64 protein-coding genes (2 of these 64 only partly in view) are annotated in these 53,360 nt (G+C 63.4%); 46 read left to right on the forward strand and 18 right to left on the reverse strand.

Going from position 1 to position 53,360, the window contains the following annotated elements; translation table 11 throughout:
• Positions 1-594, reverse strand: partial view of an SDR family NAD(P)-dependent oxidoreductase gene (locus AC1D3C_RS22400; RefSeq protein ID WP_038541159.1) — the 5' portion only. 168 nt of this gene lie to the left of the window's left edge; the window shows 594 of its 762 coding nt (coding positions 1-594); it begins with the start codon at positions 592-594; its stop codon lies beyond the left edge, outside the window.
• A gap of 154 nt (positions 595-748) precedes the next feature.
• On the opposite strand from AC1D3C_RS22400, the gene AC1D3C_RS22405 reads away from it, so the two are divergent.
• Positions 749-1,369 (forward strand): TetR/AcrR family transcriptional regulator, encoded by a 621-nt coding sequence (locus AC1D3C_RS22405; RefSeq protein WP_477484396.1) that lies wholly within the window; start codon positions 749-751, stop codon positions 1,367-1,369.
• Here AC1D3C_RS22405 and AC1D3C_RS22410 read toward each other — a convergent pair.
• Positions 1,353-1,775 carry a SufE family protein gene (locus AC1D3C_RS22410; RefSeq protein WP_038541161.1) on the reverse strand — a complete coding sequence of 141 codons (423 nt, stop codon included), beginning with the start codon at positions 1,773-1,775 and terminating at the stop codon, positions 1,353-1,355. The genes AC1D3C_RS22405 and AC1D3C_RS22410 overlap by 17 nt on opposite strands.
• Positions 1,776-1,992: 217 nt before the next feature.
• Complete coding sequence (locus AC1D3C_RS22415; RefSeq protein WP_038541164.1) at positions 1,993-2,412, reverse strand: DUF5330 domain-containing protein; 420 nt, start codon at positions 2,410-2,412, stop codon at positions 1,993-1,995.
• Positions 2,413-2,506: 94 nt separating this feature from the next.
• On the opposite strand from AC1D3C_RS22415, the gene AC1D3C_RS22420 reads away from it, so the two are divergent.
• The 3 genes from AC1D3C_RS22420 to AC1D3C_RS22430 all read left to right on the forward strand — a co-directional run bounded on the left by AC1D3C_RS22420 (position 2,507) and on the right by AC1D3C_RS22430 (position 5,308).
• Entirely contained in the window at positions 2,507-2,731 is a 225-nt protein-coding gene (locus AC1D3C_RS22420) for a hypothetical protein (protein WP_477484397.1), read from the forward strand.
• 146 nt (positions 2,732-2,877) lie between these two features.
• Entirely contained in the window at positions 2,878-4,413 is a 1,536-nt protein-coding gene (locus AC1D3C_RS22425; protein ID WP_477484398.1) for a sensor histidine kinase, read from the forward strand.
• A complete protein-coding gene (locus AC1D3C_RS22430) occupies positions 4,385-5,308 on the forward strand; it encodes a peptidoglycan-binding domain-containing protein (RefSeq protein ID WP_477484399.1) in 924 nt (307 codons plus the stop codon). The genes AC1D3C_RS22425 and AC1D3C_RS22430 overlap by 29 nt, the downstream gene beginning before the upstream one ends.
• A 77-nt stretch (positions 5,309-5,385) precedes the next feature.
• Here the strand turns inward: AC1D3C_RS22430 and AC1D3C_RS22435 are convergent, their stop codons facing one another.
• Both AC1D3C_RS22435 and AC1D3C_RS22440 read right to left on the reverse strand, forming a co-directional pair.
• Positions 5,386-5,874: an SRPBCC family protein gene (locus tag AC1D3C_RS22435; RefSeq protein ID WP_477484400.1), complete on the reverse strand. Its 489-nt coding sequence runs from the start codon at positions 5,872-5,874 to the stop codon at positions 5,386-5,388.
• Positions 5,849-6,205 (reverse strand): ArsR/SmtB family transcription factor, encoded by a 357-nt coding sequence (locus tag AC1D3C_RS22440; RefSeq protein WP_477484401.1) that lies wholly within the window; start codon positions 6,203-6,205, stop codon positions 5,849-5,851. Before AC1D3C_RS22440 ends, AC1D3C_RS22435 begins: the two co-directional genes overlap by 26 nt.
• Before the next feature lie 147 nt (positions 6,206-6,352).
• Between AC1D3C_RS22440 and AC1D3C_RS22445 the strand changes: the two genes are divergently transcribed.
• Entirely contained in the window at positions 6,353-6,994 is a 642-nt protein-coding gene (locus tag AC1D3C_RS22445; RefSeq protein WP_477484402.1) for a dihydrofolate reductase family protein, read from the forward strand.
• A gap of 75 nt (positions 6,995-7,069) precedes the next feature.
• Here AC1D3C_RS22445 and AC1D3C_RS22450 read toward each other — a convergent pair whose 3' ends face one another.
• Entirely contained in the window at positions 7,070-7,936 is an 867-nt protein-coding gene (locus AC1D3C_RS22450; RefSeq protein ID WP_477484403.1) for a LysR substrate-binding domain-containing protein, read from the reverse strand.
• Positions 7,937-8,042: 106 nt separating this feature from the next.
• On the opposite strand from AC1D3C_RS22450, the gene AC1D3C_RS22455 reads away from it, so the two are divergent.
• Entirely contained in the window at positions 8,043-8,435 is a 393-nt protein-coding gene (locus AC1D3C_RS22455) for a tautomerase family protein (RefSeq protein ID WP_477484404.1), read from the forward strand.
• Between the two features lie 53 nt (positions 8,436-8,488).
• Here the strand turns inward: AC1D3C_RS22455 and AC1D3C_RS22460 are convergent, their stop codons facing one another.
• Together AC1D3C_RS22460 and AC1D3C_RS22465 are read right to left on the reverse strand one after the other, a co-directional pair.
• Positions 8,489-8,656, reverse strand: coding sequence for a Thivi_2564 family membrane protein (locus AC1D3C_RS22460; RefSeq protein WP_007772654.1), 168 nt, complete (start codon positions 8,654-8,656; stop codon positions 8,489-8,491).
• A gap of 126 nt (positions 8,657-8,782) precedes the next feature.
• The gene (locus tag AC1D3C_RS22465; protein ID WP_477484405.1) at positions 8,783-9,118 is read right to left on the reverse strand and encodes a GIY-YIG nuclease family protein; all 336 of its coding nucleotides are present in this window, start codon (positions 9,116-9,118) and stop codon (positions 8,783-8,785) included.
• Between the two features lie 127 nt (positions 9,119-9,245).
• On the opposite strand from AC1D3C_RS22465, the gene AC1D3C_RS22470 reads away from it, so the two are divergent.
• Positions 9,246-9,587, forward strand: a complete 342-nt coding sequence (locus AC1D3C_RS22470) for a DUF1491 family protein (RefSeq protein WP_477484406.1) — start codon at positions 9,246-9,248, stop codon at positions 9,585-9,587.
• A gap of 19 nt (positions 9,588-9,606) precedes the next feature.
• Here the strand turns inward: AC1D3C_RS22470 and AC1D3C_RS22475 are convergent, their stop codons facing one another.
• Positions 9,607-10,647, reverse strand: a complete 1,041-nt coding sequence (locus AC1D3C_RS22475) for a DUF2336 domain-containing protein (protein ID WP_477484407.1) — start codon at positions 10,645-10,647, stop codon at positions 9,607-9,609.
• Between the two features lie 659 nt (positions 10,648-11,306).
• On the opposite strand from AC1D3C_RS22475, the gene AC1D3C_RS22480 reads away from it, so the two are divergent.
• On the forward strand, positions 11,307-11,483 hold the full coding sequence (locus AC1D3C_RS22480) for a hypothetical protein (RefSeq protein ID WP_157885085.1): 177 nt from the start codon (positions 11,307-11,309) through the stop codon (positions 11,481-11,483).
• A 15-nt stretch (positions 11,484-11,498) separates the two neighbouring features.
• Here the strand turns inward: AC1D3C_RS22480 and AC1D3C_RS22485 are convergent, their stop codons facing one another.
• Both AC1D3C_RS22485 and AC1D3C_RS22490 read right to left on the reverse strand, forming a co-directional pair.
• The gene (locus AC1D3C_RS22485) at positions 11,499-12,104 is read right to left on the reverse strand and encodes a DUF1254 domain-containing protein (RefSeq protein ID WP_247139131.1); all 606 of its coding nucleotides are present in this window, start codon (positions 12,102-12,104) and stop codon (positions 11,499-11,501) included.
• Positions 12,105-12,132: 28 nt separating this feature from the next.
• Entirely contained in the window at positions 12,133-12,726 is a 594-nt protein-coding gene (locus tag AC1D3C_RS22490; RefSeq protein WP_038541207.1) for a DUF1214 domain-containing protein, read from the reverse strand.
• Between the two features lie 377 nt (positions 12,727-13,103).
• On the opposite strand from AC1D3C_RS22490, the gene AC1D3C_RS22495 reads away from it, so the two are divergent.
• Positions 13,104-13,571 carry a hypothetical protein gene (locus AC1D3C_RS22495; protein ID WP_477484408.1) on the forward strand — a complete coding sequence of 156 codons (468 nt, stop codon included), beginning with the start codon at positions 13,104-13,106 and terminating at the stop codon, positions 13,569-13,571.
• On the opposite strand, the gene AC1D3C_RS22500 is transcribed toward AC1D3C_RS22495, so the two are convergent.
• Positions 13,552-15,765 (reverse strand): transglycosylase domain-containing protein, encoded by a 2,214-nt coding sequence (locus AC1D3C_RS22500; protein ID WP_247038787.1) that lies wholly within the window; start codon positions 15,763-15,765, stop codon positions 13,552-13,554. The genes AC1D3C_RS22495 and AC1D3C_RS22500 overlap by 20 nt on opposite strands.
• A gap of 186 nt (positions 15,766-15,951) precedes the next feature.
• Between AC1D3C_RS22500 and AC1D3C_RS22505 the strand changes: the two genes are divergently transcribed.
• Positions 15,952-16,413, forward strand: a complete 462-nt coding sequence (locus tag AC1D3C_RS22505) for a YcgN family cysteine cluster protein (protein ID WP_038541213.1) — start codon at positions 15,952-15,954, stop codon at positions 16,411-16,413.
• A gap of 112 nt (positions 16,414-16,525) precedes the next feature.
• Here the strand turns inward: AC1D3C_RS22505 and AC1D3C_RS22510 are convergent, their stop codons facing one another.
• On the reverse strand, positions 16,526-17,197 hold the full coding sequence (locus tag AC1D3C_RS22510) for a glutathione S-transferase family protein (protein ID WP_477484409.1): 672 nt from the start codon (positions 17,195-17,197) through the stop codon (positions 16,526-16,528).
• A gap of 182 nt (positions 17,198-17,379) precedes the next feature.
• On the opposite strand from AC1D3C_RS22510, the gene AC1D3C_RS22515 reads away from it, so the two are divergent.
• Entirely contained in the window at positions 17,380-18,291 is a 912-nt protein-coding gene (locus tag AC1D3C_RS22515) for a LysR family transcriptional regulator (RefSeq protein ID WP_477484410.1), read from the forward strand.
• A gap of 182 nt (positions 18,292-18,473) precedes the next feature.
• Here AC1D3C_RS22515 and AC1D3C_RS22520 read toward each other — a convergent pair whose 3' ends face one another.
• Positions 18,474-19,475, reverse strand: coding sequence for an NADP-dependent oxidoreductase (locus tag AC1D3C_RS22520; protein ID WP_477484411.1), 1,002 nt, complete (start codon positions 19,473-19,475; stop codon positions 18,474-18,476).
• Between the two features lie 58 nt (positions 19,476-19,533).
• Positions 19,534-20,349, reverse strand: a complete 816-nt coding sequence (locus AC1D3C_RS22525; protein WP_477484412.1) for an oxidoreductase — start codon at positions 20,347-20,349, stop codon at positions 19,534-19,536.
• An 88-nt stretch (positions 20,350-20,437) separates the two neighbouring features.
• On the opposite strand from AC1D3C_RS22525, the gene AC1D3C_RS22530 reads away from it, so the two are divergent.
• The 7 genes from AC1D3C_RS22530 (at position 20,438) to AC1D3C_RS22560 (ending at position 29,154) form a co-directional block, all read left to right on the forward strand.
• Positions 20,438-20,869 (forward strand): winged helix-turn-helix transcriptional regulator, encoded by a 432-nt coding sequence (locus AC1D3C_RS22530; RefSeq protein ID WP_038541217.1) that lies wholly within the window; start codon positions 20,438-20,440, stop codon positions 20,867-20,869.
• A gap of 255 nt (positions 20,870-21,124) precedes the next feature.
• Positions 21,125-22,240 carry a helix-turn-helix transcriptional regulator gene (locus AC1D3C_RS22535; protein ID WP_477484413.1) on the forward strand — a complete coding sequence of 372 codons (1,116 nt, stop codon included), beginning with the start codon at positions 21,125-21,127 and terminating at the stop codon, positions 22,238-22,240.
• 153 nt (positions 22,241-22,393) lie between these two features.
• Positions 22,394-24,355: an acyltransferase family protein gene (locus AC1D3C_RS22540; protein ID WP_477484414.1), complete on the forward strand. Its 1,962-nt coding sequence runs from the start codon at positions 22,394-22,396 to the stop codon at positions 24,353-24,355.
• Between the two features lie 97 nt (positions 24,356-24,452).
• On the forward strand, positions 24,453-26,900 hold the full coding sequence (locus tag AC1D3C_RS22545; RefSeq protein WP_477484415.1) for a heavy metal translocating P-type ATPase: 2,448 nt from the start codon (positions 24,453-24,455) through the stop codon (positions 26,898-26,900).
• Positions 26,897-27,346: a Cu(I)-responsive transcriptional regulator gene (gene cueR / locus AC1D3C_RS22550; protein WP_477484416.1), complete on the forward strand. Its 450-nt coding sequence runs from the start codon at positions 26,897-26,899 to the stop codon at positions 27,344-27,346. The genes AC1D3C_RS22545 and cueR overlap by 4 nt, the downstream gene beginning before the upstream one ends.
• Before the next feature lie 314 nt (positions 27,347-27,660).
• Positions 27,661-27,861, forward strand: a complete 201-nt coding sequence (locus tag AC1D3C_RS22555) for a heavy-metal-associated domain-containing protein (protein WP_477484417.1) — start codon at positions 27,661-27,663, stop codon at positions 27,859-27,861.
• Positions 27,862-28,023: 162 nt separating this feature from the next.
• On the forward strand, positions 28,024-29,154 hold the full coding sequence (locus AC1D3C_RS22560) for an esterase-like activity of phytase family protein (protein ID WP_477484418.1): 1,131 nt from the start codon (positions 28,024-28,026) through the stop codon (positions 29,152-29,154).
• A 77-nt stretch (positions 29,155-29,231) separates the two neighbouring features.
• Here AC1D3C_RS22560 and AC1D3C_RS22565 read toward each other — a convergent pair whose 3' ends face one another.
• Positions 29,232-29,861: an outer membrane protein gene (locus AC1D3C_RS22565; protein ID WP_477484419.1), complete on the reverse strand. Its 630-nt coding sequence runs from the start codon at positions 29,859-29,861 to the stop codon at positions 29,232-29,234.
• Positions 29,862-30,068: 207 nt separating this feature from the next.
• Between AC1D3C_RS22565 and AC1D3C_RS22570 the strand changes: the two genes are divergently transcribed.
• The 4 genes from AC1D3C_RS22570 (at position 30,069) to AC1D3C_RS22585 (ending at position 35,453) form a co-directional block, all read left to right on the forward strand.
• Positions 30,069-31,457, forward strand: a complete 1,389-nt coding sequence (locus AC1D3C_RS22570; protein WP_477484420.1) for an MFS transporter — start codon at positions 30,069-30,071, stop codon at positions 31,455-31,457.
• A 98-nt stretch (positions 31,458-31,555) separates the two neighbouring features.
• Complete coding sequence (locus tag AC1D3C_RS22575) at positions 31,556-33,022, forward strand: protein adenylyltransferase SelO (RefSeq protein WP_477484421.1); 1,467 nt, start codon at positions 31,556-31,558, stop codon at positions 33,020-33,022.
• A gap of 252 nt (positions 33,023-33,274) precedes the next feature.
• On the forward strand, positions 33,275-33,985 hold the full coding sequence (locus AC1D3C_RS22580; RefSeq protein ID WP_477484422.1) for a hypothetical protein: 711 nt from the start codon (positions 33,275-33,277) through the stop codon (positions 33,983-33,985).
• A 205-nt stretch (positions 33,986-34,190) separates the two neighbouring features.
• Positions 34,191-35,453 carry a DNA-packaging protein gene (locus tag AC1D3C_RS22585; protein ID WP_477484479.1) on the forward strand — a complete coding sequence of 421 codons (1,263 nt, stop codon included), beginning with the start codon at positions 34,191-34,193 and terminating at the stop codon, positions 35,451-35,453.
• A 28-nt stretch (positions 35,454-35,481) separates the two neighbouring features.
• Here the strand turns inward: AC1D3C_RS22585 and AC1D3C_RS22590 are convergent, their stop codons facing one another.
• Positions 35,482-35,610 carry a hypothetical protein gene (locus AC1D3C_RS22590; protein WP_255392928.1) on the reverse strand — a complete coding sequence of 43 codons (129 nt, stop codon included), beginning with the start codon at positions 35,608-35,610 and terminating at the stop codon, positions 35,482-35,484.
• A 154-nt stretch (positions 35,611-35,764) separates the two neighbouring features.
• Between AC1D3C_RS22590 and AC1D3C_RS22595 the strand changes: the two genes are divergently transcribed.
• From AC1D3C_RS22595 to AC1D3C_RS22655, 13 genes are all read left to right on the forward strand, one after another.
• Entirely contained in the window at positions 35,765-36,385 is a 621-nt protein-coding gene (locus AC1D3C_RS22595; protein WP_477484423.1) for a hypothetical protein, read from the forward strand.
• A 48-nt stretch (positions 36,386-36,433) separates the two neighbouring features.
• Positions 36,434-36,748 (forward strand): Dabb family protein, encoded by a 315-nt coding sequence (locus tag AC1D3C_RS22600; protein WP_477484424.1) that lies wholly within the window; start codon positions 36,434-36,436, stop codon positions 36,746-36,748.
• A 39-nt stretch (positions 36,749-36,787) separates the two neighbouring features.
• A complete protein-coding gene (locus tag AC1D3C_RS22605; RefSeq protein WP_477484425.1) occupies positions 36,788-37,975 on the forward strand; it encodes a phage portal protein in 1,188 nt (395 codons plus the stop codon).
• A gap of 54 nt (positions 37,976-38,029) precedes the next feature.
• The gene (locus tag AC1D3C_RS22610; RefSeq protein WP_477484426.1) at positions 38,030-38,290 is read left to right on the forward strand and encodes a CopG family ribbon-helix-helix protein; all 261 of its coding nucleotides are present in this window, start codon (positions 38,030-38,032) and stop codon (positions 38,288-38,290) included.
• Entirely contained in the window at positions 38,290-38,595 is a 306-nt protein-coding gene (locus tag AC1D3C_RS22615; RefSeq protein ID WP_477484427.1) for a type II toxin-antitoxin system RelE/ParE family toxin, read from the forward strand. The genes AC1D3C_RS22610 and AC1D3C_RS22615 overlap by 1 nt, the downstream gene beginning before the upstream one ends.
• Positions 38,596-38,818: 223 nt before the next feature.
• A complete protein-coding gene (locus tag AC1D3C_RS22620; protein ID WP_046668524.1) occupies positions 38,819-39,154 on the forward strand; it encodes a DUF6107 family protein in 336 nt (111 codons plus the stop codon).
• Positions 39,155-39,204: 50 nt separating this feature from the next.
• On the forward strand, positions 39,205-39,786 hold the full coding sequence (locus tag AC1D3C_RS22625) for an HK97 family phage prohead protease (protein ID WP_477484428.1): 582 nt from the start codon (positions 39,205-39,207) through the stop codon (positions 39,784-39,786).
• Positions 39,783-41,048, forward strand: a complete 1,266-nt coding sequence (locus tag AC1D3C_RS22630) for a phage major capsid protein (protein ID WP_477484429.1) — start codon at positions 39,783-39,785, stop codon at positions 41,046-41,048. The genes AC1D3C_RS22625 and AC1D3C_RS22630 overlap by 4 nt, the downstream gene beginning before the upstream one ends.
• Positions 41,049-41,178: 130 nt before the next feature.
• Positions 41,179-41,748, forward strand: a complete 570-nt coding sequence (locus AC1D3C_RS22635; protein ID WP_477484430.1) for a head-tail connector protein — start codon at positions 41,179-41,181, stop codon at positions 41,746-41,748.
• Positions 41,748-42,080: a phage head closure protein gene (locus AC1D3C_RS22640; protein WP_477484431.1), complete on the forward strand. Its 333-nt coding sequence runs from the start codon at positions 41,748-41,750 to the stop codon at positions 42,078-42,080. Before AC1D3C_RS22635 ends, AC1D3C_RS22640 begins: the two co-directional genes overlap by 1 nt.
• On the forward strand, positions 42,077-42,475 hold the full coding sequence (locus tag AC1D3C_RS22645; protein WP_247139151.1) for a DUF3168 domain-containing protein: 399 nt from the start codon (positions 42,077-42,079) through the stop codon (positions 42,473-42,475). Before AC1D3C_RS22640 ends, AC1D3C_RS22645 begins: the two co-directional genes overlap by 4 nt.
• Positions 42,476-42,543: 68 nt before the next feature.
• Positions 42,544-42,819, forward strand: a complete 276-nt coding sequence (locus tag AC1D3C_RS22650; RefSeq protein ID WP_477484432.1) for a type II toxin-antitoxin system TacA family antitoxin — start codon at positions 42,544-42,546, stop codon at positions 42,817-42,819.
• A 4-nt stretch (positions 42,820-42,823) separates the two neighbouring features.
• Positions 42,824-43,324, forward strand: coding sequence for a GNAT family N-acetyltransferase (locus tag AC1D3C_RS22655; RefSeq protein WP_247139153.1), 501 nt, complete (start codon positions 42,824-42,826; stop codon positions 43,322-43,324).
• Here the strand turns inward: AC1D3C_RS22655 and AC1D3C_RS22660 are convergent.
• Positions 43,286-44,530, reverse strand: coding sequence for an MFS transporter (locus AC1D3C_RS22660; RefSeq protein ID WP_477484433.1), 1,245 nt, complete (start codon positions 44,528-44,530; stop codon positions 43,286-43,288). The genes AC1D3C_RS22655 and AC1D3C_RS22660 overlap by 39 nt on opposite strands.
• Before the next feature lie 106 nt (positions 44,531-44,636).
• Between AC1D3C_RS22660 and AC1D3C_RS22665 the strand changes: the two genes are divergently transcribed.
• From AC1D3C_RS22665 to AC1D3C_RS22715, 11 genes are all read left to right on the forward strand, one after another.
• Entirely contained in the window at positions 44,637-45,044 is a 408-nt protein-coding gene (locus tag AC1D3C_RS22665) for a phage major tail protein, TP901-1 family (protein WP_477484434.1), read from the forward strand.
• Positions 45,044-45,391, forward strand: coding sequence for a gene transfer agent family protein (locus AC1D3C_RS22670; protein ID WP_247139142.1), 348 nt, complete (start codon positions 45,044-45,046; stop codon positions 45,389-45,391). The genes AC1D3C_RS22665 and AC1D3C_RS22670 overlap by 1 nt, the downstream gene beginning before the upstream one ends.
• A 50-nt stretch (positions 45,392-45,441) precedes the next feature.
• Positions 45,442-45,642 (forward strand): rcc01693 family protein, encoded by a 201-nt coding sequence (locus AC1D3C_RS22675; RefSeq protein ID WP_477484480.1) that lies wholly within the window; start codon positions 45,442-45,444, stop codon positions 45,640-45,642.
• 226 nt (positions 45,643-45,868) lie between these two features.
• On the forward strand, positions 45,869-46,399 hold the full coding sequence (locus AC1D3C_RS22680) for a phage tail tape measure protein (protein WP_477484435.1): 531 nt from the start codon (positions 45,869-45,871) through the stop codon (positions 46,397-46,399).
• A gap of 21 nt (positions 46,400-46,420) precedes the next feature.
• Entirely contained in the window at positions 46,421-47,059 is a 639-nt protein-coding gene (locus tag AC1D3C_RS22685; RefSeq protein ID WP_477484436.1) for a phage distal tail protein, Rcc01695 family, read from the forward strand.
• Positions 47,056-47,931, forward strand: coding sequence for a DUF2163 domain-containing protein (locus AC1D3C_RS22690; RefSeq protein WP_477484437.1), 876 nt, complete (start codon positions 47,056-47,058; stop codon positions 47,929-47,931). The genes AC1D3C_RS22685 and AC1D3C_RS22690 overlap by 4 nt, the downstream gene beginning before the upstream one ends.
• Positions 47,928-48,368, forward strand: a complete 441-nt coding sequence (locus tag AC1D3C_RS22695; RefSeq protein WP_477484438.1) for an NlpC/P60 family protein — start codon at positions 47,928-47,930, stop codon at positions 48,366-48,368. The genes AC1D3C_RS22690 and AC1D3C_RS22695 overlap by 4 nt, the downstream gene beginning before the upstream one ends.
• Positions 48,369-48,697: 329 nt before the next feature.
• The gene (locus AC1D3C_RS22700) at positions 48,698-52,489 is read left to right on the forward strand and encodes a baseplate multidomain protein megatron (protein ID WP_477484439.1); all 3,792 of its coding nucleotides are present in this window, start codon (positions 48,698-48,700) and stop codon (positions 52,487-52,489) included.
• A 20-nt stretch (positions 52,490-52,509) separates the two neighbouring features.
• A complete protein-coding gene (locus AC1D3C_RS22705; protein WP_477484440.1) occupies positions 52,510-52,722 on the forward strand; it encodes a hypothetical protein in 213 nt (70 codons plus the stop codon).
• 117 nt (positions 52,723-52,839) lie between these two features.
• Complete coding sequence (locus AC1D3C_RS22710; RefSeq protein ID WP_038541320.1) at positions 52,840-53,106, forward strand: hypothetical protein; 267 nt, start codon at positions 52,840-52,842, stop codon at positions 53,104-53,106.
• 49 nt (positions 53,107-53,155) lie between these two features.
• Positions 53,156-53,360 carry the start of a response regulator transcription factor gene (locus tag AC1D3C_RS22715; RefSeq protein ID WP_046628321.1) on the forward strand. 467 nt of this gene lie beyond the right edge of the window, so only the first 205 of its 672 coding nucleotides appear in the window; it begins with the start codon at positions 53,156-53,158; its stop codon lies beyond the right edge, outside the window.

Raw genomic sequence — 53,360 nt, forward strand, 5'->3', positions numbered from 1 at the left:
TGCGGCCATGTCGGTCGGCATGATTCCCGGCTGGACCACGTTGACGGTGATATTGCGCCGGCCAAGGTCGCGGGCAATGCCCTTCGCATAGCCGGCGAGCGCCCACTTGGTTCCGGTATAGTCGGCAACACCGGGGAAGGGGACGTAGGAGCCGAGGAGCGAGCCGACGAAGATGATCCGGCCGCCGTCGGTCAGCTTTTGCGCCGCCGCGCGGGTATTGGCGATCGTGCCCAGCACGTTGACCTGCCACTGGCGATTATAGTTGTCCCCGTCGAGTTCCGGATCGTCGACCATCTGACCCTGGATGGCGATGCCGGCATTGTTGACGAGGATATCGAGCCTGCCGAATTCCGCCATCACCCGGTCGATCAGGGGTTTTGCGGAAGAAAGGTCGGCCTGGTCGCTCTGGACCGCGATCGCGCGAACCCCCTTTGCCCTGAGTTTCTCCACGACGGCTTTCGCCTTGTCGGCCGAAGCCGCGTAGCTGATCGCAACGTCCGCTCCGTGATCGGCGAACGCTTCCGCCGTCGCCGCACCGAGGCCGCGTGAACCGCCGGTGATGAGGACGACCTTCCCCTTGAATATGTTGGACATGAGTATCCTTTCCCTATTCGACGAGGGCTCCATTCGATCCTGTCGAGCGGCCCAATTTAATAACGTATGTTACGATAACGATCGGTATGAAATTTGACAATGATGGTCAAGGGGCTTTAATAACGGTCATTATGAAAAAGGCCGAGCAGAGCTGATGGGACGCCATCGCGAATTCGATGTGGAGAAGGTGCTCGACGCCGCGATATGCGTCTTCTGGCGCAAGGGCTATGAGGGCGCCTCCTATGCCGACCTGACCGAGGCGGCGGGTGTCGAAAGACCGGCCCTCTATTCCGCATTCGGCAATAAGGAAGCGCTCTTCCGTAAGGCCCTGGTGCGCTACTACGAGCGGTATGTGGACTATGTTCCCGCTGCACTCCAGTTGCCCACGGCGCGTGAGGTTGCGGCGCATCTTCTCCAGGGTGCAATCGACCTCACCACCCGTTATCCCGACCATACGGGATGCCTTGGCATCCAGGGTGTCCTGGCGGGGTCGGATGAAGCGGAGCCTGTCCGTCAGGCCTTGATCGAGGCGCGCGCCGAAGCCGAGGCGCAGCTTCGCCAACGCTTCGAGCGGGCAAAGACCGAGGGCGACCTGCCGGAGACGGCGAGGCCTGATACGCTTGCGGCATTCCTGATGGCCGTTCTTCACGGCATGGCGGTGCAGGCCAAGGCCGGCTTCAGTCGCGACACGCTGGAGGCCGTTGCCGAGCAAGCGCTCTCCACGTGGCCAACGGATGCGCGTGAGGAGTCCTTGCGCCCTAAGCCGCAGCCCTGATCCTTGCCTCTTCCCGGATCCGCTTGACCATCGAGCGCAGCCCGTTGGCGCGCTGGGACGACAGGTGTTCGACAAGCCCGATACGGTCGAAAATCTCGATTGCATCTGTGGCGGCGATCTGAGAAGCGGTCTTGCCGGAATAGACGGCGAGCACGATGGCGACCAGGCCCCGCACGATATGGGCGTCCGAATCACCCTCGAAGGTCATCACCGGATCGGCGCTGCCGTCCCCGAGATGGCTGACCAGCCAGACCTGGCTCGCGCAGCCCTGCACCTTGTTCTCCGCCGTCTTCTGGTCGTCGGGAAGGTCCGGCAGCGCCTTGCCGAGTTCGATCACGTAACGATAGCGGTCTTCCCACTCGTCGAGGTATTCGAAATCTTCGATGATTTGCTCGAGGCTGGCCATAAGCGCTCCGGTTCTTCTATCCGCTCCATATAGGCACTGCAGGCTGGGATAAAAGCGAAAAAAACGCCGTGAGGGGTAATCCTCACGGCGTCAGCAAAATGCTGAATGACAGGGCAGGCAGTCCGGCGCTGGGAACCATGGCTATCAGAGCCCGGCGCAAGTTTTGAAATTCGAATTCGAAAGAGACATCCGCAACGCTGTTTGCCAGCGCGTCAACCTAACGAATGGGTCGTTTCTGCGGGACAGGCACGGTGCCGGTGAAGATGGTGTCGGCAACAGCAGCGGCTGCCGTTTCGGCCTGTCTGGCCGGGAATGGGGTTGGTTCCGGATCGGCGAGCACCGCGGTCCGGGTGCCCTTGTCGCCGAACTGCTTGTCGAGCAGCTCGAAGGCGACCTGGGCGCCTTGCCTGGCCCTCGTGCCGAGCGCCGAGAAGGTCTCGGCACCCTTTTCGCAGACCTCAGGCTTTTCGGTGCAGATGGCGCTCACATATTGATAGGCTTCGGTCGCCGCCGAAAAGGCGTTGCTGACCTGCAGGGGCGAAAGCCCGTCGGTCTCGGTCGCCGGCTTGCTGCTGAAGTAGGAAAGCACCACCAGCACCGCCGCGAACCACATACTTCCCTTGATGAGAAACCACATCGCTCTGTCCACCTGTTTTTTCCCGCTTCTGTCTTCAAGCGGGCCGCCGGATCTGTGCCGGTCTTGAACATGGTTGTACCGCCGGGAAGCGAATATGGCTTTGACGGGACCGTTCGGTTTTTCGGCAAATTTGCCTAAAATGCGAAATATCGGCATTTGCAGCGCCTTTGTCGCGAACTTGAATCGAATTTTAGCGATCGATGTTAAGCATAATTGCGGCAGCCCACCCGAACCCGTTGGCTTTCCTGGCCGCTGGCTCGCCACAAAGGTTAACGCCTTGGGAAAAATTGAAGCAAATCCGTTGCTTACGTTGCGTTAACCACAAGCTCAGAAGGCGTGTCCGTTCTGTCCCAAAGCCGGATTTTGGGTCATTGCGGGGCTTCCCGCACCCCCTGGTTTTATCCTTTCCTTAAGCCACGGAGGCCTATTGTCGGCTTCAACAACCGAGTCTGTGCAGGGTTTTGCGTGCGCGTATTGAGTAACATTGCCGGAAAGGCGGTCACGCTGGTCGATGAGACCGCCACCCGCTGGCTCACGCGCCTCGGCGAGGGCGAGACCGCGCGCGCCGGTGAAATTGCCCAGTTCCGCCGCCTCGTCTTCTCTGGCCTTGGCGCACTGCTGACCGTGCCGCCGGCGCTGTCGCTGCTGTTGCCGCCGGCGCTCGCTCTGCCCGTCGGCGTCGCGCTGGTCTTGTCGCTCTTCCTTTTGGCCGTTGCCGCCTCCTTTGCCTTTCCGCGCCATGCCGTGGCTTCTATTGCCGCGCCGCAGCCCGAAGAGGTTGCCTTCGATGCGATGCCGGGCCTGTCGCTCATTCTCGATCCGCACGGCCTGCTGGTGAAGACCGGCGGTCGCGACCAGCATCTGTTTCCGCCAAGCCTGCGTGAAGCGGCCGGCGAGCCATTTGCCGAGCGAGTCCACGTGTCCGACCGGATTGGCCTCGTCCAGGCTTTCGACATGCTGCGCCAGGGTGCGGCGAGCGCGCTTGCGGATATCCGCATCGAGCGGCCGTTTTCGGCTGCCGGCCGCCAGTTCCTGTCCGTTCGCCTCGACATGACCGCCATCCGCGACGGCGAAGGGGAACTCCTCTACGTCCTGGCGCAGGCGCGCGACATGTCGGAAGAAGAGCAGCTCCGTCTGGAAGCCGTGGCCAATGTCGCCGAGGCGCGCTCCGCCCATGAGGCGAAGTCGAGGTTCCTCGCCGCCGTCAGCCACGAACTGCGCACGCCGCTCAATGCCATTCTCGGGTTTTCCGACGTGCTCATCGGCGAATATTTCGGCCGGCTCGAAAACGACCGCCAGCGCGAATATGTTGGCCTGATCCGCCAGTCCGGCGGCCATCTGCTCTCCGTCGTCAACACCATGCTCGACATGTCGAAGATCGAGGCCGGCCGTTACGAACTGCTCGCCGAGCCCTTCGCGATTGCGGAAGCCGTGGAAACCTGCCGCGCCATGCTCGACCTGACCGCCYGCGAAAAAGGCGTGACGCTGACGAGCCGCGCGCCGCGCGGGCTTGGCGAAGTGATCGCCGACCGTCGCGCCGTACAGCAGATCCTCATCAACCTCGCCGGCAATGCGATCAAGTTCACCGGTCCCGGCGGCGTCGTGTCGATCGACGCCATGCTTGAAGGCGATGACGTCAAGATTTCCGTCAGCGATACCGGCATCGGCATCGCGGCCGAAAAGCTGCAATATATCGGCCAGCCGTTCATGCAGGTGGAAAACGCCTATACCCGCACCTACGAAGGTACCGGTCTCGGACTTTCTCTGGTAAAAGGCCTGGTGGCGCTGCACGGCGGTCGTTTCGCGATTGCCAGCCGTCCGGGCGAGGGGACCGTGGTGACGATCTCGCTGCCATCGGACGGCTCCGGCGTCGAAGCAAAACGGGATGATTCCCGGGAGGAGAAAGTCGAATTCCCGCCGCGGCTGAGGGCAGCCCGGCATGCGGCCATGATGGACGAACAGGATTTTATCGATGACCGCGCGGAAGCGAAAATCGCCTGACAGGAAAAAAACTGTCAAGCAGCCTGGCATTCTGTCGAGCTTGGCTCTGGCGGGAGCGCGGGCTGCTGCGCGCCGGCCGAAGGCCCTGTTCGGCAGCGCCGCCTTCGGCGTCGTGTTCTCCTTCGTCGCCGCCAATGCGCTCTGGTATCAGCCGGGCGGCCATCCATCCCCGTTCCTCGCGACCCGCGATTCCAAGAACCCGAATCAGATTGCCGGTTATCGTCCGGCAAGGCGCACCGCACCCGCCGATGTCACGACCTTCCGCATCGAGCGCGCCGATCCCAATGTCGTAGCGCCGGCTCCAGCCGCTGTGCCGACCGCAGCGCCGGCCCAGACGGAGGTGCCCGCGCCGACCGTTGTCGCGCCGATGCCGCGCCCGCAGCCGCCGCAGCAGGCGGCCTCTCAGCCGACCGCACCCCATGACACGCAGCCCGCGGCGCCAAAACCCGCCGAGACAGCACGGGCCACGCCGGCTGCGCCGACGAGGCCTGCGCCATCATCGGTCCAGCCGCCACGGCCCGTTTCGCCGGCCCGCCCGGTCGAGAGCGCCAATGCGCACGGCGAAGATCCGGTTGCCGCGGCAATCCGAGCCTCCGAGCGCAAGCCGACGATGACGCCGCCCGCCAATATCCCGAACGCAGCGTCGAATTCCGGCAGGCCGGTGGCCACGCCGGTCTCTCAGAAGCCGAATGCTCCCGTTCAACCCACGGACCTGGTGCTGCAGATCCAGCGCGGCCTGTCGAACATCGCTTATGCGGATGTCGGAGTCGACGGCGTTGCCGGCGCCCAGACCAAGGCCGCCATCCGCCGGTTCCAGCGCCACTACCGCCTGCCCGAGACCGGCGAGCCCGACGAAATGGTGCTGAAGAAGCTGAAGTCGATCGGCGCGCTGTAGGGCGGCCGCTATCGATCTCCCGAACGTTCGATGTTTCCAGCGGCGAGGGCGGGCGCACGCGGCACTTTGCCGACTGCTCAGCGGTCGAGCCAGGCCGCGAGGCCATCCAGCGTCTGCAGCCCGTATTCGACGGCGCCGAAGCCGATGACCACCTGACGCCGTTTGGCGCTGGGGTGGAGCTGGCGCATGGTCAGGACCGTCTTGCCATCGGTCTGCTCATCGAAGGTCACCGTGGCGCGGAAACGGTCGGGGTCGGCCGGGTCGGGCGTGCCGTAGTCCATCACGATCCGCTCGTTCGGCACGATCTCGATAAAGCGCATCAGGTTTGGGAAGCGCTGTTCCTTGCCCTCGAACACGCCCACCATGTCGAACCGCCAGACCCCGCCCTCGCGGATATCGGCTTCGTGGGTCTCGATGCTGAGACCAGCCGGGCCGTACCATTCGGCCAATGCCTTGGGGTCCATCCAGGCGGCAAAGACCTTCTCGCGGCGGTGGTTCAGCAGCTTCACCAGCACGATTTCGCGGTCGAGCGACCATGTCTCAAACAGCTTTGCCATGTCCTTCATCGTCCTCTTCGGTTTTATCCAGGTAGACTTCGAGCCGATCCAACCGCTCGGTCCAACGTCGGCGCTCCGATACCATCCAGTCCGCCGCCTCGTCGAAGCGGGCGTGCACCAGACGGCACCAGCGGCTGCGCCCACGCTTCTGGCTGACGATCAGCCCGCAATCTTCCAGCACCTTGAGATGCTGGGCGAAGGAGGGCAGCGCCATGTCGAAAGGCTTGGCCAAAGCACTGACCGGTAACTCGCCCTCGACCAGCCGCGACACCACGGCGCGGCGGGTCGGATCGCTGAGAGCATGAAAGGCGAGGTCGAGCGGAGTCGAATGATAAGGCATGTGCGTCGGTCAAATCGGCGGGTGCGCCGGCCAAGGATAAAAAGGTACTTGCCTTAGTATCAGGCTTTGGATACAAAGGCAAATGCCTTAGTGTTCGGTTCTGAATATGAGGCGGTCAAGGTGCAACCACACGCAAGGAGGTTCCCGGTGGTAGTTCGTGTCGATCTCATGATCTCGCTCGATGGTTTCGCGACAACGACGGACCAGACGCCCGAAACCCCGTTCGGCGAGGACTGGTCGCGTCTCGTCGGCGCATATGCAGCAACGCGAACATTCCGGGAGCGGGTGTTGAAGGATACCTCGGGAGCGGGAACCACAGGTGTCGATGACGCATACGCCAAGGCGTATTTCGCCGATGTGGGTGCCGAGATTATGGGTGCCGGCATGTTTGGGTTGCACAACTTTCCCGACGATCCGAACTGGCGTGGCTGGTGGGGCGACGAGCCACCGTTCCGCTGCCCGGTCTTCGTCTTGACACACAAGCCGCGGCCCTCCCTGGAGATGGCCGGCGGCACCACGTTCCACTTCCTCAATACCACGCCCCTTGATGCGCTTCGGCAGGCTGTGAGCGCCGCAAACGGCAACGATGTCAGGATAGGCGGTGGCCCTACCGTCGTTCGCGACTACCTCAAGGCTGGTCTTGTCGACCACCTCCACGTTGCTATCGCGCCGATTTTGCTCGGGCGCGGCATCCGCCTGTGGGACGATCTGCGCGGCTTCGAAACGGGCTATACGGTCAAGGCGGAAACGGCCGAGAGCGGCACCGTCCACCTTACCTTTCAACGATAGCCGTTAGCCTGTCACTTAGGACAATCGTCGACTGGCCGTCGGACAGGGAGGTGATCAGCGGCGAGGGCTCGCCGCTCAACGCATCGCCACCGCCTCCAGCACCAGCCGTTTCAGCTCTTCGGCAGGCGGTGCGAGGCGGGTTTCGGCGACGTGCAGCGCAAGCTCGATCGCGCCGAGATCGGGCAGGCCTGCTTCTTTGGCATCAAGCGCGGCAAGCTGCGGCGGCTTGCCCTCGACGATCCGGGGGGTGACACCGAGCCCGGCGGTGACCGCTGCCCAAAGGCCGGCAAGGCTCGGGCTGGCGAACGCGTGGCGCCAGGCGATGCCGTTGCGATCGAGCGCGTCGATGGCGGCCTTGCGGAAGGCGCAGGGCGGATCGAAGGCGACGATCGCAAGCGTCTCTCCGGGCATATGCCGAAATCCGTCCGGGCCGATCCAGGCGATTTCCCGCCTTGCGACGACCTCCGCCCGCGGGCTGGCGAGCGTGCCCCAGGTCAGCGCCACGTCGAGTTCGCCCTTGTCGATCGCTTGCACCATCGCGACACCCCGGTCGACCCGGGCCTCGACCCGCACCTTCGGATGGATCTTCGAAAAGCGGCCGAGCAGGTCCGGCAGCCAGGTTTCGGCGAAATCCTGCGGCACGCCGATCTTCACCCAGCCTTCGAGCTTGCCGACGCCGCGCACCGCCGCTCGCGCCTCGTCGTTGAGCTCCAGGATGCGCCTGGCATAGCTGAGCAGGATTTCACCCGCTTCGGTCAGGACAAGTCCACGCCCCTGCTTCTGCAGCAGGGTTTCTCCCACCTGTTCCTCGAGCTTCTTCAGTTGCAGGCTGATCGCCGAAGGCGAACGGCCGAGCCGGTCGGCAGCCTTGGCGAAACTGCCGAGTTCCAGGCCGAGCGCGAAACTTCTCAGAGTGTCGATGTCGAGATTGATGGGTAGCATAATCGTTGAGTTTTACCAAAGCATATGTTTGAAACTTCGTGATTTTCAAAATGATTGTGTGGGGAGAAGATAGCGGCGTCAACAGAAATCCGAAAAGGAGAATGTCATGCCCTTCGTTCACGTCATCATCGCCGGCAAAAGCATCGAGCCGGCATCAAGGCGCCTGCTGCAGCAGGAAACCACGGTGCTGATGAACACGATCATGCGCAAACGCCGCGAGGTCACAGCGGTCCTTGTAGAGGAGGTCGATCTTTCCGGTTGGACCGTCGGCGGCGAACCGCTGGAAGTGGCCGCGCATGTGGAGGCGAATGTCACGCTCGGCACCAATACGGCCGAGGAGAAGCAGCGTTTCATCGAGGCGATGGACGCGCTTTTGAAAAAGAGCCTCGGCGGGATACCGCCCGCCACCTATGTCATCGTCCGCGAGGTCGAGGCGGACGCCTGGGGTTTCGGCGGGGTGACGCAGGAATACCGGCGGACAAATGCGATGACGGCGTGATCCTCATCGCACCGGTTGGATGGCGCCCGGCATGGCCGGGCGCATCTCTGCCTTTAGAACACGGCGAGATATTTCAGCAGCGAAATGATGCCGATGATAATGATGATGATCTGCGCGATCTGTTTCGCGCGGCCATCGATCGGCAGGCGCGCGACGAGATAGAGAACCAGGACGATCACCAGGAAGGTGATCAGAATGCTGATCAATGCGGAAGTAGCCAAGCCCCAAACTCCTTTTCATGACAGTGCCGTGCGGCACCGATGTGTAAGATATGGTGCATTCGGCGAAAGGAAAGGCCGCAGCATCGCGATTTCCCGTTTCTTCTCAGGGACTTCCGCCGGATGATCTTACACCGTTTCGGCGTCCAGTTCGAAAGCCCAGTGCAGATGTCGGTCCTTCAGCGTCCGGTCGCGCAGGTAGCCGGTCAGCTCCTCGTCGATCTCTTCCAGCCGCTCGATCGCGAAATCCTCCGGCCGGTTGGCATTCCAGGCCGCCTGCAGGCTCTTGCTCACATGGCTGCCGTGCCGGAGCGTGAACCAGATGCGGTTCTGGATCTTGTCGAGGTCTCCGGAGCGGCCGACCCATCGCTGCCCCATGGGTGCAAAACGGATGGCATAGATGCCGGCCGGGGCCTTGCGTTCCTTGTAGGCGGAGATCGCCGCTTTCCTGTCGATGGTGTTCATGTCCCGTGCCTTCCTTGATGGAAGTGCAGCCAATATCATCCGGGTAATATTGTGGCAATAGTTATATCCGGGTAAAATTTGGGGAGGGCGAGTTTGCGCCCGGTCGCGAAGCGCCGTAAGAGGAACCATGCGCCTGAAATCCGAAATCGTCGTCTCCGCCATGATCCGCCGCGTCTTCGGGCTCGGCGGTTTTGCCGCTGTCGAAAAGAAGGGTGCGGAGGCAGCCGGCGCGATCTTCATCCGCCAGCACTTCCGCGACGGGCTGGAAACGCTCTACGCGCCGGCTCCGCAGAACTTCTTCGGCGAAGATGATGGCGGGCGCAAATTCGAGGTGAGGGCGCAACGCGCCGAGCCGGAAGCCGTCCGCGAGATGCTGTCGCGCGAACTGCGCTTCGATCCGGATCTCTGGCTGCTGGAACTGGAGATCGACGACGTCGCCGATCTGTTCGAGGTGGTGAAGCCGGCTTGAGCGGCCGCGCTATGACCGGTCAGCGCACCCGGTAGAGGCCGTTGAGCGGCTTGCGGACGCTGGCAGTGGTGCGGATCACCCGCGGTTCGCGGCTGTCCTCTGCGCGATTGTCGGCAAACATCGGCTGATGCTGCTGTTCCGGGTAGGTATAGCTGTCGGCGCGGCGCCAGGCCTCGACACGTTTGCCGCATTCGTCCTCGTCGAGCCCATCCCAGAGAGAGGCGCTCCGCGTCACGCCGTCCTGCTCGGCTGCCAGATGGTCGTAAAGCCGCTGGAGGATGAAGAGCGCATCGTCCTTCTCCATCGCCAGGCCTTTCAACGTTGCGGCGAGCTGCTGGCCGGAAATGTCGAGCAGTATCCGTTCCGAAAGCCAACGGCTGGCCGAAAGCGTATCGGCAAGCACAGTCGCAAACAGCCCGGTCTCGCGATTGCGGGCGAACCGCACGAGCAGCGCCTCCTGGATCGGCGACAGATTGCGCAAGCCCAGCCGGTCGGCGGCGGGCCGGTCGACATGGCCGGCAAGCGCCTTGATCCGGTTGCGCAGGAGTTCCTCGCGCGTATTGCGCTCAGCCTCGTCGACCATTTCCGGCGTCGGCCGGCGCGGCACGAGCGCGTCGAGGTTTTCAGGTGCATCGCGGCGGGTGTTGCGGTCGTAGCGCAAGCCCACCAGCGCGTCGATCACCGTCGGCGACAGCGCTTCGCGGCGCACGATGGTGCGGGCATGCGCTTCCCCTTGGGTGCGGGCGATGGCGATCAGCGCATCGTCGGAAAGGCAGGTCGAGGAGGTGAGGAACGGGGCCGCGACCGCGATCGGCTGGCTGGCGATGAAGAAGGCGACGGCCGGCGGCACGGTCTTGCATTGGGAAAGGGCCGCGACCGCATCGCGGCGGGCCTCTTCGGACGATGCGGAAAACAGGGGGGCGAAGAGCTCGGCGAACTGTCGAAGCTCCGACCGCGAAGGGTACGGAAGGCTTTCGAAGCTCGTCACCGTGGCCATCAGCACCACATCCTTCTTACGCATGGCCTGGGGCCTTTCAAGGTCTCGAAACTCATTCGTCACTGGCAAACTCGCAATCAACGCAAAACAAATCCGGAGTGCCGAACGCCGATCAGGTGTGCCGGAAAAGCCCGCCTGGCGCTCTCATCGTACCTTGCCTGGGAAACTCCCGGTGGCGCCCGCCCGCTCACGCAGCTGTGAGAGCATCTGCAGAATGGTGTCGCCTTGGTTTAACCGGATGCTAACTCTTGGAGGGTTAACGGTCTGTGAAAATGGATCGTTTTGATACGTCCGTGATTTCTTGCAGTTTCCCTGTTTCGGCCAGGAAATTGCGGCTGGGGTCGGCGCCTGCGGAGGCGGTGAACCAAACCGACGCTCCTGCGTTTTGGCTGCGGACAACAGACATCCACCGGTAGCAACTGCTATATTAGCAGTAAGGAATTGTTAACGGTGGTCTGGCTGAATCATGGGGTAACCGGCGTGTGTTTTGCCGGGTTTCAAGTACCGGATGGCCCCGCGTCCCTGGGACCTTCTCCATAACGGCCGGTTCAGGCGGAACCGGCCGTCCATGTCGAAATGTCGTTGCGCTTTCGAACAAGGCGCACAGGCGAGAAAGGCGCGGATGCCCGAACTTCTACCTCGGGATGCGTCAGGCCCTTGGAGAGGGCAGGGTGAGATCGGTCCGTCTTCATCCGTCTCGAATTCCTTAAACGGAGACGAGCATGGCAGAGATCGTAGTATTGAACAGATGGCGCAGCGAGCATCAGCGCCGGCCGCAGATCAAGATCGGCGAAAGCGACAATGCCGGACAGCTCCTGCTGTTCACCGGCGTGCGTTACGAGCGTTTCGAAGACCTGGGCGACCGCAAGGCCGAAAACCACGCGGTGCGCGCCGAATAGCCGGCAAGACAGACATCAGAACCGGCTTCGGGAGCGCCATTCGAACGGTGCGCAGGTTGCCTGGTTCAGGAATTGCGACACGATACCCGCAAAGCTCGGTTGCGGGACGAGACTTCTCAGGACGGCATATCCCGCCGTCTCTTTGGCTTCCACCAGGATCGACTGCGAGACTGCCTGCGGCAGCGCCTTGCGCAATGCGGTCGTCTGCGCTGGGGAGGCAATCACCACATCCAGCACGCCACCGGCCGATGTCCGGTCATTGATGCTGAACACCTCGTTCGACGACTGGTCGTAGACGCCGAGCGACCAGAAGGGCACGCCGCCATTGGCGGCCGTCAGCCGGACCGGCCCGTCGGAGATATCGAAGGCGCAGACCGTCGCATCGACGAACGGATCGTCCTTGGCAAGCCCGGCGCGATCCGGCTTTTCTCCCAGCCGGTAGAAGCGGAAGATCTCCCCTTCCGCCAGCACCCGCGTATAGGCGTCGCGCTCACTGAAACTCGGCAGCGCCAGCACGATGATCAGGTGCAGCAGCGCCGCGCCGATCAAGCCGGTGATCACCGCCAGCAGCGCCTTCAGCGCGAACCCCCGGGATACCGGCTCCGCAGCTCTCGAACTCACCGACCTCAAACGTCTAAATCCAAGCCTTCTAGACATTGCCGCACCCGGTCTTCTCGATACGCGGCATGGTGAGGTCGATCAGGCCGGAGCTGCCGGCCGTCGGCGTGTCGAACAGCGTCAGCGTCAGCCGGAACGCCCCAGGCGCTGCGACGGCCAGCCAGTTGCCTGGCTTGGCGGTTGCGGAAATCGCGATGTCGAAACCGCCGTCGCTGTCGCCGTCGCGCAGCACGATGCGGGAGTTGAGCGCAGTCGGCAGGTCCGATTGCGCCAAGGGCGGGGCGGCACCGGGGGCCGCGGCAAACAGCGTCCAGAAACGCGCCGGCGGCGTGCGGCCGGTGAGGCGGTAGGAGCAGTTTCCGGTCAGGCGATCGCCCTTTTCGTCGACCGAGGCAATGAAGGTGAGGCCCTCGGCGCTCGCGTAGATGAGCTTGCCGGCATTGGCCCGGTGCGACTTCGCATAAGGGTCCGCCTGCGCTGTCTGCGCCTGCGGAAAGGCTTCCCATGAGCCGAGCTTGATCGCACCGAAACCGATCGTGGCATCCAGCGCGACGAGGGTGGACCATATCCCGCCGCCGAAGGCGATGGTGAGCGCGATCGCTATGAGGAAGGGAACACGGAACACGGGTTTGCTTTGGCCCTCGGACAGCTATGTCAGAGGGTTAGCATTGATTCTATTGGGAAGGAATGGGTGGGTTGTGTCTTTCCGGTACAGGCGTCCGCCTGATCCGAATCAGTCCGGCCCGGCTCGCCTAATTACGGGCTAGGCAACCGGTCTCCATTCCGCGCCCGACCGAGATGCGCACCGTCACCTGTGCCAAAGTTATCCAGCTTGGGCGCCTTTCGTTCTATTCCCGCACAACCGGCGCCATCCGCTAACCGTTTGATAACGTTATTTTAAGCGGTTCCTGTGACTAGAATCCGCGCGCTCTACGCCAAGCCTGTTCCTTGGCTACCGTCGCCCCGAGACAATGTTCCGGGGCAAAGACGATGAGATTATGGATGATGGCGACCGGCGCCTTGGTGGCCGTGGCGGCTGGGTTTTCCGGTGCCTATTACCACCTGAAGCAGGAAGAGGGGCCGGCGAGCCCGAAGACCATTTCCGCCGACTTCATGACGCTGACCGAAAGCCAGCCGACCGAGGCGCGCCGCGCGGTCGTCGAGGCGATCGACACCTGCCTGCCGCAGGCGGCGAGGGCAGGCTGGACAAGCCCGCCGGTCAAGGACCTCGCGGTCGATACCTATGTCCGCTTCTTCGACCTGATGGGCCAGGATATCGATCAGGGCGAACGCACCGCGTTATTCCGCAGCTGGGTGTCGCGAGCCGATGACGGATTGGCTGAAAGGGACCGCATCGCTTTCGAAAAGCTGATGCAGGGCGGCCTGCATGAAGGCGTGACGGCGCTCTGCGTCGCCGCGACCGTGCGCGGCAAGCTCGGAAGCCAGGGGCTCAGGGGCTTTTGGAACTGACGGGTAATGCCTCGGTGACCGATCCCGTCGTGGTCTTGTCGGCCACCTTGGCGGTGGCAGGTCCGAGCCGGCCGGCTTCTTTCAGCTTTCCGGCAATCTGCCGCAGCAGCCGGGTGGATTCGGCCGATAGCGAGCGGGGCCGGACGAGCGCCTGCAGCCCGGTATCGGGGGTGCCGTCCTTCTTTTTGGCGACCGCATTTCCCTTGTGGTCTCCGGTCGGCAGCGGATTATCGATGCCGGGAATGGCGCGCAGCTCGATGCCCTGATGGGCATAATCCATCACCGTCTTGAAGGTCGCGGCCGGCAGCGAACCGCCGGTCATGTTGTTCATCGAGGTGAAGTCGTCGTTTCCGAACCAGATGGCGGTCGTGTAATTGCCGGTAAACCCGATGAACCAGGCGTCGCGATAACTCTGCGAGGTGCCGGTCTTGCCGGCGGTGACGATGCCGCCGTCGAGGGCTGCCTTGCGGGCGGTGCCGATCACCGGGATCTGCGACAGGATGCGGTTCATCGACGACATCGCCTGTTCGGAGAGCACGCGCTTGGCCGGCGGTTCGTCTCGGTTGAAATCGTAGAGCACGTCGCCGCCATATCCGAGAACCTGCTCGATGCCGTGGCGGCGCGATTGCATGCCACCGGCCGGCATCACCGCATAGCCTGTCGCCTGGTCGAGAACGGTCATTTCCGAAGTGCCGAGCGGGATGGTCTTGTCTTTCCTGAGCGGCGTTTCGACACCGAAAGCCTTGGCGGTCTTCACGATCAAGTCGGTGCCGAGATATTCCTTGGCAAGTCTGACCGGAACGGTATTGAGCGACTGGGCCATGGCTGAAAGCAGCGTCACCTTGCCCTTGTAGGCGCGGCCGTAATTCTGCGGCGACCAGCCGTTCCAGGTGATCGGCGCATCCGAAATCGTCGATTCCGGCTTGAAGCCGTTCTCCATCGCCGCCGAATAGGTATAGAGCTTGAAGGACGAACCCGGCTGGCGCAGCGCTCTGGCGGCGCGGTTGAACTGGCTCTCGCCATAGTCTCGGCCGCCGACCATGGCGCGCACGGCCCCGCCGTTCTCGATCATCACGAGCGCGCCCTGCTTGGCCTTGTAGCTCTCGCCGTATTCGCGAAGGCTCGATTCCATCGCCGATTCCGAGGCCTGCTGCAGGCCCATGTCGATCGTCGTGCGCACCACGACCGAATGTTCGTGGAACTTGCCGGCCTGCGCCAGCCGCTGCACTTCATCGAAGGCCCAGTCGAGGAAATAGTCGGGCGCCTTGGCGTCGGCGCGGTCGACGACGGTCGCCGGGTTGCGGCGGGCGGCGATCACCTGGCCCTCGGTCATCAGCCCGCTCTGCACGAGGTTGGAAAGCACTTCGTTGGCGCGGGCGCGGGCGGCAGGCAGGTTGACATGCGGCGCGTATTTGGCCGGCGCCTTGAACAGGCCGGCGAGCATCGCGCTCTCGGCAAGGTTCACCTCCGTGATGTTCTTGCCGAAATAGAACTGTGCGGCCGCCGCCGCCCCGAACGTGCCGCCGCCCATATAGGCGCGGTCGAGATAGAGCGACAGGATCTCCTTCTTGGAGAGGTTGGCTTCCAGCCACAGCGACAGGAAGGCTTCCTTGATCTTGCGTTCGATCGACCGTTCGTTGGTGAGGAACAGGTTCTTGGCGAGCTGCTGGGTGAGGGTCGACCCCCCTTGCACGACGCCGCCGGCCTTGGCGTTTTCGCTCATGGCGCGGGCAAGGCCGAAGAAGTCGATGCCGAAATGGTCGAAGAAGCGGCGGTCCTCGGTCGCCAGCACCGCCTTGATCAGGTGGTCCGGCAATTCGTCGATCGGCACCGAATCCTCATGGATGATGCCGCGATGACCGATGATATTGCCGTAGCGGTCGAGGAAGGTGACGGCGAAATCGCCGCGATTGCGCCAGTCCTCGTGGGTCTCCTCGAAGGCCGGCTGGGCGAGTGCCAGGAGCAGCACGAAACCGGCGGTGCCAAGTGTCATCGCCTCGCCGGCAAGCTCGAAGCCGATGCGCTTCCAGCCGCGCACACGAAACCGGCGGAAGAAGATGGTGATCTCCTCCCAGATTTCGGCAAGCCGGAAACCGAGATTCCAGACGGTGGAATCGATCCAGGAATCGATGCGCAGCAGCAGGTGGCGCTTGCCGCGCGGCCGGTCGTCGGATGACTTTGGCTCGTCCTGCACCTTCGGAATTCCCTGCCCTTTCGATGAGATGTGCTTGACGCGGTCCCTGCAAGGGATCAAGAGCTCTAGCCTCTCACCGTTAATCAGCTTTAGCTGACAAATGGTTGATGCGCGATATCAAAATCGCAACAGGTAAAATGCAGATATCGGGATTTGTTCCGAACTGCCGCAAATGTGATATCCACGATGACCGACGAACCTTTCTGGAAAACCAAGCGGCTCGACCAGCTGACCCAAAATGAATGGGAAAGCCTGTGCGACGGTTGCGGCCTCTGTTGTCTCAACAAGCTCGAGGACTGGGATTCCGGCGACGTCGTCTTCACCTCCGTCGCCTGCCGGCTGCTCGACGGGGAAAGCTGTCGCTGCAAGGACTATCAGCACCGCCAGGCGACCGTGCCGGACTGCATCCAGCTCACCCCGACGACGGTCAACGAGATCACATGGCTGCCGCCGACCTGCGGTTACCGCCTCATCCGCGACGGCGAGGATCTGTACTGGTGGCATCCGCTGGTCTCGGGCGATCCGGACACCGTGCACCAGGCCGGCATCTCCGCCCGCGGCCGCACGGTCAGCGAAAACGAAGTCGATGTGGAAGATTTCGAAGACTACGTCGTCGACTGGCCGCTGACGGTGGGCGAGGAACGATAGAGGCTCGGAGCAGGTAGCGCAGGCGCCCGCCGTGCCATTCGTGAGATGGTCGCGATTCCGGCCAGCGCGCACCATCTTCCCACGCGCGCCAGCCGGACAGGAGGGCCAGAAATTATAGTTCCACGCCGACGCTCGCCAGAAAGTTCTCCATGCGGTTGTCAACCTCAGCCTTCGTCTCCGCCCACGCCGGGAACGACTGGAGAAGGTTGTCGTGCCAGGCGATCAGGTTTGGATATTCCTTGAACGGAAACTTTGCACGATCGACCTGGGAGAAGGGAGCCGCGATATCGATATCGGCAAAGGTCAGGGCATTGCCGACCATGAATTTGCGGCCTTCGAGATGCTGGTCGAGTACCCTCGCTGCAGCGCGGATCTTGCCCTCGGCAAATTCGACGAGCGACTCGTCCTTCGGTAGGCCCATGACCGTCTTCGCCACGCGCTCATCGAAGATCGTGGTGGTGAAGGTGCGCCACTGCTCGCCCGACCAGAACATCCACTGAAGCACCTGGAAGCGCTCCGCCTGCGTGGTTCCCACCAGCGGCGAATTCACCTTGTTGGCGAGATACAGATTGATGGCAGAAGATTCCCAGAGAATGGTGTCTCCATCTTTCAGAACCGGTGTCAGACCGTGAGGATTGAGGCGCGATTTGAACTCGTCGGTCTGGCTCTCGCCTTTGAACAGGTCAATGTTAACCCGTTCGAGTTCAATGCCCATGATCTTCGCGGCGGTCGTCACGCGACGCAAGCTGCCCGAGCCCGCATCACCGTAGATCTTGATTGCCATAACTCTTCCTTTCAGTTCGAGGCCCGTGACCGGGCGGTCGAGCTAGGGGTGCCATATTCTTGTGGCGAATGACATTGACGCCTTTTGAATACCATCTATTCTTATTTAGAATTAGTCGTTATGCGCGTGGCGGTTCTGACCTCGTCTGAAAACCCGAGCGATCTCCTTCGGAATGAAAAGTGATGGATAAGCTAGATGCGATGCGGATGTTCGTGCGCGTTGTCGAAAGCGGAAGCTTTTCGCAGGCAGCGCGAGACCTGAACGTCAGCCAGCCGACGGTCAGCAAACAGCTCGCGGCGCTCGAGGCGCGGCTCGGGACGCAACTCCTCGCGAGAAATTCCCGTGCCCTTGCCGTGACGCCCGCAGGACAAGACTACTATGAGGCCACCGTCCGCATTCTTCAGGATCTCGATTTCGTCGAAGAGAAGGTCCTTGAAGGGCGGTCGGCGCCCTCGGGGCTAGTCCGCGTGACCGTCTCGCCGGCCTTCGGAAGGATGTTCATTATTCCCCGGCTATCCGATTTCAGGAACCGTTTCCCCGGCATCGCGATCGAGATGGAAGTCTCCGGGCGGCACGTCGACCTTATCGGGGAGGGAATAGACGTCGCGATCCGTATCGGCCGGCTTTCGGATTCGGCACTCGTCGCCCGGCGCATCGGCGACATGCAGATGATAACCCTGGCCTCCGCCCGCTATCTTGCGCAACACGGCACGCCGCAAACGTTGGACGAACTGCGCAGCCACCAGCGGATCGGCTATGTCTACCAGGGCGATGTCGTCGGGTGGGGTTTTCACGTAGAGGGCCGGCTGGTCACGGTCGACGGTGGGGGAGCGTTCCGCACGAACGACGCCGAGCATGTCCGAGGCGCGGTCCTCGCGGGTCTCGGCATCGCCCATCACGCAAGTTGGCTGTTCACGGATGTGCTGGCCTCCGGCGCGGTTGTGCGAGTTCTGGACCAGCATGCGCCGCCGCCCTTTCCGATCAACGCGGTGACCGCCGCCGGACGGCGCATGCCCTCCCGAGTGCGGCAATTCATCGATTTCCTCGCCGCGATTTGCGCCGAGGAGCCGGAATTAAGGATCGGTGACAGTTAGCCCGTCATGGAGCGGGCCGGCTCCGGGCTGGCGCTGCACAGGAGGACGCTGAACAGGCCTTTGTCGTCGGTCCAGTCGGCCATTGGCGACCATCCCGCTGCGCTCAGCGACAAGGCAGCGGGGCTGGACTTGTGGTTATTCTCGGTATGAATGACTTCGCGGCTTCTACAGCCTGAACGGTGTCACTTCACGGCGATGACGACTTTCCCCTTCGCGCGACCCTTTTCGACGTATTCCAGTGCCTCGTTGGTCTTATCGAACGGGAAGACCCGGTCCATCACTGGGCGGATATGGCCCGCCTCGATCAGCGAGGTGATCTGTGCGAGCTGACCGCCGTTCGCCGTCATGAAAAGGAACGAGTAGCCGATCTTCCGGCGTCCCGCTTTTCGCCTGATGCCGAAGCTCAGCAGGCGCATGGCCTGTCGAAGCAGCCAGCTGGAGCCGTTCTGCCGGGCGAAGTCCGGATCGGGCGGACCGGAAATCGAAATCAGCTTGCCGCCCGGCTTCAATACATTCAAGGATTTTTCCAGCGTATCCTTGCCGAGGCTGTTCAGCACGACGTCGTAGCCCTGCAGCACTTTCTCGAAGTCGTCCTTCTTGTAGTCGACCGCGATGTCCGCCCCGAGACTTTTTACGAGAGCGACATTGGCCGTGCTTGTGGTCGTGGCCACATGGGCTCCGAGATGCTTGGCGAGCTGGATCGCGATGGTGCCGACGCCGCCCGACCCGGCGTGGATCAGCACCTTCTGCCCCTTCCGCACGTTGGCCCGCTCGACAAGGACCTGCCATGCCGTCAGCGCGACAAGCGGAATGGAYGCGGCCTCCACCATGGTAAGGTTGCTGGGCTTGATTGCCACATCGGCCTCGTCGATGGCGATATACTCGGCAAATGTTCCGATGCGATCCTGGGCCGGACGGGCATAGACCTCGTCTCCCGGCTTGAACTTCCGGACCTTGGGTCCGACCCGGACGACGACGCCCGCAACGTCATTGCCCAGCACCAGCGGAAGGCGATAGGGCAGGATCAGCTTGAATTCGCCGTCCCTGATCTTGTTGTCCAGGGCGTTCACGCTGGCGGCATGAACCTCGACCATGACATCGTTGTCGCGCAATGCCGGTTCGGGTATTTCGCCGAGCCGCAGGGCGCCGCCTTTGCGATAGCGATCGATCAGGAATGATTTCATCGGACTGACTTCCGTTTCCGTGGTGGCCGGCATCACCGGCGGGCTCTGCGATGAATGCTCAGGCGGGAAGCCCGTTGAACTTCCGAAGGTTCTTGTCGACGATGGTTTCGGGCAGGAAGCGACGTATGAAGCGGACCTGTCCTGCCATTTTTCCGGCAGTGTAGCGCCGTTTGGGCAATGCCGCATTGGCGGCCTTCAGGACGGCTTCGGCGACCACCTCCGGTGCATCTCCCTTCGCGACGGCTTCGCGCATCAGCCGCTCCGCACCGGCGCGAACCGTATCATAGACGGAAAGCGGGCGGTCCGCGCGCGTCAGGTTCTCCTCGAAGGCGGTGCGCGTCAAACCGGGCTCGACAAGCACGACGCGGATGCCCTGGGTCCGCACTTCATGGTCGAGGGACTCCGAATAGCCCTCGACGGCGTGCTTGGTCGACGCATAGAGGCCGTTGAAAGGAGCTGGGATCATCCCCAGTATCGAACTCAGGTTGACGATGCGGCCCTTCTGCTGGCCCCTCATCATGGGCAGCACGGCGTTCGTCATCCGAATGGTTCCGAACACGTTGACGTCGAACAGGGCCTTCGCCTGGTCGATCGTGGATTCCTCGGCGCCGCCCAGCAGGCCGACCCCGGCATTGTTGACGAGAAGATCGATCCGCCCTGCGCGGCGCAGAACCTCGTCAACCGCATTTTTGACGGATGCATCGTCGGTCACGTCGCAGACCAGCATCGTCACCCCGTCCGCCGTGTCGGGCATCGGCTTGCGGCTGGTGCCGAAGACAAGATAGCCATCCCGCCGCAGCGCCTGCGCCGTCACCAGTCCTATTCCTGAGGAGGCACCCGTAACCAGGGCAACGCCACGTTTTTTCTTGCTCATCGGCTCCGCTTTCATTTTGTGATGGAACATCGTGGAGCGATCAGTTACTATCAAATCCGTATCAAGTCACTACTAAAAAGATATCGACATGAAGAATCTTTCCGACCAGCCCTGCCTGATCGCCCGGAGCCTGGCGCTTGTGGGGGACGCGTGGAGCATGCTGATCATGCGCGACGCCCATGCGGGGCTGACCCGTTTCGATGAGTTTCGCAAAAGCCTCGGCATTGCGCCGACCATGCTGACGGGACGACTTTCGGGCCTGACGGAGGAGGGGCTTCTGGAGAAACGCCGTTATTCCGACCGTCCGCCACGGGACGAATATGTGCTGACGGAAGCCGGCCGCGACTTTCTGCCGGTTCTGTTTGCGATCGGCGCGTGGGGACGCAAGCATCGCGGCGGGGGGAAGGTGACCCGGTTCTTCGACGCCGAAACCGGAACGGAAATCGATCCCGTCACCATCGACCGCGCGACCGGCGCTCCGGTCGGAACGCGTCCTATCCGGATCGCTGCGCCCGAATAAGCCCCTTCAAGGCAGATGGAGCAGCATCCGGCAATTCCGGTTGAAAGCTCGCCTCCAGCGACGGATTGCTCGCTTGGCGAGCGAGGAGCGCGCGGGAAGTCGCTCGAAACACAGCTTTATTACTTGTCAATCAAGTAAGTTAAGGAGAACAATCGGAGCTTCATGCAATTCTTCCGGTACCGCCAAGACTTGCAGAAACGTCAAAGATTACCGCGCAGTCCCGTTTCATCCCGAATTCATTGCGATGGCACCTAGATGAATGCAGAAGGCACGCTAGCAGACCGCCTCTACGAGGCAGCCCTGGTTCCGGAGCTTTGGACGGAGACTTGCGAGAGGATAGCCCTGGAGGCCGGGTCCAGCACCGCCTCGATCTTCACAGTCGATGGCAGCGGCAATCATCGCTACGTCACCACTCCCAACATCGCGGACGCCTTTGCCGAGTTCGTGCAGAGCGACACCCGGCTCGACAATGTTCGGCCCCTCCGGGCCATGCAACGTTCGCCGTTTTCGTTTGTCCGCGTCACCGATCTCCTGAGCGCGGAGGAATTTGCCAATGATGCGATCCAGCGCGACATCATCGAGCCGCACGGCATGCAATGGGAGGCGGGTTGGGCCTTCCAGGAGCCGACCGGGCACGTCATCGTCATCACCCTGATGCGCGCCAAGGGCCTGACGCATTTTTCCGACGAGCAGCTGGCGCGCCTCGATCTCTTGAAGCCGGATCTTGCCCGGGCTGCCTATATGTCGTCGCGGCTCGCCTTCAACGAGGCGCGATCGATGACCGAAACGCTGTCCATGCTCGGACTGCCGGCGGCGGTGATCGGCGACGCCGGCCGGGCGATCGCCATGAACCCCGAGATGGAGGGCTTAAGCCCGCGCATCCGCACCGGCGCCGGCGATCGGCTGGTCCTGGAAGGGGTGGGCGCCAATGCCCTGCTGGAGGAGGCGATCGCGCACTACAAGGCGCAGGCTGCGCCGGCCGTGCAGTCCCTGCCGATGGCGGGACGCCCCGGCCTGCCACCGCTGATCCTGCATCTGCTGCCGGTCCGCCGCGCGGCGCGCGACATCTTCTCCCGTTCGATGGCGGTGCTGGCCGTCACCCAGGTTGGGCAGGTCGGCCCGCCGGACATGCGGGTGCTCTGCGGCCTCTTCGATCTCACTCCTGCCGAAGCCCGTGTGGCGCGCGCCATCGCCATGGCCCAGACGCCGGAAATGATCGCCGCCTCGCTCGGCATCTCGCTCGAAACCGCCCGCTCGCATTTGAAGAAGATCATGCTGAAAACCGGCACCACCCGCCAGGCGGAACTGGTGCTGCTGCTGTCGGGCCTGAACGCGCCGAGCTTCGGCGGTGGCGGTCGGCCGGAGCCGTGAACGCCTCGCAAAGTGCGCTCGGGTTAAATTGGCCACATTCCTTTGCTGGATGACGTGCACGCATGTGCGAAATCGCAATTGGCTCAGGCATGAGCGAGTGCAATCGATCGATGCGCTCGGCTGTCGTGAATTGATGCCGCATTGGGTTGTAGAATGAAATACAGACCGGAAATCGACGGCTTGCGGGCCGTCGCTGTGGTTCCTGTCCTTATATTCCACGGTGGTTTGGGTTTCCGCGGCGGATTTGTCGGCGTCGACGTCTTCTTCGTCATCAGCGGTTATCTGATTACATCGATCATGTATGGCGAAATCGAAGCGCGGAAATTCAGTCTCGTCCGCTTCTACGAGCGGCGCCTGCGACGCATCATTCCAGCGCTTGTTTGCGTCTGCCTGGCTTGTCTGCCTTTTGCATGGGCATGGATGCTTCCCTATGAGCTGCGCGATTTTGGCCGCAGCCTCTATCAGGTAAATCTGTTCGTTTCGAACTTCTATTTTTGGAGTAAAACCGGCTATTTCGATTCAAGCAACGACCTGAAGCCGCTTTTGCATACGTGGTCTCTCGGCGTCGAAGAACAGTTCTACATCATATTCCCGGTTGTTCTGATGGCCTTGCGCCGGTTTCGCCGCCAGGTCGTTCTGGCGGCCATTCTCCTGTTGAGCACAGCGAGTTTCCTTGCCACGCAGGCCGTGCCGTTGTTCGATCCTGCGGCGAATTTCTATCTTCTGCCCACGCGCTTCTGGGAGCTTGGCGTCGGCGCCAGCATCAGCCTGGCGAATTTCAATGGAGAAAAAGCCCGCTACGGCGGTCTGGCGGCGGCTTGCGGTCTCGCGATGATCGTCCTCTCCTGCTTCTTCGTTGAAGGCGGGCCGTATTATCCCGGCTGGCAGATGCTGCCTGTCGTGGTCGGAACCGCGCTGGTTCTTCTATTTTCGTCTTCAGAGAATCTGACTGGACGGCTTCTTTCCGCAAGAGCCTTGGTGTTTGTCGGTTTGATCAGCTACAGCCTCTATCTCTGGCATCAGCCCGTCCTGGCCTTCGCGCGCTTGCGGCTGTTCACCAATGACTTGAGCGCTTTAACATCCGCTCTTCTCCTTTGCGTCGCGGCATTGCTTGCGGTCGCGAGCTACTATCTTGTCGAGCGGCCGTTTCGCGACAGGAACCGCGTTCCGACGAAGGGTTTCCTTGCCCTCGCCGGCGTTGCGGTAGCCGCCAGCATTGCCTCCGGAATCGTGTTTGAAACGACCGACGGTGCCGCGTTCAGGGCGCCGGGTCTCTATGAGATGACGGAGGTGAGCACGGGGCTGAGCAAAAACTGTAACGGCAAGATGGCGCCCGAATGCTCCACGTCCGATAGTCCCGAGATCGCGGTGTGGGGGGATTCCTTCGGCGCCCATCTCGTGGAAGGTATCCTGGCGTCGGCCCCCGATGTCAAACTCGTGCAGTTCACCAAAAGCCTTTGCGGACCGTTCACCGACATTACCTACCCGGTCGCCAGCGACGGTCGCAGGTCGCCCGAAGGCTGCCTGTCCCGGAACAGGGACGTCCTCGACGCCATGGCGGCGACCAGGACGCTTCGATACGTCGCGATTGGCGTCAATCTCGACATCTATACCGAATCCGAAACGTTCGTTCGGGAGGGCGGGCAGAGTGTACCGGCAAGCCGGGCGCTGCTTCTGGACAGTTTCTTAGGGTCCTTGTCCCACTTGCGGCGAATGGGATTGAGCCCGGTGGTTTTCGCGCAGCCTCCGCAGACGGGAACCGATGTCGGCGGTTGTGTTGCCCGGTCAAGATTACTGGGGATCGCGGCCGACCGCTGCGATCTGTCTGCTGACGACGTGAACCGGCGAGGCCGCGTCGCGATGGACATCATGAATATCGTTGCGCGGGACTATCCGGTGATCGATCTGGGCACCGGCCGGTGCAACGGCACGACCTGCCGGGTTTCCGAGGATGGCGTCTCCCTTTATGCGGATGCGGGGCACTATTCTGAGGGCGGAATACGACTGCTCGGAAAGAAGTACCATCTGTACGATCTTATCGTGAAGGCGGCGACTGAGGGCTGCGATAATGGTCCTGTCCCGGCTGCCCGACCCGCCGGTATCTGTCGCCCTTGAGAATATCCGTCGGCACCCCTTGACCTTCCCATGATGGGAAGCTCCACATAACGTGGGACAGTGAGACATCCCGACAAAAAAAGGGGAGATTGCGCCCATGAACGAGACCGTCAAACCGATCCACAAGGCCGAGCCTTTTACCGTTCCCGTCGAGGGCATGACCTGCGCCTCCTGCGTGCGCCGCGTCGAGAACGCTGCGGCGAAAGTGGCGGGCATCGACAGGAGCGCCGTCAACTTTGCCACGAAGAAACTGACGGTCGAATCGGCGGAGGGCTTTTCGCCGGAGGAGCTGACGAAGGCGATCCGGAAGGTCGGTTACGAAATCCAGCCAGGCGCCATGGACCATGCGATGCGTGAGGCGGGCATGATGCCGCCTGTGGCGCCGACGGCGCATACCGGCCACGAGCACCACCACGGACATCACCCCGACCATTCCGCACCGGAGGCACAGGCCCACATGGACCATGCCGCCATGGGGCACGACCAGGCGGCGGGCCATGCCGGCGGGCATGACCATATGCATATGCACCAGGGCGAGGAGGGCGTGCTGAAGCGCGACCTGGCAATCGCCTTCGTGCTGACCCTGCCGCTGTTCGTGCTGGAAATGGCCGGCCACGTCTACGATCCGTTCCACCACTGGCTGATGGGCGTGATCGAGACGCAGAACCTCTACTATGTCTATTTCGCATTTGCGACGGTAGTCGTCTTCGGCCCGGGCTTCCGCTTCCTGAAGCTCGGCCTGCCGGCGCTGCTGCGCGGCGTGCCGGAGATGAATTCGCTGGTCGCGGTCGGCGTGCTGGCGGCCTACGGTTATTCGCTGGCGACGACGTTTGCCCCGGACCTGCTGCCGGAGAGCGCCCGCTTCGTCTACTACGAGGCCGCGACCGTGATCGTCACGCTGATCCTGTTCGGCCGACTGCTCGAGGCCCGCGCCACGGGCCGCACCGGCGAGGCGATCGAGAAGCTCAGCCGGCTGCAGGCGAAGACCGCCCGCGTCGAGCGCGACGGCAAGCTGCTGGATATCCCGACCGAACAGGTGGTTGCCGGCGACGTGCTGGTGATCCGTCCGGGCGAGCGTATTCCGGTCGACGGCACGGTCATCGACGGCTCCTCGAATGTCGACGAATCGATGATTTCGGGCGAGCCGCTGCCGGTCGCAAAGGCGGCCGGCGCGACCGTGGTCGGCGGCACGATCAACAAGACCGGCGCCTTCCGTTTCCGGGCCGACAAGGTCGGCCGCGATACGATGCTGGCCCAGATCATCCGTATGGTCGAACAGGCGCAGGGCTCGAAACTGCCGATCCAGACGCTGGTCGACCGGGTGACAGCCTGGTTCGTGCCGGCGGTGATCGCGCTCGCCGTCATCACTTTCCTTGTCTGGTTCTTCATCGGCCCCGAACCGGCGCTCACCCACGCGCTGGTCAATGCGGTCGCCGTGCTGATCATCGCCTGCCCCTGCGCCATGGGGCTTGCCGTGCCCACCTCGATCGTCGTCGGCGGCGGCCGGGCGGCCGAACTCGGGGTGCTGTTCCGCAAGGGCGAGGCGCTGCAGGAGCTGCGCAATGTCCAGGTCGTCGTGTTCGACAAGACCGGCACCGTCACCAAGGGCCGGCCGGAACTGACCGACCTGGTGACCGCGCAAGATTTTGCCGGGGACGAGGTACTGGCGCTGGTCGCCAGCGTCGAGGCGCAGTCGGAACACCCGATCGCCGAGGCGATCGTCAAGGCGGCCGAGGCCAAGGGTCTGACCGTGCCGAAGGCGGAGCGCTTCTCGTCGGTCACCGGTTACGGCATCGAAGCGGAGGCGGGTGGCCGCAGGATCTCCGTCGGCGCCGACCGGTTCATGGAAAAGCTGGGGCTTTCGGTCGAGGTGTTTGCGGAAGCAGCCGCCAGGCTGGGCGACGAGGGCAAGACGCCGCTTTATGCGGCTGTCGACGGCAAGCTGGCAGCGGTGATCGCGGTTGCCGATCCGCTGAAACCCTCGAGCCGCGACGCGATCAGGGCGCTGCAGGCGATGGGCGTCGAAACGGTGATGGTGACCGGCGACAACCGCCGCACCGCTGAAGCGATTGCCCGCCAGGTCGGCATCAAAAAGGTCGTCGCCGAGGTCCTGCCGGAAGGCAAGGTGAAGGCGATCCACGAGATGCGGGCCAAGGGGGAGCAGGGCGGGAAAAAGCTGGCCTTCGTCGGCGACGGCATCAACGATGCGCCGGCGCTCGCCGAGGCCGATATCGGCATCGCCATCGGTACCGGCACGGACGTGGCGATTGAAAGCGCCGATGTGGTGTTGGTCGGCGGCGATCTGTCGGGCGCGGTTTCGGCCATCGCCATGAGCCGCGCGACCATGACCAACATCAAGCAGAACCTGTTCTGGGCCTTCGGTTACAACGTCGCGCTGGTGCCGGTTGCGGCCGGGGTGCTTTACCCGGCCTTCGGCTGGCTGCTGTCGCCGATGATCGCCGCCGGCGCCATGGCGCTGTCGAGCGTCTTCGTGCTCGGCAATGCGCTGCGGCTGAAGACCGTGAAAGTGGGAGAAACGAGATGAATATCGGCGAGGCTTCGAATGCGTCCGGCGTTTCGGCCAAGATGATCCGTTATTACGAGGAGATCGGCCTGATCCGGCCGATGGGTCGCACCGGCAACAATTACAGGGTCTATGGCGAGGAGGAGGTGCATATCCTGCGCTTCATCAAGCGGGCCCGCAATCTCGGCTTTTCGCTCGAAGAGACCGAGACGCTGCTGAAACTCTGGCAGGACAAGAGCCGCGAAAGCGCCGCCGTCAAGGAGGTGGCAACCGCCCATATCGGTGATCTCGAACGACGCATCGCCGAGATGCAGGGCATGGTCAAGACGCTGAAACACCTCGCCAACTGCTGCGGCGGCGACAACCGCCCCAACTGCCCGATTCTTGATGATCTGGCGGGGGATGGGGCGGTGGGCAGTGACAAGCCCGTCCCGGCGGCGAGGAAAAAGACGAGACAGGATGCCTGAGCCTTCACGCCAGGATGAGGCAGGACGGAGCGTCCTTCGATCTCCCGCCTTGAGGGCGATTCGATTGTACCGGAGCCGTGAGGCGGTGCGGCATCCTTAACCCTCCCCCCTGTGGGGAGGGTGGCCGGCAGGTGGGAGGGGTTTTATTCACAGCGAAGACCCCTCCCCAACCCCTCCCCACAAGGGGGAGGGGCTCCACGCACCGCCTGACGCCCTTAAAGGAAAACATGCCGCACCGGCTTCATTCCTCAAATGCACTTGACCTTCCCTCCATGGGAAGCTGCACAACACATCTATCGAACAAGGAGATTCGGATGACTGCGATTTTCACCGTGCCGGACATGACCTGCGGCCATTGCGAAAAGACCGTGCGCGGCGCGCTGGCGGAAGCCCTGCCGGGCGCGGCGGTGGCGATCGATCTGACGGCCAAGACGGTGGTGATCGAAGGCGACGCTGCAAAGGCCGAAGAGGCGATCCGCGAGGCCGGGTATTCGCCGGAAAGGGCAGGGGTCTGAGGTCATCCCACACCGCCCGTCATGAAAATTTCAAGATTCTGACGACCGGCCGTTATACGTCCGCAAAACTCGCGTGGCAGAGGAAGAGCAACTGCGGGACCGGCTTTCATTCGTGAGGCGGGTCGCCGTTTTTCACCCGCCTCGAATTGCCGGACACCGATCATGCTCAAAGCGTTGCTTTCAACCGTTGCCCTCGTCCTCCTCTTCGCACCCGTCGCGCATGCCGTAGAGCCCGGCGTGACGGTCGCAACTCCTTGTCCGTTCGGCGATTGCAAGGCGGCCATCGGGCTTTCCTTCGCCGGCGAATTTTCCATTCCGACCGGTACGCTGTTCGACGGTGTCGAGTTCGGTGGCCTGTCCGGTCTTGATTATGACCCGGCAAGCAATCGCTATATCGCCATTTCCGACGACCGTTCCGAACGGGCGCCGGCCCGGTTCTACGAGCTTTCGATCGAGGCGAGCGCTGCCGGCATCACCGATGTGAAGGTGGTCAAGACCGTGACCCTGAAGGACAAGAACGGCGAGGCTTTTGCGGCCAAGAGCGTCGATCCGGAATCGATCCGGCTTGGCAAGGACGGCATCTACTGGTCGAGCGAAGGCGACGTGAAGCAGCTTCTGCCGCCCTTCGTGCGCGTCGCTGGCCCGGACGGCGCCTTCCTGCGCGAATTCGAGCTTCCCAAGGCTTTTATGCCGACCACCGACAAGTCTGCCGGCATCCGCGACAACCTCGCCTTCGAAGGGCTCGCGACGCTGCCCGGCGGCGACCTGATGGTGGAGGTCGAATCGGCGCTGTTTCAGGACGGCCCGATCTCCGGACTGACCCGCGGCACGCTCGCCCGCATGATCCGCTACGATGCAGCAAGCGGCAGGCCGAAGGCCGAATATGTCTATCCGATCGCGCCGATCCCCCAGGCGCCGACTGTCGACAAGGGCTATAACGACAATGGCGCGTCGGAAATATTGGCCCTGGACGACCACCGCCTGCTGGTGGTCGAGCGCGGTTTTGCGCAAGGGTTCGGCAATTCGATCAAGGTCTTCATGGTCGATACCGAGGGTGCCACCGACGTCTCGGCGATCCCTTCGCTCGCCAATACCGATGCGGCGATCGTGCCGGTGCGCAAGGCCCAGGTGCTCGACATGCAAGCGATCGGCCTGCAGCCGGACAATATCGAGGCCGTCACCTTCGCCAAGGGCACCGATGGCAGCGACCTGCTGATCTTCGTTTCCGACAACAATTTCTCGAAGGAACAGAAGACCCAGTTCATCGCCTTCAAGGTGTTGGCACGCCCCTGAGGAAGCCGGCCGCCCCTCGAGACCTTGCTCCACCTTTTCGCAAGGTGGAGCATTGAGACGGGTTCCGAAGCCGCGGCTTAGAACTTCACGCCGATGCCGACATTGATGACATGCTGGTTGAAGTCGAAATCGGCGCCTGCGAGGCTGCCGCTGCCGAAGTCGTTGTAGCGGTATTCGAGACGGCCGAAGATATTGTCGGTGAACGCGTAGTCGACGCCAGCGCCGACGGTCCAGCCGTTGAGCATGTCGTCGTCGTCAAAGCCGCCGCCGTCGATATGGGCGGTGGTGGCCGTCCAGCCGGCTGCCGCGAAGATCAGCGCCCGGTCCATGGCATAACCGACGCGGCCGCGAACCGAACCGGAGAACCCGGTATCGATGTCGACGCCGCCGACATAGCTGTTCTTGTTCCAGTCGTAGTTGACGTCACCTTCGATACCGGCGACGAAACCGCTGGAGAACTGCCAGTTATAGCCGACGAAACCGCCAAGCCTCCAGCCGTCGAAATCGTCCGATCCGCCGCCGGCGGCATCGCCGCTGCCCCACCCATACCCCGTATGGGCACCGATATACGGGCCGTTCCAGGAGAACACGACGGGCGTTTCGACGGCTTGCGGCGCCTGTGGGATCTGTTCGACGGCGTCGGCTGCGTAAGCAACGGAAGAGGCGGTCATGGCGGCCGACGCTGCGAGAATGAAAAGAGCCTTCATGGATATTCCCTCCGATTGGTTGGCAAAAACGCAAATAGAGCGGTTTGCTTGGAAAGCTGTAGCTAAAATACAACATCGGAAAAAATCTGCAATTACGCCTTAAGATGCTGAAATTGCGCGATTTAAATTTTTGRCTTTTCCCTTGACCTCAATCGCGGTTGAGGTTGTAGCGTGCCTGGGACTGAAAAACCGGATAAGGGGCAGGGCGTGTTGCAGGATATCAATGTGGGCTGGTCGAGGCTTCTCAAGGGCCGCGAAGGGGCGATGCTGGGGCTGATCTCGGCGGGGATCGGGCTGCATGCCTTCAATCAGTTCGCGATCGTTGCGGCGCTGCCGCCGGCGGCGAGAGAGATCGGCGGCACGGGGTATTTCAGCTGGGCCTATACGCTGTATTTCCTGGGCTCGATCGCCGGCGGCACGGGTGCGGCGGCGATGCGCGACCGGTTCGGCGCGCGCTTCATCCTCCTTCTTTCGGCGCTGATCTTTGCGGCCGGCGGGCTGCTGGCGCTGTCGGCGCCGGCCTTTTCCTGGATCATGGCCGGCCGCCTGCTGCAGGGCATTGCCGACGGGCTGATCGTGGCGATCTGCTATAGTCTCATCCCCGCCAACTTTCCCTCCGCGCTGATCGCAAAGGTGTTTGCGGTGGAGGCGATCGTCTGGGCGGTGGCGGCGATTGCCGGGCCATTGGCTGGCGGGCTTCTGACCGAGGCTTATTCCTGGCGGGCGTCCTTCCTGGCCGTCTCGCCCTTTGTGCTGCTGCTGGCCGGCTTCGCGCTGTCCGCTAAGGTGAGGGTGACCGAGGCGGCGCCGGTGCCGCTGTCGGTTGCCACCATTTCGCTCTGCCTTGCCGCCTCCTTCGTCCTGTCGCTCTCTTCTGTGGTGACCGGAGGGGCGATGCAGGCGGCGGCGGTGGTGGCAGGCGCGGGCCTGTTCCTGCCAGCGCTGAAGCTCGACGGGCGGATCGGGCCAAGGCTGTTTCCGGAGGGTGCCTTCCGGCTCGGTTCTGTTCTCGGGCACGGGTTCTTGGTGCTGTTCCTGATGTCGGCGAGCCACTCTGTCGGCAGCGTTTACCTGGCGCTGATGATCGACGCCGTCTTCGGTTTCCGGCCGGCGGTGGTCGGTTATCTGGTGGTGACCATGGCGCTCTCCTGGAGTGCCGTCGCCGTGGTCGCGAGCAGGATTACCGCGCTTGTTCCGCGGCACCGGTGGATGCGCGCAGGGGCATTGTTTCAATTGGTCGGTTTCCTCTGCCTCGCCGCCGCATTCGCGAGTGGCTCGCTGGTGCTGCTGCTGGCGGGCCAGGTGGCAATCGGTACGGGCTTCGGCGTCGCCTGGGCAAGCGTCAACCAGGCGGCGATGGAAGCGGCAGCAAGGCAGGAGCGCGATCTCGCAAGTGCCTTGCTGCCGACGATTTCGACCGCCGGTTACGCGATCGGCGCGGGGATCGCCGGCATGATCGCCAGTGCGACCGGCCTGGTTTCGGCGCTGGAGAACGGCAATACCGGGGGGCCGGCCTTGTGGCTCTACGGGACTGCGGCGGCCGGTGCGCTGCTGACATTCCTCCTCGGTTTCGGGGTGCGGCTGGCCAAGCCTTGAGCGGCGCAACAAAAGCGCATTTCGCTTGTTCGACGGGACAGATTTCCCATATTTGAAGAAAAGGTCGCCGCATCCCGGCGGCCAAAGGAGACCTTCCCGTGTTCCAGTTCGACAATTCCTACGCCCGCCTGCCGGACAGGTTTTTCGCCTCCGTCTATCCCGAGCCGGTGGAGGGGCCGAAGCTTCTGAAATTCAACGGGTCGCTGGCAGAGGAACTAGGCGTCGAGGCAGATTTTTCCGATCCCGCCCGGCTGGCGGCGATCCTCGCCGGCAATGTCGTGCCGCCCGGCGCCATGCCGATCGCCATGGCTTATGCTGGCCACCAGTTCGGCAATTTCGTGCCGCAGCTCGGCGATGGCCGGGCGATATTGCTGGGCGAGGTCGTCGACCGCAACGGCAAACGCCGCGACATCCAGCTGAAGGGCGCCGGACCGACGCCCTATTCCCGCAGAGGCGACGGACGCGCGGCTTTGGGACCGGTCCTGCGCGAATATATCGTCTCGGAGGCGATGAACGCACTTGGCGTGCCGGCGACACGGGCCTTGGCGGCTGTCGCGACCGGCGAGCAGGTCTATCGCGAGACGGTGGAACAGGGCGCTGTTTTCGTGCGCGTCGCGGCAAGCCATGTGCGGATCGGCACCTTCCAGTTCTTTGCCGCCCGCGGCGACAATGACGGGATCAAATTGCTCGCCGACTACGTCATCGAGCGGCACTATCCAGAGCTTAAAACCGCGGAAAACCCCTATCTGGCGCTGCTGCAGGGTGTAGCGGGGCGGCAGGCGGATCTGATCGCCCGCTGGATGGGTATCGGTTTCATCCACGGGGTGATGAACACCGACAATATGACGATATCAGGCGAGACGATCGATTTCGGGCCCTGCGCCTTTCTCGACGAATACGACCCGATGAAGGTGTTTTCCTCGATCGACCAGGGCGGCCGCTACGCCTATCGCAACCAGCCGGGCATCGGCCAGTGGAACATCGCGCGGCTGGCGGAATGCCTGCTGCCGCTGCTCGACGAGGACGAGGAAAAGGCCGTGGAAGCGGCGAACGCCGTGCTGAAGGCATTCGGCGAGCGGTTCCAGAAAGAGTGGGTCGGGGTTTTCCGGGCGAAGCTCGGGCTGTTTTCCGAAGCGGATGGCGATGGCGAGCTGATCCAGGCGCTTCTGGCGGCCATGCACGAGGGGCAGGCGGACTTCACCCTGGCCTTCCGGCGGCTTTGCGGGGCAGCAGCCGGGACGGAGGGGGACGAGCTTTTCCTCTCCTCCTTCTCCCATCCGGCCAAGGCGCGGGAATGGCTGGAACTCTGGGGAACGCGGCTGGATGCCGAACCGCAGAGCCCGACTGAACGGGCACAGACGATGCGCTCGGTCAACCCCGCGGTCATCCCCCGCAATCACAAGGTCCAGGAAGCCCTTTCGGCCGCCAATTACGGCGATTTCAGTTTCTTCGAACGATTGCTGCAGGCATTGGAAAAGCCTTTCGAGGAGCGGCCGGAACTCTCAGGCTATATGCAGCCGCCGAAGCCTGAGGAGCGGGTGACGCAGACGTTCTGCGGGACATGATCCTGTTCGTAAATTAATTTTTGCTAATTAGGAAAATAGTCCTTGACGGCGTGACGGTTGTTTGATAGGTTCTAGGCACAGTCGAAGGATTGCGCCGGCGGATAGCCGGTGGCAAGACTTCCAGTCAAATTGGCCCGGTCCCAAAGCCGGGCCTTCTTTTTATCTCGACAATCGGCAGCGGGGACGCGCAGCGACCGGAAACGGACTCGGCGGGATTTTCTGCGCCGAAATTTTGGCCCCGGGGTATCCCAGATGGATGAATTCGAGACGTTCGATTCGGCGCTTTTCGGGCTCTGGACGGAGGCGCCGGTCTATGGCGACGCAGTCGTCATGGACGATTCGGCGTTGGTCGACGCGGTGCGCGGCGTACTGCTGGAAATCAAGTCGGCCGAAGGCGCATTCTCTCCTGGCGAGGAACTGCGGCGGCTGTTGAACGAGATGACCGTCGAAATGCGCGACCAGTTCTCGACCTTCCGGCGGATGCGGACCGCGGCGGAGGCGGCGCTCACGGATGGCGACGACGCCGCCCAGAAATTGGCGCGTGCCGACGTCAAGGCCGCGACCGACGCCATGTCGCTGATCGTCCGCACGCTCGAAAAGGTCGACAGCCTGCAACGCCAGCTCGCCCGCGACCGCGACGAGGCCGCCGAGCGCGATGCGGACGAGGGTGGGTATGAGGAGGCCAAGGTCCGCTTCCTGAAAATGATCGAGGATCGCGCCAATGAAAACGCCTATCGGCTTTTCGAAGCATGGAAGCGGGATGGACCTCCGCCTCTCGTTTTGGAGAGGCTTGGACACGCGTCCTCCGAGCCAACGGACCTTGCTGCGAGCGCAGGAGAAGATCGCGGTCAAAGCCTCAAAGGGGGCGTCGGGGTTGAACCGGGGTCTGCGGACGATCACGGCTGCGCGGGAGGAATATTGCGAAGCCGTTGTGAAAAGCACGGCCTTGAGAAGCGTGATTGAGCAAGGAAACGCCGGGCGCGGCAAACGCCCTCTGATCTCCCCCCTTGAGGGGGAGATGTCACCGAAGGTGACAGAGGGGGGTGGCGCCGCGAACTCAACTGTCGAAGAATGTGCCGCAGCACCCCCCTCTGCCCTGCCGGGCATCTCCCCCTCAAGGGGGGAGATCGGTCTGCCGCACGGGTCTGCTCCTGGAAGCGAGCACGCTCTGGAGCGGAATGACGAGCCCGACACGTCTCTATCTGGCTTCACGCTCGATCATGAACGCGACTGGGATATAAAGGGCCGTCGCGACCAAAAGCCGCCCGAGGGCGACTGGCGCACCTGGTTGATCATGGGTGGGCGAGGCTCGGGCAAGACGCGGGCGGGCGCGGAATGGATCCATGGGCTCGCCTCAGCCGGCAGCAGGTCGGATCTCAGGATAGCACTGGTGGCGGAAACGCTGGGCGATGCCCGCGAGGTGATGATCGACGGGGTGTCCGGCATCTGTCGGGTTGCCCGAAGCAAACGGCCGGATTTCGAGATTTCGCGGCGGAGGTTGGTCTGGCCGAACGGGGCGATCGCGCAGATCTTTTCCTCGGAAGATCCGGAGAGCCTGCGCGGGCCGCAGTTTCATTTCGCCTGGTGCGACGAGCTCGCCAAATGGCGGCATGCGGAGGAAACCTTCGACATGCTCCAGTTCGGGCTTCGGCTCGGGGCTGATCCGCGCCAGCTGGTGACGACCACGCCGCGGCCGGTGCCGATCCTGAAACGGCTGATCGCCGATCCCGGCACGCAGCTCCTCCGGATCTCGACGCAGGCCAATGCCGGCAATCTTTCACCCGGCTTCATCTCGGCGCTGGAGGCGCGGTATGGAGGAACGAGGCTCGGACGGCAGGAACTCGCCGGCGAGCTGATCGAGGACCGCGAGGATGCGCTGTGGAAACGCGCCGACCTCGAAGCTTTCACGATCCGCTTTACCGGTGCGCTCAGGCGCATCGTGGTCGCGGTCGACCCGCCTTCGGGTTCGGGCGAACATTCCTGCTGCGGCATCGTCGTCGCCGGTTTGGAGGCGAGCGGCCGGGCGGTGGTGCTGGCCGATTGTTCGGTCGAAGGCAAAACCCCGGCGGGCTGGGCGAACGCGGTGGCGCGGGCCTATGTGCGCTTCCAGGCGGACCGGGTGGTGGCCGAGGTGAACCAGGGCGGCGAGATGGTAACGGCGATGCTGAGAAGTGTCGACGCAGGCCTGCCGGTGACCATGGTGCGGGCAACGCGTGGAAAATTCCTGCGCGCCGAGCCGGTGGCTGCCCTCTACGAACAGGGGCGGGTGGCGCATGCCGGGCGGTTTGCCGAGCTTGAAGATCAGATGTGTGACTTCGGCCCGGACGGTCTGTCTTCAGGCCGTTCGCCCGACCGGCTCGATGCGCTGGTCTGGGCGCTGACGGCGTTGATGCTGGGAGGTCATGGAGAGCCGCGCGTGCGCGGCGTTTGAGCGCGGCTCGTCGCTCAATTGATGATGATCAGCGCGGGGTTGCCGGCTTTGGCTGGGCGCTTTCGCGCATCTGCTTCCACTCGGATTCGATCCGCTCGACGACATGCTGCGGGATCGGCTTGGAAGGGGCGGCCGGTGCGGGCTGCTGCATCATCATGATCTCCTGTTGTTAGAAAGCCGACAAAAACGTCGTGTGACGCCGTTGGTTCCATACCGTTAGAAAAAAGTAAACTGCCGCCTAAAGGCTTAAAACGATTTAGTTTTTCTAAACCGATTGAAACCCTGCGACGCGGTATGGGAGTAGGCTCCACATGGCTCACAACCGGCATGCCTTCTTTGATTTCGTGCGGACAAAGCTCTTCAAAGGCCGGCTCGCTGCCGGTCAGGTGGAGGGGCTGACGGCGATTCTCGATGGCTGGCAGGCAAGGGTCGGCCAGGATGAGGCGCAGCCGCTCGCCTATGTGCTGGCGACCGCCTTTCACGAGACGGCCGCCACGATGCAGCCCGTCCGCGAGACCCTGGCGGCCAGCGACAGGTCGGCGATCGCGCGGCTGGACGAGGCTTTTGCCGCGGGCCGACTCGGGTCGGTGAAGACGCCCTACTGGCGGCCGGACGCGGACGGAAAAAGCTGGCTCGGCCGCGGGCTGGTGCAGCTCACCCACAGGCGGAACTACGCGGCGATGTCGGCTGTGACCGGGATCGACCTGGTGGCGGATCCGGGCCGGGCGATGGAGATGCCGGTGTCGGTCGCGATCCTGATCGAGGGCATGCGGTGTGGCAGCTTCACCGGCTGCAAGCTCGGCGATTATTTCGGGCGGGGCAGGGCGGATTGGCTGGGCGCCAGAAAAATCATCAACGGCAACGACCGGGCGGACCTGGTGGCGCGGCATGCGCAAATGTTCGCCGAGGCGCTGGACACCAAGCCGCATTGAAGCCCACTGCAGGCCATGATAGCAGGCCTCCGCATTGCTGGAGGTTCCATGATACGCCACATCGTATTTTTCACGGCGCAGGCAGGCGAGATCGACCGGGTCCGGGCAGGTCTTTCGCTTCTGACCGGCAACCCGCATGCGCTGACCCTGGAGATCGGCACCAATGTAAAGAGCGACCAGCTCGGCAACGAAGTCGATCTGGTCGTCTACGGCGAGTTCGAGGATGCGGCGGCGCTGGCCGCCTACAAGTCGCATCCGGTCTACCAGGCCTCGATCGATATCGTCCGGCCGATCCGCGAAATGCGTGTTGCGGCCGATTTCGACAGTCAAAGTGCGGTGAAATCGCCCCTGCCGCTTCCCTGAAGCGGGCCCTGGCGCCCGCGAGCGAAAAGGACAGTCACGATGAAATCTCCATTCCGGCGCCCGTGGTTTTCCGCGGGTGGGCGACAGGCCGTGCCCGAAATTCAGGGAACCGACACCCAAAAACCCGAAACCAAGACGGCCTCCGGTTTTGCGATCGTTTCCGGCGAGGGAGCGGCGCAGTGGTCGGGGCGGTCCTATGCGGCGCTGGCGCGGGCAGGCTTCATGAAGAACCCGGTCGCCTATCGGGCGGTGCGGATGATCGCCGAAGCCGCCGCAGCCGTGCCGTGGCTTGCCTATGACGGGGCAACGGAGCTTGCCGAACATCCGGCGCTGGCGCTCCTGGCTCGTCCGAACGGCCGGCAGGGCGGGCCTGATTTCTTCGAGGCGCTCTACGGGCACCTGGCGCTTTCCGGCAATGCCTATGTCGAGCCGCTGTCGATCGGCGGGAGCCTACGCGAACTGCATCTGCTCAGGCCCGACCGGGTGAGCGTGGTCGAGGGCCGCGACGGCTGGGTGGCGGGTTACGACTATCGCGCCGGAGGCACCACACGGCGGCTGCCGGTGGAGACAGACGGCGTCGCGCTGCTGCATCTGAAACTGTTTCATCCGCTCGACGACCATTGCGGTTTTCCGCCGCTCGGGGCGGCGGGTGCGGCACTCGACCTGCACAATGCGGCGGCAAGCTGGAACAAGGCGCTGCTCGACAATTCCGCAAGACCTTCCGGCGCGCTGGTCTACCAGCCGAAGGACGGCGGCAACTTGTCCGCCGACCAGTATGAGCGGCTGAAGGACGAGTTGGAGGCGGGCTATTCCGGCGCCGTCAATGCCGGTCGGCCGCTGCTGCTCGAAGGCGGGCTCGACTGGAAGGCGATGGGCCTGTCGCCGAAGGACATGGATTTCATCGAGGCGAAGAACGGAGCTGCCCGCGACATCGCGCTCGCCTTCGGCGTGCCGCCGATGCTGATCGGCATTCCCGGCGACAACACCTATGCCAATTACCAGGAAGCCAACCGCGCCTTCTATCGCCTCACCGTACTGCCGCTGATCTCCCGTACCGCCACGAGCTTTTCCGCCTGGCTGTCGGAGGCCTATGGCGACCGGCTGCGGCTGGAGCCGGACCTCGACCGGATCGCCGGCCTTTCCGCCGAGCGCGAGGCGCTGTGGGCGAGGGTCGGGGCGGCGGCGTTCCTGAGCGACGAGGAGAAGCGCGAGGCGGTGGGGTATTAATCCGTAAGGAAGGGGTGTAGATTGTAATACATCGTATTACAAATGGAGGCTCTGATGGCCAAGCCTGTTCTTTCGGACCCGATCACGCTGCGCCTGCCGCTCGACATCCTTGAGGACATCGAGAAGATCGCTGAGACAGCGGACAGAAGCCGATCCTGGGTGATCGTCCGGGCGCTGAAATATTACCTGATGGCGGAGGGGAGTGAAATCCTGAGCATCCGGCGTGGCAGGGAGGATATCGAGGCCGGGCGCTTCGTGGAGGCGGAGGAGTTTTTCACTGAGCTTGACCGTCTCAACCGCGAGGACGCCGCCTGATGAAGGTGTTCCTGTCGGAAGAAGCGATACGCTACGTCCAACGGGAAAGGGCATATCTTGCCCAATTCAGCCGACGGGCATCCATTGCCTTTTCGGAACAGGTCAAGAAGGCGGCACGGTTGATTGCGGATCATCCTCGTGTCGGGACCGCTGTGGCGCCGGTCGAGGGAATTCGTCGTTTCGTATCGGCGCCCTATCATCTGGATTATGTCATCGAGGCGGATCGGATACTGATTGTCTCCATCATGCATGCGCGGCAGGGGCCAGCGGATCTCGAAAAGGACGAAGACGACGACTTCGAATGAAATCGTTGAGGAGGCACACTTTCTGCAGGTCTGCTGAATAGGTCTCCGAACTCACTCAACTTGCGAAGTGCCGGACTCAACTTCCCACCAGGTAGCCCCAAGCGATTCTGAACATTCATGGAAACCGGATCCGCCGACCCTGGGTCGAGCGCGGGACGGCTGGTTGCATGGCAGCAGCGCCGTTCGGTCCATATGCGTGCATCATAAACAAGAGAGATTAAAAATGGCTGATCTCGGAAACGATCCGGGCGCCCTGGCCGGCATCTGGGCCGCCAAGGCGGTGGGCGCCACGGCGGGAGCCGGCGTGTCGCTGATCTATCTCCTGCCGAAGAGCCGTCGCGAGGCGGCGAGCCGGTTTCTGACGGGCCTGAGCTGCGGGATGATCTTCGGCGGGCCGACCGGGCTTTGGCTGGTCGAGCGGCTGGGGATCGGCGGGGAGCTTTCAGGCGCGGAAGTGATGCTGACAGGGTCGGCGGCGGCCAGTCTTTGTGCCTGGTGGGTGCTGGGCGCGCTGGCGAGGATCGCCGTCAGATATGGGGGACGGGGCGGCGGGGCATAACTTCGGTCGTCGTCCGGGCCAGCACCAATTCAATGGTTAGGAGAATACCAATGCACGCTTACCGCGGGCCGCGCCCGACCGCGCGCAAATTTGCCAATCTGGAACTCGCAGGGCTTACCGGCGACGGGGTTTTCTCCGGTTATGCCAGCGTCTTCGGCGAAGTCGACCTCGGCAAGGATACGATCGAGCGCGGCGCCTTTCGCAATTGCCTCGTCGAGCGCGGTGCGATGGGGGTGCGGATGCTCTACCAGCACGACCCTTCCGAGCCGATCGGCGCCTGGCGGACGATCCGCGAGGATGCCCGCGGGCTTTATGTCGAGGGCATGCTGTCGCCGGGCGTTGCCCGCTCCCGCGAGGTGCTGGCGCTGATGAAATCGGGCGCGCTCGACGGGCTGTCGATCGGGTTTCGCACGGTCAAGGCCCGCACCGACGCCAAGACGGGCGTGCGCAAAATTCTCGAGGCGGATCTCTGGGAGATCTCGGTGGTGACCTTTCCGATGCTGCCATCGGCGCGGGTCTCCAACGTCAAGCATGCGCGGTTCTTCCGCGACAGGGAAACCGAACTCGTCCGCCAGATGCGGCGGGCGGCGAAGATGATGATGAAATCAACCTTCAAAGGAAAAGCGATATGACCGAGCAGGCGAGAACGATGGCAAGCGTGGCGCCCGAAGTAAAAGCCGTGCCGGAAACGGTGACGGCGGCCTTCGACGAATTTATGGAGGCGTTCGAAGCCTTCAAGGAGGTCAACGACCGGCGCCTCGGCGAGATCGAGCAGAAGCTGACCGCCGACGTCGTGACCCGCGACAAGATGGACCGCATCAACCGCGCCGTCGACGACCAGAAGAAGGTGCTCGACCAGCTGGTGCTGAAGAAGGCCAGGCCGCAACTCGGCCGCGGCGGTTCGGAGCTTTCGGCCGAGGCCGTGGAGCACAAGGCGGCCTTCGACGCCTATGTGCGGCGCGGCGAGGAAAACGGTCTGCGCGAACTGGAGGCCAAGGCGTTTTCTTCCGGGACGGGAGCCGATGGCGGTTATCTCGTTCCGCCGGAAACCGATACGGAAATCGGCCGGCGGATTTCGGCGGTCTCGCCGATGCGGGCGCTCTCCACCGTGCGCACCGTGTCCTCCGCCGTGCTGAAGAAGCCGTTCGCGGCGGCCGGCCTTTCGACCGGCTGGGTGGCGGAGACCACGGCGCGGCCACAGACCAACACGCCGCAGCTCACCGAACTCTCCTTCCCGACCATGGAGCTCTACGCCATGCCGGCCGCGACGCAGTCGCTGCTCGACGATTCGGCGGTCGATATCGAGGCCTGGATTGCCGGCGAGGTGGACATCGTGTTTGCCGAACAGGAGGGCGATGCCTTCATCCGCGGCGACGGCACCAACAAGCCGAAAGGATTTCTGTCCTATCCGACGGTGGCGGAAGGTTCCTGGAGCTGGGGCAATATCGGCCATATCGCCACCGGCGTTGCGGGCGGCTGGAAAACGACCGGTCCTTCGGACACGCTGATCGAGGTCATTTATGCGCTGAAGGCCGGCCATCGCCAGAACGGCACGTTCATGATGAACCGCAAGGCGCAGGGCGACATCCGCAAGTTCAAGGACGGCGACGGCAACTATCTCTGGCACCCGCCGGTATCAGCCGGCCAACCGGCCTCGCTGATGGGCTTTCCGATCGCCGAAGCCGAAGAGATGCCCGACGTGGCGGAGAACTCGCTCTCGATCGCGTTCGGCGATTTCCGCTCCGGTTATCTCGTCGTCGACCGGGCGGGCGTGCGCATCCTGCGCGATCCCTATTCGGCAAAACCCTATGTGCTCTTCTACACCACCAAGCGCGTCGGCGGTGGGGTGCAGAATTTCGAGGCGATCAAGGTGGTGAAGTTTGCGGCGGCATGAGCCGCCGCAAAGTGGGTAGTGATTAGTGAGTAGGGGCGGCCAATCAGTTGGCCGCCTTTTCCACGTCACGGCCTCTGCTTGCGTCTTACTACTCACTACCGGCTAACCACTACTCACCCCCGGGATCCCCATGACCTACGCCCAAACCACTCCGCCTTCCGCGGAGCCGCTGACGCTTGCCGAGGTGAAGGCGCATCTGCGTCTCGACGGAAGCGACGAGGATGCGCTGCTGGCCTCGCTGATCAGCACCGCTCGCGAGCACCTTGAGCGGGAGACGGGGCTTTGCCTGATCTCTCAAACCTGGCGGTTCTATCTCGACCGCTGGCCGGCGGACGGGGTGATCCGGATTTCGAGATCGCCGGTGCAAGAGATTCAGAACGTTACGGTTTACGACGCTGACGGCACTGCGCTTGAAGTTCCACTGGAAGATCATCTGCTCGACGGCAAGGGCCGTCCGACGCGGCTTTGGCTGCGGCACCCACCGGCGCCGGGCAGGTCGATCAACGGCATCGAGATCGACTTTTCGGCCGGTTTCGGCGAGGCGGGCACCGATGTGCCGGACACGCTGAAACGGGCGATGTCGATCCATATCGGCCACATGTTCGCGTTCCGCGGCGTCGTTTCGCCGGAGAACCAGCCGGCCGGCATCCCCGACGGCTACGAGCGGCTGATCGCGCCCTTCCGGATGCGGAGGCTCTGATGGTGGTGTTCTTCGATCCGGGGTCGATGACCGCTAGGCTCGACCTCGAGGCGCCGCAGGCGGTGCCGGACGGTCAGGGCGGCGCGACGGTTGCCTGGGAGGTGACGGCGACGCTCTGGGCGCGGATCGAGCCGGTCTCGTTTGTGGTGGCGGAACAGGCGGCCGCAGAGGCCGGCACCATCAGCCACCGCATCTGGACACGGTTCCGCGACGGCATTTCAGCCGGCCAGCGGTTTCGAAAGGGCGGCCGGATATTCCTGGTCAAGCTGGTGCGCGATCCGGACGAGACGCGGCGCTATCTCGTCTGCCAATGCGAGGAGGAAGCCCGATGACGGCGGGAAATGCGCTTCTGCAGGCGATCCACCAGACGCTTGCCAGTGATGCGGCGCTGACCGCGATCATCGGCACGGACGGCATCCGAGACCGGCTTCTGCCGCGGCCAAAACTGCCCTGCATTGTGTTCGGCGAGATGGAGACGCGGGATTTTTCGACAGCCAGCGAGGCCGGCGAGGAACATCTTCTGGTGCTGGAAATCTGGTCGGACGGCGAGGGACGGCGGCAGGCACAGGAGATCGCCGGCCTGGTGCATGGCCTGCTCCACGATGCGGCATTGCCGCTCGACGGTGCGGTGCTGGTGAACCTGCTGCAGGTCGGCACAAGGACGCGGCGGGAGCCGAAGACGAAGTTTCATCTGGCGGAGATGCGGTTTCGGGCGGTGACGGAATAATGAAAGCCTGATCATTGAATATTTCACCGGAGATGTATATACAATGTATGTGCATTGGGGTGATGGCAATGGTAGCTCTTCGAAAAAGCGAAACGATCAATTTGCGGATCGATGCCGGCACGCGGGACGTGATTGCCCGCGCGGCGGAGATTTCCGGTAAGTCGCTGACAGCATTCATGACGGAAGCGGCCTTTGCAACGGCCCAGAAGGAGCTTTTGGACCAGCGCTTCATAGGTATCGACGCGACTGTCTTCGATGCCGTCGAGGATCTGCTTGGCCAGCCTGCTCAGGTCAATGAGAAACTCTCGGCTCTGCTGAAGTCGAACCGCGAATGGCTCGATTGAGGCCATGTACCGCAAACCGGCCCCGCTGAGTGAGCATCATCATCTTGGAGAGTTCGACAGCGGCAAACCGGTGCTCGATGCCTTCCTGAAGGAGATGGCGCTTCACAATCAGGTGCAGGGTTACACACGGACCTTCGTGATTGCCGACGCCGATTTTCGGGTGGTCGGTTACCACTCGCTTTGCGCCGGCATGATTTCGCGTGAAAAAGCGCCCCGTCAGGTCAAGGGCCATCAGGCGCCGGGCGAGATCCCTGTGGCTCTGCTGGCTCGGCTTGCGGTGGACCGGAGGCATCATGGACAAGGGCTGGGCGGCGAACTGCTGAAGAATGCTCTGTTGGCCGTGGTTGCGACCTCTGAAGTGGTGGCGTTCCGGGCAGTGATGGTTCATGCGCTCGACGATGAGGCAACAAGGTTTTACCTCAGATACGGTTTCCGCCAGGCCAAGGGACTGGACCGGACCTTGCTATTACCGGTCAAGGATATCCTGGCTTCGATCAGCAACTAGGCGGCTCCGCGCATTCGCGTTCCGCACCAGCCCCACCAGCATCAGCACCAATACCAGCGAGATTGCCGAGAGCACGGCGCCGGTCACCAGCGCGGCGGTGGCGCCGACGCGGTCGAGGAGGGCGGTGAAGATGACCGGCGCGGCGGCATTGGCAAGGTTCTGCGGCATCGACAGGCGGGCCGATTGCAGGCCGAATTCGCGGGGCGAAAACAGCGACAGCGGCAGGAGCGCGCGGGCGACCGCGAGCACGCCGGTGCCGAAGCCATAGAGCACCATGAACACCACCAGGACCGGGGCCGAGGACGTGACGGTCGCGGCGAGCACGAAACTGAAGAGAACCAGTCCGGTGCCGACGAGCGACGTGAGCAGCGCATTGCCGCGTCGGCCAAGCGCCATGTCGACGAAGCGGGCGGACACGCCGATCGCGCCGCGCGCCGAGCCGAGCTGCAGGGCAAGCGCCGGCGAGGCGCCGGCCTGTTGCAGCAGGGCCAGCAGCGAGGGCGACAGGCCGAAGCTGATGAACGAGCTGATCGCCGTTGCCGCCGCCACCAGGAAGAAGGCGCGACGGCGTTCCGGCGGCGTGAAATCGACAGGAACCGTATCCGTGGCCTGTGTTTGCTCGTTGCGGTCGATCGGTTTGGGAAGGCCGAACAGATAGAGCGGCAGGCAGATGAAGAGCTGCAGCATGGCTGAGAATACGAACGTCATCCGCCAGCCGACGAGATCGTTCATCAGCGCCAAGACCGGCCAGAAAATAGTCGCCGAAAGGCCGGTGAACAGCATCAGGATGGCGATGATGCGCTTGCCGCCCAGCCCCTCGCGCTCGACGACCGCCGTATAGGCCGGCGCTGACAGGCCGAGCGCGCCGCCGATGCCGATCACAATCCACGCGAGCCCGTAAACCAGGATTTCGTGAGCGCTCGCGAGCAGCGTGAGGCCGATCGCGAAGATGACGGACGCGCTCGCCATGACGTTTGCGGCGCCATGGCGACCGAGCAGCCGCCCGGTCGCGGGACCGGCAAGCGCACTGACCAGCATCATGATCGACAGGCCGAAGAACACGACCTCGTTCGGAAGATTAAGTTCCGGCGCGACGATGCGGCCCATGACCCCGAGCATATCGAAGGTCGTGCCCCAGGAAATGATCTGGGTGACGGCGAGCACGGCGATCGTCTGCGCCGAGCGCAGCGGGAGGATTTTGGGCATGGCGGCGGGAGGCATTCGCGAAAGGGATGGTTGAGCGCCCGATGCTCTAGCACCGCTTTTTACGGTGCGGAAGCGACAAACGGACAACAGCGGAAAGGACTTCCACATGGTGGCGCAGAAGGGCAAGGACCTGCTCCTGAAGATCGACAATGACGGCGCGTTCCTGACGGTGGCGGGGCTGCGCTCGAAGCGCCTCGCCTTCAATGCCGAGACCGTCGACATCACCGATGCCGAAAGCGCCGGGCGTTGGCGCGAGTTGCTGGGCGGCGCCGGCGTGCAGCGCGCTTCGCTGACCGGCGCCGGCATTTTCAAGGACCAGGAAAGCGATGCGCTGGTACGGGCTGCGTTTTTTGCCGGCAGCATTCTGGCCTGGCAGATCCTGATCCCGGCCTTCGGCACGGTGAGCGGACCGTTCCAGGTGACGGCGCTCGAATATTCCGGCGAGCACAATGGCGAGATCCGCTTTGAACTGGCACTGGAATCGGCCGGCAGCCTGACCTTCGGAGTGCTGTGATGGCGGGCGGACACGCGAACCGCAGGCGCGGCGAGATCGAGACGGTGATCGGCGGCGAGCGCCGCATTCTTTGCCTGACGCTTGGCGCGCTGGCGGAGCTGGAAACGGCATTTGCAGCCGGCGACCTCAACGGGCTGGCGGACCGGTTTTCCTCCGGGCGGCTGAAGGCGGCGGACATGATCCGTCTGATCGGTGCCGGCCTGCGCGGCGGCGGCAATCTCTTCTCCGACGATGAGGTGGCGGCGATGAGCATCGAGGGCGGAATTTTAGCCTATGCGCAGATTGTCGGGGATCTGCTGGCCGCGACGTTTGCGGAGCCGGGCGGGAAGGCCACGGCAAACCCTTGAGGGCCGCAGCGGGAATCGGAGCGATCGCAATAGGGGTTCCCGACACTGCGATCGAAGAGGCGAGGCTTGAGCCGTTTCCTTGGGGAACGGTGATGCATGCCGGCCTCTGCCTGCTGCGGCTTCCGCCGAGGGATTTCTGGGCGCTGACGCCAGTCGAGTTTTTTGCCATGACCGGCGGGCTGAAGGGACGTGGCGCTGAAATCGAGAGAGCGGGGCTGGACGCGCTGATGCGGGCATTTCCGGATGAGTGAGTCTGCCGCTCGTCTTGTTTCTGTCAGTTGGCGTTGCGTCCAAAATTGCCCCTCACCCTAACCCTCTCCCCGTTTTGACGGGGAGAGGGGACGTGCCTTGCGTGTTGCCCGTGATTGGGCAAGGTCGGCGCGACTTGCGTCCTTCTCCCCGTGGCGGCAGCCGGATGAGGGGCGTATCTTGCAAGATTTCCTATGAAGGACCGCGGCGACGAAACGGGAGTCCACAATGGAAGACGACAATAGTTTGGCCGGCACGCTCTCCGGTGCGGAGGCGCTGACCGGCGTGATGGCGGATCTCGAAGTCCGCTCGCAGCGCTTCGGGGCCGCACTGACCGGGGCCCTCAGATCCGCGACGACGGGCGGGCGCGGGCTCGAGGACGTACTCAAGGGGCTCGGCAACCGGCTTTCGGACATCGCGCTGGCGGCCGGGTTGAAGCCGCTCGAAAACATGCTGGGTAATGCGATCGGCGGACTGGTGGGATCTGTGACGCCGTTTGCCGACGGCGGCGTGGTGCGCTCTCCAAGCTTCTTCCCGATGGGCGGTGATATGGGCCTGATGGGCGAGGCCGGCGCGGAAGCGATCCTGCCGCTCAGACGCGGGCCGGATGGCGCGCTCGGGGTTGCGTCGGCGGGTGGGGCCACGCCCCAGATCGTCTTCAACGTGACGGCGAGCGATGCCGCGAGCTTTCGCAAAAGCGAAGGGCAGATTTCCGCCATGCTGGCGCGCAGCGTTTCGCGCGGTCGGCGTGGCCTGTGACGATGATGTTGCGAGGATGAGATGAGCGGTTTTCACGAGGTTCGGTTCCCGTTGCGCCTGGCGCTCGGGGCAACCGGCGGGCCGGTGCGGCGCACCGATATCATCAATCTTTCCAACGGGCGCGAGCAGCGTAACCAGCGCTGGCGGGATTCAAGGCGCAGCTATGATGCCGGTTCGGGGGTGAAGTCGCTCGCCGATCTTTATGGGGTTCTGGAATTTTTCGAGGCGCGGGGCGGGCAGCTTTACGGCTTCCGGTTCCGCGATCCGGTCGACTGGAAATCCTGCGCGCCGGGCGAGGCGGTATCGGCGATCGACCAGGCGATCGGCACGGGCGACGGGGAGACCGCGACGTTCCAGCTCGTCAAGACCTATGCGGATGGCGGTGGCAGCTGGACGAGGCGGATCGCCAAGCCGGTCACAGGCTCGGTCGTGGTGTCGGTGGACGGCGTCGCAGTACCGGCGGAGGTCTGGTCCGTCGAAGCGGCGACGGGGATCGTCACTTTTGCCGCCGGCCATGTTCCGGCGGTCGGCGCGGCGGTACGGGCGGGTTACGAATTCGACGTGCCGGTGCGGTTCGATACCGACCGGATCGACGTCAATCTCGCCCATTTCGATGCCGGGCGCATCCCGACCATTCCGCTAACGGAGGTTTTGGCATGAGAACCATACCGGCGGATCTGGCCGAGCATCTGGCGCAGGAGGCAACGACCACCTGTCACGCATGGCGGGTGACGCGGCGCGACGGCGTGATCCTGGGTTTTAGCGAACACGACCATGACCTGATATTCGGCGGCACGACCTTCCTGGCGGCAAGCGGGTTTTCGGCAAGCGAGGCGGAGGCGGCAACGGGACTTTCCGCAAGCGCCGACGAGGTCGTCGGTGGCTTTTCAAATGCGGCGATTGGCGAGCAGGATCTGGCGACCGGCAGATATGACGGTGCGCGGGTGGAACTGTTTCTCGTCAATTGGGCGGCGCCGGACCAGAACGTGCTTTTGAACGTGCGGGAGATCGGCGAGGTTTCCCGCACCGGCGGTCAGTTTCGCGCAGAGCTGCGCAGTCTGGCGCATCGGCTGAGCCAGCCGCAGGGGCGCGTCTACAACCGACGCTGCGACGCGAGCCTCGGGGATACGCGCTGCGGCGTAGACCTGGCCCTGTGGCGCGGCGAAGGGGCGGTGATCGCGGTGAAGGATGCCAGCCGGATTGTCGTCTCGGGGCTCGGTGGTTTCGCGAGCGGGTTTTTCCGCCACGGCGTGCTGACGTTTCCGGACGGCGTGGCGGTCGATGTCGACGCGCACGAGAAGAGGTCGGACGGTTCGGTGGAGCTGACTTTCTGGCTGCCGCTGGAGGAGCCGGTTGCGGCGGGCCACACGTTTACGCTGACCGCGGGATGCGACAAGTCGTTTGCAACCTGCAAGGCGCGCTTTGCGAACCATCTGAATTTCCGCGGTTTTCCGCATGTTCCCGGCGCCGATTTTGCCTATTCCTATGTCGATGGGGAGCGGGTCCATGACGGCGGCCCGATCTTCGAATGAGCGGGCAAAGCGAGCGGGTCGTGGCACTGGCCGAGGGATGGATAGGCACGCCCTATCGACATCAGGGCGCTACGAGGGGCGTCGGCTGCGATTGCATCGGGCTCATCCGCGGGATCTGGCGCGAGCTTTACGGCGAGGAGCCGGAGACGGTGCCCGCCTATGCGCCCGATTGGGCGGAGCGGAGCGGTGAAGACCGGCTTGCGGACGCGGCCGCGCGGCTCTTCGGGCCGAGCGTGCCGTTGGCTGAGGCGGAGCAGGGAGATGTCCTGCTGTTCCGCTGGCGGCCGGATTGCGCGGCCAAACATGCCGGGGTGTTGGCCGGGCGGCAGCATTTCATCCACGCCTATGAGCAGTCGGCGGTGACGCGTTCGGCCTTGGTACCATCGTGGCGGCGACGGGTTGCGGGGGTGCACCGGTTTCCTTCGGCGTGTCATTGAAAAGAAATGCCGTTTGGAATATGTTTCTGGAGTGGTGAGCGGGGCTGCTACCCCGCCCACCGTTTTGCTTATCTGTTGAAATCGATCCGGACGGCTATAGACCAGCCCGTCCGGGTCATCTTCAAGATAAGCGTAATGCCAATCGGCCTGAGCCTCATAAACATTACCTCCATTTTCGAGAGCAAGGCCCTTGCCTGGGTCGGCGCGGCCTATCCTCGCCGATACGCCGGCTGGCGCGGCGCGTGCTGCTTCTGCTCCCGAATTTCCTGACGCTATCACAATCTGAGCGAGCATCCAGTGGCAGCGCTGGGCGGCGGCGAGGTATTTCCATGGCCACTATCCTTTTCCAGGCGGCGGGTGCGGCGCTCGGCAGTGTGTTCGGTCCGGTCGGTGCGATCATCGGGCGGGCGGCAGGGGCGCTGGCCGGCAGCATGGTCGATCGGGCGCTGATCGGCGGCAGCGGCACGACCATCTCCGGGCCGCGTCTTGCGACTGCACGCATTCCGGGTGCTGATGAAGGAACGGCGATCAACCGCATCTACGGGACGGCGCGGATCGGCGGCACGCTGATCTGGGCGACGCGTTTCGAGGAAGAGGTGACGCGCGAGCGCTCCGGCGGCAAGGCGACCAGCAGTCCGCGGGTGGAGACGTTCCGCTATTTCGCAAACCTCGCGGTCGGGCTCTGCGAGGGGCCGATCGCCGGCGTGCGGCGGGTCTGGGCCGATGGACGTGAGCTCGATCTGACGGCAATCGAGATGCGGGTCTACCGTGGCGACGGGGAGCAATTGCCCGATCCGCTGATCGAGGCGAAGCAGGGCGAGGGCAATGCGCCAGCCTATCGCGGGCTGGCCTATGTCGTGTTCGAACGGCTGCCGCTCGACAGTTTCGGCAATCGCATCCCGCTCCTGCAGTTCGAGGTGCTGCGGCCGGTCGGCAGGCTCGAACATCAGATACGCGCCGTGACGGTCACGCCGGGCGCGACGGAGCATGGTTATGCAACTGTGCCGGTGACGGAGAAGACCGGCGAGGGCAGCGGGCGCATTCTCAATCGCCATACGCTGGCGGCCGGCACCGACTGGCAGGCGTCGCTCGATGAGTTGCAGGCGCTCTGCCCCAACCTCGAACGGGTGGCGCTGGTGGTCTCCTGGTTCGGAACGGACCTCAGGGCAGGGCATTGCCGCATCGTGCCGGGCGTCGAGGTGCCCGAGCGACGGGAGGAAAGCGCGGAGTGGTCGGTGGCCGGCATGTCGCGCGGCGATGCGCATCTGGTGAGCCAGGACGGCGGGCCGGCTTTCGGCGGGACGCCGAGCGACGCGAGCGTGGCGCAGGCAATCACCGATCTCAGGGCGCGTGGACTGAAGGTCTATCTCTATCCGTTCGTGATGATGGATATTCCGCCCGGCAATGGCCTGCCGGACCCTTATGGCGGGACGGAACAAGCGGCCTTTCCCTGGCGGGGGCGGATCACCTGTTTCCCGGCGTCGGCGGATAAGACCGCGGATGCGCGGGCGCAAGTACAGGTTTTCAGCGCCGGTTCCGAGGGATACCGGCGCATGGTGCTACATTATGCCAGCCTGGCGGCAGCCACGGGCGGGGTCGACGGCTTCATCCTCGGCTCGGAACTGCGCGGGCTAACGCAATTGCGCGACGAGACGGGAGCGTTTCCTTTCGTGCGGCAACTGGTTGGGCTTGCGGCGGATGTGCGGGCAGTCATCGGGCCGGGGACGAAACTCACCTACGGCGCGGACTGGAGTGAATATTTCGGCTATCACCCGCAGGACGGTTCGGGCGAGGTGCATTTCCATCTCGATCCGCTCTGGGCTTCGACGGATATCGATGCGGTCGGCATCGACAACTATATGCCGCTCGCCGATTGGCGCGACGAGGATCTTGTCGCGGACAATCCGGATGTTTTTCGGCTCGCGGATGATGCCCAAGCGATGGCTGCGCAGATCGCCGCCGGCGAGGGTTTCGACTGGTATTATGCGAGCGATGCAGACCGGCGGAACCGGCTGCGATCGCCAATTTCGGATGGGCTGGCGGGCAAGCCGTGGGTCTATCGTTACAAGGACCTCTTGGGCTGGTGGTCGAACAAGCATCATGACCGTGTGGGCGGTGCCGAGAATATAACGCCGACGGCCTGGGTGCCCGGCATGAAGCCGATCTGGTTTACCGAACTGGGGTGTCCGGCGGTCGACAAGGGCGCCAATCAGCCGAACGTCTTCATCGATCCGAAATCGGCCGAAAGCGCGCTGCCGTATTATTCGAGTGGCGGGCGGTCCGACAGCATGCAGCGGCGGCTCCTGGAAGCGCATCATGGCTGGTGGCAGGGCCATGCGGCGCCGGACGGCATGGTCGACCCGGACCACGTGTTTGTCTGGACCTGGGATGCCAGGCCTGTTCCGGCCTTTCCCGGCGATCTTTCGGCCTGGAGCGATGGCGGTAACTGGCGCGCCGGCCATTGGCTGAACGGCAGGCTGGGTGCAACGACGCTCGCCGATGCGATCGCCGCGATCCTGACAGAGCACGGTTTTGAGGATTTCGACGTTTCCGAAGTGAGTGGCGACCTGACCGGTTATGTGCAGGGCGAGGTGACCTCTGCGCGGGCGCTTCTGGAACCCCTGCTCGAGGTGTTTCAGGTGGATGTGGCGGAAGACGGCGGGAGGCTGAGTTTCCGGTCGCGCCTGAAGGTCAGCCTGGCGGCAAAGGAGATTACCGTCGTCGCGGATACCGAGGATGAGGCCCTCTGGTCTGAAAACCGTGGGCACGACAGCGATTTTGCGGCGGAGGCGGTGCTGACCTCCTACAATCCACGGCTCGATTACGAGCAGTCGGGCGTGCGGTCGCGGCGGGCACGGGCGGAAAGCCAGCGTATCCTGAGCTACGATCTGCCCGCCGTGCTGCCGGAGGAGACGTCGCTCGATGCCGTCGAGACGCTGCTGCGTACCCACAGGATTGCGAAACGGTCGCTGAGTTTTGGGCTCTCGCCGGCCGATGTCGCGGTCGAGCCCGGGGATGCGGTGCGGCTGGTTTTGCCGGATGGGGCCGGGCCAGATGGGACCTTTATCGTCGAGCGGATCGAGGAGGGGGCGGTGCGGCGGATCGACGCACGGCACCACGCGCCGCTCGCGCCATCGAACTACGCCGCTGACGCGGGGCACAGGAATGGCGGCCGCGCTGTCTCCGACGCATTTGCGCCGATCCTGCATCTTCTCGATCTGCCACGATTCGCGCCCGGCGAGGCGGCGAGCTTTGCCCGGGTCGCAGGTTTTTGCCGGCCATGGCGGCGGATGGCACTGTCCTCCTCCGTGACGACGGAAGGATATCGCACGCGGGCCGCGCTCGACCGGCCGGCGAGGTTGGGCGTTCTGGCCGCGTCGCTGACCGGCGGTATTGCCGGGCGCTTCGATCGTGGCCGGACGATCGAGATCGAACTGTTTTTCGGCGGGCTGTCGTCGGCGGACGAGCAGGCCGTACTGAACGGCGAAAACCGGATCGCGGTGAAGGCGGATAGCGGCGTCTGGGAGGTGATCGGCTTTGCCGATGCCGAGGAGATCAGCCCTAACCGCTGGCGTCTGTCGAACCTGTTGCGCGGGCTGGCGGGGACCGAGGACGCCATGCGGGCCGGCGCGGCTTCAGGGGTTGCCGTCGTCGTACTCGATGAGGCGGTGGTGCCGCTGGGGCTTGCGGCGGACGAACGCGGCCTTGCCCTGAATTGGCTGGCGGAAAGCTTAGGGCAGACGGGCGGACGGTTCGGCCCGCATGTCTTTTCGGGCGGTGTGCGTGCCGAAACGCCGTTATCGCCGGTGCATGTCCGCGCAGAACGGCAGGCGACCGGCAATGTCCGGCTGACCTGGGTGAGGCGCGGAAGGATCGAGGCGGACGGCTGGGACAGCGCGGAAATCCCGCTGGACGAGCCGGTCGAAGGTTACCGGCTGGAGCTTCTCGACGGCGCTTCCGTCAAGCGCGCGATCGAGGTCGCCGGGCCGGTTTTCATCTATCCGGCGGCCGACGAGATCGCCGATTTCGGTGGACCACTGGCAAGTCTTTCGCTGCGGGTCCGGCAGGTGGGCCGAGCGGTTCCGCTCGGCGTTCCGTTTGAAACAGTCGTTATGTTCTAAACTGAAACAAGGAGATAAGCATGGACGGCATGAAGGCATGGTACCGGTCGAAGACTGTCTGGGGTGGATTGATCGCGGTCGCCGCCGCGCTCCTGCAGGTCATGGGAATTACGCTCGGAGCGGATATGCAGGCCGATCTCGCAGACATCGCGGTGACGCTTGCGGGTGCCGCCGGCGGACTTTTTGCGATTTATGGGCGTGTCTCGGCCCAGAGCGGAATCAGGGGAAAATAGCCTCCTGAAGGAAAGCGTTACGGACCATTCATTTGCCATTCAGCCGCCTTTAGCTACATAATCCATCACATGCTTTGGACTTGAATCCTGTTTGTCTTGTGAGTGGAAATTGTAACCATGGCGCGACTGCCAATCATCGCGATATTGACCGCCGGCCTGGCCGGTTTCTCCGGCTTCGTGCCGGAGAAGGTCTCCGCGCGTGATTATCTCGTCCTCGTCGCAGGCGATTGCGGGTCGGCTGCGTCTCGTGTGGTGCGGGAAACCGGCGGCGAGCTTCTTTCCGCTCAGCCCTCCTCCGATGGCCAGACCTGCGTCGTGACGGTGCTCGTTCAGGGCGATGGCAATCAAAGACCGCGCAAGGTGACCGTCAGGGTTCCGATGTAAGGCGGGGTCGGCGGCATCAGTCGCCGGCATATCATTCGAGGGGCGGTGCATGCGCATTCTGGTGGTCGAAGACGACGTCAATCTCAATCGGCAGCTCTCCGACGCCCTGAAGGAGTCGGGTTATGTGGTCGATCAGGCCTTCGATGGCGAGGAAGGCCATTATCTGGGCGAAACCGAGCCTTATGACGCGGTGATCCTCGATATCGGCCTGCCGGTCATGGACGGCATCACCGTCGTCGAGAAATGGCGTGCCG

It is taken from the genome of Neorhizobium sp. P1_A6 (assembly GCF_056406795.1).

Coding starts and splice junctions, on each gene's coding strand:
- AC1D3C_RS22405 (WP_477484396.1), top strand. CDS start 749: ATGGGACGCCATCGCGAATTCGATGTGGAGAAGGTGCTCGACGCCGCG.
- AC1D3C_RS22410 (WP_038541161.1), bottom strand. CDS start 1,775: ATGGCCAGCCTCGAGCAAATCATCGAAGATTTCGAATACCTCGACGAG.
- AC1D3C_RS22415 (WP_038541164.1), bottom strand. CDS start 2,412: ATGTGGTTTCTCATCAAGGGAAGTATGTGGTTCGCGGCGGTGCTGGTG.
- AC1D3C_RS22420 (WP_477484397.1), top strand. CDS start 2,507: ATGGCTTTGACGGGACCGTTCGGTTTTTCGGCAAATTTGCCTAAAATG.
- AC1D3C_RS22430 (WP_477484399.1), top strand. CDS start 4,385: ATGACCGCGCGGAAGCGAAAATCGCCTGACAGGAAAAAAACTGTCAAG.
- AC1D3C_RS22435 (WP_477484400.1), bottom strand. CDS start 5,874: ATGAAGGACATGGCAAAGCTGTTTGAGACATGGTCGCTCGACCGCGAA.
- AC1D3C_RS22440 (WP_477484401.1), bottom strand. CDS start 6,205: ATGCCTTATCATTCGACTCCGCTCGACCTCGCCTTTCATGCTCTCAGC.
- AC1D3C_RS22450 (WP_477484403.1), bottom strand. CDS start 7,936: ATGCTACCCATCAATCTCGACATCGACACTCTGAGAAGTTTCGCGCTC.
- AC1D3C_RS22455 (WP_477484404.1), top strand. CDS start 8,043: ATGCCCTTCGTTCACGTCATCATCGCCGGCAAAAGCATCGAGCCGGCA.
- AC1D3C_RS22465 (WP_477484405.1), bottom strand. CDS start 9,118: ATGAACACCATCGACAGGAAAGCGGCGATCTCCGCCTACAAGGAACGC.
- AC1D3C_RS22470 (WP_477484406.1), top strand. CDS start 9,246: ATGCGCCTGAAATCCGAAATCGTCGTCTCCGCCATGATCCGCCGCGTC.
- AC1D3C_RS22480 (WP_157885085.1), top strand. CDS start 11,307: ATGGCAGAGATCGTAGTATTGAACAGATGGCGCAGCGAGCATCAGCGC.
- AC1D3C_RS22495 (WP_477484408.1), top strand. CDS start 13,104: ATGATGGCGACCGGCGCCTTGGTGGCCGTGGCGGCTGGGTTTTCCGGT.
- AC1D3C_RS22505 (WP_038541213.1), top strand. CDS start 15,952: ATGACCGACGAACCTTTCTGGAAAACCAAGCGGCTCGACCAGCTGACC.
- AC1D3C_RS22510 (WP_477484409.1), bottom strand. CDS start 17,197: ATGGCAATCAAGATCTACGGTGATGCGGGCTCGGGCAGCTTGCGTCGC.
- AC1D3C_RS22515 (WP_477484410.1), top strand. CDS start 17,380: ATGGATAAGCTAGATGCGATGCGGATGTTCGTGCGCGTTGTCGAAAGC.
- AC1D3C_RS22525 (WP_477484412.1), bottom strand. CDS start 20,349: ATGAGCAAGAAAAAACGTGGCGTTGCCCTGGTTACGGGTGCCTCCTCA.
- AC1D3C_RS22530 (WP_038541217.1), top strand. CDS start 20,438: ATGAAGAATCTTTCCGACCAGCCCTGCCTGATCGCCCGGAGCCTGGCG.
- AC1D3C_RS22535 (WP_477484413.1), top strand. CDS start 21,125: ATGAATGCAGAAGGCACGCTAGCAGACCGCCTCTACGAGGCAGCCCTG.
- AC1D3C_RS22540 (WP_477484414.1), top strand. CDS start 22,394: ATGAAATACAGACCGGAAATCGACGGCTTGCGGGCCGTCGCTGTGGTT.
- AC1D3C_RS22545 (WP_477484415.1), top strand. CDS start 24,453: ATGAACGAGACCGTCAAACCGATCCACAAGGCCGAGCCTTTTACCGTT.
- cueR (WP_477484416.1), top strand. CDS start 26,897: ATGAATATCGGCGAGGCTTCGAATGCGTCCGGCGTTTCGGCCAAGATG.
- AC1D3C_RS22555 (WP_477484417.1), top strand. CDS start 27,661: ATGACTGCGATTTTCACCGTGCCGGACATGACCTGCGGCCATTGCGAA.
- AC1D3C_RS22560 (WP_477484418.1), top strand. CDS start 28,024: ATGCTCAAAGCGTTGCTTTCAACCGTTGCCCTCGTCCTCCTCTTCGCA.
- AC1D3C_RS22565 (WP_477484419.1), bottom strand. CDS start 29,861: ATGAAGGCTCTTTTCATTCTCGCAGCGTCGGCCGCCATGACCGCCTCT.
- AC1D3C_RS22580 (WP_477484422.1), top strand. CDS start 33,275: ATGGATGAATTCGAGACGTTCGATTCGGCGCTTTTCGGGCTCTGGACG.
- AC1D3C_RS22590 (WP_255392928.1), bottom strand. CDS start 35,610: ATGATGATGCAGCAGCCCGCACCGGCCGCCCCTTCCAAGCCGATCCCG.
- AC1D3C_RS22595 (WP_477484423.1), top strand. CDS start 35,765: ATGGCTCACAACCGGCATGCCTTCTTTGATTTCGTGCGGACAAAGCTC.
- AC1D3C_RS22600 (WP_477484424.1), top strand. CDS start 36,434: ATGATACGCCACATCGTATTTTTCACGGCGCAGGCAGGCGAGATCGAC.
- AC1D3C_RS22605 (WP_477484425.1), top strand. CDS start 36,788: ATGAAATCTCCATTCCGGCGCCCGTGGTTTTCCGCGGGTGGGCGACAG.
- AC1D3C_RS22610 (WP_477484426.1), top strand. CDS start 38,030: ATGGCCAAGCCTGTTCTTTCGGACCCGATCACGCTGCGCCTGCCGCTC.
- AC1D3C_RS22615 (WP_477484427.1), top strand. CDS start 38,290: ATGAAGGTGTTCCTGTCGGAAGAAGCGATACGCTACGTCCAACGGGAA.
- AC1D3C_RS22620 (WP_046668524.1), top strand. CDS start 38,819: ATGGCTGATCTCGGAAACGATCCGGGCGCCCTGGCCGGCATCTGGGCC.
- AC1D3C_RS22625 (WP_477484428.1), top strand. CDS start 39,205: ATGCACGCTTACCGCGGGCCGCGCCCGACCGCGCGCAAATTTGCCAAT.
- AC1D3C_RS22630 (WP_477484429.1), top strand. CDS start 39,783: ATGACCGAGCAGGCGAGAACGATGGCAAGCGTGGCGCCCGAAGTAAAA.
- AC1D3C_RS22635 (WP_477484430.1), top strand. CDS start 41,179: ATGACCTACGCCCAAACCACTCCGCCTTCCGCGGAGCCGCTGACGCTT.
- AC1D3C_RS22640 (WP_477484431.1), top strand. CDS start 41,748: ATGGTGGTGTTCTTCGATCCGGGGTCGATGACCGCTAGGCTCGACCTC.
- AC1D3C_RS22645 (WP_247139151.1), top strand. CDS start 42,077: ATGACGGCGGGAAATGCGCTTCTGCAGGCGATCCACCAGACGCTTGCC.
- AC1D3C_RS22650 (WP_477484432.1), top strand. CDS start 42,544: ATGGTAGCTCTTCGAAAAAGCGAAACGATCAATTTGCGGATCGATGCC.
- AC1D3C_RS22655 (WP_247139153.1), top strand. CDS start 42,824: ATGTACCGCAAACCGGCCCCGCTGAGTGAGCATCATCATCTTGGAGAG.
- AC1D3C_RS22660 (WP_477484433.1), bottom strand. CDS start 44,530: ATGCCCAAAATCCTCCCGCTGCGCTCGGCGCAGACGATCGCCGTGCTC.
- AC1D3C_RS22665 (WP_477484434.1), top strand. CDS start 44,637: ATGGTGGCGCAGAAGGGCAAGGACCTGCTCCTGAAGATCGACAATGAC.
- AC1D3C_RS22670 (WP_247139142.1), top strand. CDS start 45,044: ATGGCGGGCGGACACGCGAACCGCAGGCGCGGCGAGATCGAGACGGTG.
- AC1D3C_RS22680 (WP_477484435.1), top strand. CDS start 45,869: ATGGAAGACGACAATAGTTTGGCCGGCACGCTCTCCGGTGCGGAGGCG.
- AC1D3C_RS22685 (WP_477484436.1), top strand. CDS start 46,421: ATGAGCGGTTTTCACGAGGTTCGGTTCCCGTTGCGCCTGGCGCTCGGG.
- AC1D3C_RS22690 (WP_477484437.1), top strand. CDS start 47,056: ATGAGAACCATACCGGCGGATCTGGCCGAGCATCTGGCGCAGGAGGCA.
- AC1D3C_RS22695 (WP_477484438.1), top strand. CDS start 47,928: ATGAGCGGGCAAAGCGAGCGGGTCGTGGCACTGGCCGAGGGATGGATA.
- AC1D3C_RS22700 (WP_477484439.1), top strand. CDS start 48,698: ATGGCCACTATCCTTTTCCAGGCGGCGGGTGCGGCGCTCGGCAGTGTG.
- AC1D3C_RS22705 (WP_477484440.1), top strand. CDS start 52,510: ATGGACGGCATGAAGGCATGGTACCGGTCGAAGACTGTCTGGGGTGGA.
- AC1D3C_RS22710 (WP_038541320.1), top strand. CDS start 52,840: ATGGCGCGACTGCCAATCATCGCGATATTGACCGCCGGCCTGGCCGGT.